This window comes from Pseudomonas sp. ES4 (genome assembly GCF_050586665.1).
In the GTDB taxonomy this organism is placed as follows: Bacteria; Pseudomonadota; Gammaproteobacteria; order Pseudomonadales; family Pseudomonadaceae; genus Aquipseudomonas; species Aquipseudomonas frederiksbergensis.
This window is the reverse complement of the sequence record NZ_JBOBDO010000032.1, coordinates 1-56,139: the sequence shown is the minus strand read 5'-3', so window position 1 is coordinate 56,139 and position 56,139 is coordinate 1. Positions and strand designations below refer to the sequence as shown.

At 59.6% G+C, this 56,139-nt stretch carries 50 protein-coding genes; 16 read left to right on the top strand and 34 right to left on the bottom strand.

Annotated elements, in window-relative coordinates; genetic code table 11:
- Positions 1-16: 16 nt before the first annotated feature.
- Together ptsP and ACQ4OB_RS25380 are read right to left on the bottom strand one after the other, a co-directional pair.
- Positions 17-2,296 carry a phosphoenolpyruvate--protein phosphotransferase gene (gene ptsP, locus ACQ4OB_RS25385; protein ID WP_430956687.1) on the bottom strand — a complete coding sequence of 760 codons (2,280 nt, stop codon included), beginning with the start codon at positions 2,294-2,296 and terminating at the stop codon, positions 17-19.
- A gap of 22 nt (positions 2,297-2,318) precedes the next feature.
- Positions 2,319-2,798: an RNA pyrophosphohydrolase gene (locus ACQ4OB_RS25380; protein ID WP_008150514.1), complete on the bottom strand. Its 480-nt coding sequence runs from the start codon at positions 2,796-2,798 to the stop codon at positions 2,319-2,321.
- A gap of 143 nt (positions 2,799-2,941) precedes the next feature.
- Here ACQ4OB_RS25380 and ACQ4OB_RS25375 point away from each other — a divergent pair, with 143 nt between their 5' ends.
- Positions 2,942-3,598 carry an HAD family hydrolase gene (locus ACQ4OB_RS25375; RefSeq protein WP_430956686.1) on the top strand — a complete coding sequence of 219 codons (657 nt, stop codon included), beginning with the start codon at positions 2,942-2,944 and terminating at the stop codon, positions 3,596-3,598.
- A 129-nt stretch (positions 3,599-3,727) separates the two neighbouring features.
- Here the strand turns inward: ACQ4OB_RS25375 and ACQ4OB_RS25370 are convergent, their stop codons facing one another.
- Together ACQ4OB_RS25370 and ilvA are read right to left on the bottom strand one after the other, a co-directional pair.
- A complete protein-coding gene (locus ACQ4OB_RS25370; protein ID WP_430956685.1) occupies positions 3,728-4,156 on the bottom strand; it encodes a DUF2269 domain-containing protein in 429 nt (142 codons plus the stop codon).
- Positions 4,157-4,195: 39 nt separating this feature from the next.
- Positions 4,196-5,710 carry a threonine ammonia-lyase, biosynthetic gene (ilvA, locus tag ACQ4OB_RS25365; protein WP_074871749.1) on the bottom strand — a complete coding sequence of 505 codons (1,515 nt, stop codon included), beginning with the start codon at positions 5,708-5,710 and terminating at the stop codon, positions 4,196-4,198.
- A 339-nt stretch (positions 5,711-6,049) separates the two neighbouring features.
- On the opposite strand from ilvA, the gene rpiA reads away from it, so the two are divergent.
- A complete protein-coding gene (gene rpiA / locus ACQ4OB_RS25360) occupies positions 6,050-6,724 on the top strand; it encodes a ribose-5-phosphate isomerase RpiA (RefSeq protein WP_074871751.1) in 675 nt (224 codons plus the stop codon).
- Between the two features lie 123 nt (positions 6,725-6,847).
- Here the strand turns inward: rpiA and ACQ4OB_RS25355 are convergent, their stop codons facing one another.
- The 4 genes from ACQ4OB_RS25355 to ACQ4OB_RS25340 form a co-directional block, all read right to left on the bottom strand.
- Entirely contained in the window at positions 6,848-7,765 is a 918-nt protein-coding gene (locus tag ACQ4OB_RS25355) for an SdiA-regulated domain-containing protein (RefSeq protein WP_074871753.1), read from the bottom strand.
- A gap of 130 nt (positions 7,766-7,895) precedes the next feature.
- Positions 7,896-8,825 (bottom strand): SdiA-regulated domain-containing protein, encoded by a 930-nt coding sequence (locus ACQ4OB_RS25350; protein WP_430956684.1) that lies wholly within the window; start codon positions 8,823-8,825, stop codon positions 7,896-7,898.
- A 281-nt stretch (positions 8,826-9,106) separates the two neighbouring features.
- Positions 9,107-9,772, bottom strand: a complete 666-nt coding sequence (locus tag ACQ4OB_RS25345) for a fumarylacetoacetate hydrolase family protein (protein ID WP_074871756.1) — start codon at positions 9,770-9,772, stop codon at positions 9,107-9,109.
- Positions 9,773-9,808: 36 nt separating this feature from the next.
- On the bottom strand, positions 9,809-11,203 hold the full coding sequence (locus ACQ4OB_RS25340; protein WP_076029383.1) for an FAD-binding oxidoreductase: 1,395 nt from the start codon (positions 11,201-11,203) through the stop codon (positions 9,809-9,811).
- A 204-nt stretch (positions 11,204-11,407) separates the two neighbouring features.
- Here ACQ4OB_RS25340 and serA point away from each other — a divergent pair, with 204 nt between their 5' ends.
- Positions 11,408-12,637 (top strand): phosphoglycerate dehydrogenase, encoded by a 1,230-nt coding sequence (gene serA / locus ACQ4OB_RS25335; RefSeq protein ID WP_305447314.1) that lies wholly within the window; start codon positions 11,408-11,410, stop codon positions 12,635-12,637.
- A 63-nt stretch (positions 12,638-12,700) separates the two neighbouring features.
- Here serA and ACQ4OB_RS25330 read toward each other — a convergent pair whose 3' ends face one another.
- Positions 12,701-13,126, bottom strand: a complete 426-nt coding sequence (locus tag ACQ4OB_RS25330; RefSeq protein WP_008150497.1) for a DUF4399 domain-containing protein — start codon at positions 13,124-13,126, stop codon at positions 12,701-12,703.
- Positions 13,127-13,261: 135 nt separating this feature from the next.
- Here ACQ4OB_RS25330 and ACQ4OB_RS25325 point away from each other — a divergent pair, with 135 nt between their 5' ends.
- Positions 13,262-13,846, top strand: coding sequence for a transporter substrate-binding domain-containing protein (locus ACQ4OB_RS25325; RefSeq protein ID WP_074871762.1), 585 nt, complete (start codon positions 13,262-13,264; stop codon positions 13,844-13,846).
- A 128-nt stretch (positions 13,847-13,974) separates the two neighbouring features.
- Here the strand turns inward: ACQ4OB_RS25325 and ACQ4OB_RS25320 are convergent, their stop codons facing one another.
- Together ACQ4OB_RS25320 and ACQ4OB_RS25315 are read right to left on the bottom strand one after the other, a co-directional pair.
- Positions 13,975-14,460, bottom strand: a complete 486-nt coding sequence (locus tag ACQ4OB_RS25320; RefSeq protein WP_430956683.1) for a DUF523 domain-containing protein — start codon at positions 14,458-14,460, stop codon at positions 13,975-13,977.
- A gap of 2 nt (positions 14,461-14,462) precedes the next feature.
- A complete protein-coding gene (locus ACQ4OB_RS25315) occupies positions 14,463-15,095 on the bottom strand; it encodes a 2OG-Fe(II) oxygenase (protein ID WP_430956682.1) in 633 nt (210 codons plus the stop codon).
- 108 nt (positions 15,096-15,203) lie between these two features.
- Between ACQ4OB_RS25315 and ACQ4OB_RS25310 the strand changes: the two genes are divergently transcribed.
- Positions 15,204-15,935: a DUF2059 domain-containing protein gene (locus ACQ4OB_RS25310; RefSeq protein ID WP_074871766.1), complete on the top strand. Its 732-nt coding sequence runs from the start codon at positions 15,204-15,206 to the stop codon at positions 15,933-15,935.
- 93 nt (positions 15,936-16,028) lie between these two features.
- Here the strand turns inward: ACQ4OB_RS25310 and ACQ4OB_RS25305 are convergent, their stop codons facing one another.
- A complete protein-coding gene (locus ACQ4OB_RS25305) occupies positions 16,029-16,976 on the bottom strand; it encodes an alpha/beta hydrolase (RefSeq protein ID WP_430956681.1) in 948 nt (315 codons plus the stop codon).
- Between the two features lie 97 nt (positions 16,977-17,073).
- On the opposite strand from ACQ4OB_RS25305, the gene ACQ4OB_RS25300 reads away from it, so the two are divergent.
- A complete protein-coding gene (locus tag ACQ4OB_RS25300; RefSeq protein ID WP_430956680.1) occupies positions 17,074-17,685 on the top strand; it encodes a DUF6436 domain-containing protein in 612 nt (203 codons plus the stop codon).
- Positions 17,686-17,763: 78 nt separating this feature from the next.
- Positions 17,764-20,175 carry a penicillin acylase family protein gene (locus ACQ4OB_RS25295; RefSeq protein WP_430956679.1) on the top strand — a complete coding sequence of 804 codons (2,412 nt, stop codon included), beginning with the start codon at positions 17,764-17,766 and terminating at the stop codon, positions 20,173-20,175.
- A gap of 122 nt (positions 20,176-20,297) precedes the next feature.
- On the opposite strand, the gene ACQ4OB_RS25290 is transcribed toward ACQ4OB_RS25295, so the two are convergent.
- Positions 20,298-21,263 carry a GlxA family transcriptional regulator gene (locus ACQ4OB_RS25290; protein ID WP_102616117.1) on the bottom strand — a complete coding sequence of 322 codons (966 nt, stop codon included), beginning with the start codon at positions 21,261-21,263 and terminating at the stop codon, positions 20,298-20,300.
- 373 nt (positions 21,264-21,636) lie between these two features.
- On the opposite strand from ACQ4OB_RS25290, the gene ACQ4OB_RS25285 reads away from it, so the two are divergent.
- On the top strand, positions 21,637-22,278 hold the full coding sequence (locus tag ACQ4OB_RS25285) for an HD domain-containing protein (protein ID WP_074871772.1): 642 nt from the start codon (positions 21,637-21,639) through the stop codon (positions 22,276-22,278).
- A gap of 124 nt (positions 22,279-22,402) precedes the next feature.
- On the opposite strand, the gene ACQ4OB_RS25280 is transcribed toward ACQ4OB_RS25285, so the two are convergent.
- From ACQ4OB_RS25280 to ACQ4OB_RS25245, 8 genes are all read right to left on the bottom strand, one after another.
- Entirely contained in the window at positions 22,403-23,296 is an 894-nt protein-coding gene (locus ACQ4OB_RS25280) for an ABC transporter permease subunit (RefSeq protein WP_074871774.1), read from the bottom strand.
- Positions 23,293-24,213, bottom strand: coding sequence for an ABC transporter permease subunit (locus ACQ4OB_RS25275; protein WP_074871776.1), 921 nt, complete (start codon positions 24,211-24,213; stop codon positions 23,293-23,295). The genes ACQ4OB_RS25280 and ACQ4OB_RS25275 overlap by 4 nt, the downstream gene beginning before the upstream one ends.
- Positions 24,210-25,352: an ABC transporter ATP-binding protein gene (locus tag ACQ4OB_RS25270; RefSeq protein ID WP_074871777.1), complete on the bottom strand. Its 1,143-nt coding sequence runs from the start codon at positions 25,350-25,352 to the stop codon at positions 24,210-24,212. The genes ACQ4OB_RS25275 and ACQ4OB_RS25270 overlap by 4 nt, the downstream gene beginning before the upstream one ends.
- 73 nt (positions 25,353-25,425) lie before the next feature.
- The gene (locus tag ACQ4OB_RS25265) at positions 25,426-26,523 is read right to left on the bottom strand and encodes a polyamine ABC transporter substrate-binding protein (RefSeq protein WP_074871779.1); all 1,098 of its coding nucleotides are present in this window, start codon (positions 26,521-26,523) and stop codon (positions 25,426-25,428) included.
- 244 nt (positions 26,524-26,767) lie between these two features.
- Positions 26,768-27,865, bottom strand: coding sequence for a polyamine ABC transporter substrate-binding protein (locus tag ACQ4OB_RS25260; protein ID WP_074871782.1), 1,098 nt, complete (start codon positions 27,863-27,865; stop codon positions 26,768-26,770).
- 197 nt (positions 27,866-28,062) lie between these two features.
- Positions 28,063-29,427 (bottom strand): aspartate aminotransferase family protein, encoded by a 1,365-nt coding sequence (locus ACQ4OB_RS25255; protein WP_074871784.1) that lies wholly within the window; start codon positions 29,425-29,427, stop codon positions 28,063-28,065.
- Between the two features lie 58 nt (positions 29,428-29,485).
- Complete coding sequence (locus ACQ4OB_RS25250; protein WP_074871785.1) at positions 29,486-30,844, bottom strand: glutamine synthetase family protein; 1,359 nt, start codon at positions 30,842-30,844, stop codon at positions 29,486-29,488.
- A gap of 37 nt (positions 30,845-30,881) precedes the next feature.
- Entirely contained in the window at positions 30,882-31,658 is a 777-nt protein-coding gene (locus ACQ4OB_RS25245; protein ID WP_430956678.1) for a gamma-glutamyl-gamma-aminobutyrate hydrolase family protein, read from the bottom strand.
- A 278-nt stretch (positions 31,659-31,936) separates the two neighbouring features.
- Here ACQ4OB_RS25245 and ACQ4OB_RS25240 point away from each other — a divergent pair, with 278 nt between their 5' ends.
- From ACQ4OB_RS25240 to ACQ4OB_RS25230, 3 genes are all read left to right on the top strand, one after another.
- Positions 31,937-33,313, top strand: a complete 1,377-nt coding sequence (locus tag ACQ4OB_RS25240) for a glutamine synthetase family protein (protein ID WP_008150449.1) — start codon at positions 31,937-31,939, stop codon at positions 33,311-33,313.
- A 214-nt stretch (positions 33,314-33,527) separates the two neighbouring features.
- Positions 33,528-34,160, top strand: coding sequence for a TetR/AcrR family transcriptional regulator (locus ACQ4OB_RS25235; RefSeq protein WP_430956677.1), 633 nt, complete (start codon positions 33,528-33,530; stop codon positions 34,158-34,160).
- A gap of 15 nt (positions 34,161-34,175) precedes the next feature.
- Positions 34,176-34,940 (top strand): hypothetical protein, encoded by a 765-nt coding sequence (locus ACQ4OB_RS25230; protein WP_102616107.1) that lies wholly within the window; start codon positions 34,176-34,178, stop codon positions 34,938-34,940.
- A gap of 94 nt (positions 34,941-35,034) precedes the next feature.
- On the opposite strand, the gene ACQ4OB_RS25225 is transcribed toward ACQ4OB_RS25230, so the two are convergent.
- The 9 genes from ACQ4OB_RS25225 to ACQ4OB_RS25185 all read right to left on the bottom strand — a co-directional run bounded on the left by ACQ4OB_RS25225 (position 35,035) and on the right by ACQ4OB_RS25185 (position 43,930).
- Positions 35,035-35,250 (bottom strand): TOBE domain-containing protein, encoded by a 216-nt coding sequence (locus ACQ4OB_RS25225; RefSeq protein WP_003229256.1) that lies wholly within the window; start codon positions 35,248-35,250, stop codon positions 35,035-35,037.
- Between the two features lie 33 nt (positions 35,251-35,283).
- On the bottom strand, positions 35,284-36,090 hold the full coding sequence (ssuB, locus tag ACQ4OB_RS25220) for an aliphatic sulfonates ABC transporter ATP-binding protein (protein ID WP_102616108.1): 807 nt from the start codon (positions 36,088-36,090) through the stop codon (positions 35,284-35,286).
- Positions 36,087-36,869, bottom strand: a complete 783-nt coding sequence (ssuC, locus tag ACQ4OB_RS25215; protein WP_430956676.1) for an aliphatic sulfonate ABC transporter permease SsuC — start codon at positions 36,867-36,869, stop codon at positions 36,087-36,089. Before ssuC ends, ssuB begins: the two co-directional genes overlap by 4 nt.
- An 8-nt stretch (positions 36,870-36,877) precedes the next feature.
- Positions 36,878-38,026, bottom strand: coding sequence for an FMNH2-dependent alkanesulfonate monooxygenase (gene ssuD, locus ACQ4OB_RS25210; protein ID WP_008026018.1), 1,149 nt, complete (start codon positions 38,024-38,026; stop codon positions 36,878-36,880).
- 26 nt (positions 38,027-38,052) lie between these two features.
- A complete protein-coding gene (locus ACQ4OB_RS25205) occupies positions 38,053-39,018 on the bottom strand; it encodes a sulfonate ABC transporter substrate-binding protein (protein ID WP_102616110.1) in 966 nt (321 codons plus the stop codon).
- Between the two features lie 101 nt (positions 39,019-39,119).
- Positions 39,120-39,713 carry an NADPH-dependent FMN reductase gene (ssuE, locus tag ACQ4OB_RS25200; RefSeq protein ID WP_430956675.1) on the bottom strand — a complete coding sequence of 198 codons (594 nt, stop codon included), beginning with the start codon at positions 39,711-39,713 and terminating at the stop codon, positions 39,120-39,122.
- Positions 39,714-39,950: 237 nt separating this feature from the next.
- Positions 39,951-40,589: a peroxiredoxin gene (locus ACQ4OB_RS25195; protein ID WP_046053759.1), complete on the bottom strand. Its 639-nt coding sequence runs from the start codon at positions 40,587-40,589 to the stop codon at positions 39,951-39,953.
- Between the two features lie 296 nt (positions 40,590-40,885).
- A complete protein-coding gene (locus ACQ4OB_RS25190; protein WP_430956674.1) occupies positions 40,886-42,250 on the bottom strand; it encodes an OprD family porin in 1,365 nt (454 codons plus the stop codon).
- 348 nt (positions 42,251-42,598) lie between these two features.
- On the bottom strand, positions 42,599-43,930 hold the full coding sequence (locus ACQ4OB_RS25185; protein ID WP_430956673.1) for an OprD family outer membrane porin: 1,332 nt from the start codon (positions 43,928-43,930) through the stop codon (positions 42,599-42,601).
- Positions 43,931-44,280: 350 nt separating this feature from the next.
- Here ACQ4OB_RS25185 and tauA point away from each other — a divergent pair, with 350 nt between their 5' ends.
- A complete protein-coding gene (tauA, locus tag ACQ4OB_RS25180; protein ID WP_430956672.1) occupies positions 44,281-45,270 on the top strand; it encodes a taurine ABC transporter substrate-binding protein in 990 nt (329 codons plus the stop codon).
- Between the two features lie 148 nt (positions 45,271-45,418).
- Here tauA and argA read toward each other — a convergent pair whose 3' ends face one another.
- Positions 45,419-46,717, bottom strand: coding sequence for an amino-acid N-acetyltransferase (gene argA / locus ACQ4OB_RS25175; protein ID WP_074871805.1), 1,299 nt, complete (start codon positions 46,715-46,717; stop codon positions 45,419-45,421).
- A gap of 265 nt (positions 46,718-46,982) precedes the next feature.
- The gene (argE, locus tag ACQ4OB_RS25170; protein WP_074871807.1) at positions 46,983-48,152 is read right to left on the bottom strand and encodes an acetylornithine deacetylase; all 1,170 of its coding nucleotides are present in this window, start codon (positions 48,150-48,152) and stop codon (positions 46,983-46,985) included.
- A gap of 157 nt (positions 48,153-48,309) precedes the next feature.
- Here argE and ACQ4OB_RS25165 point away from each other — a divergent pair, with 157 nt between their 5' ends.
- The gene (locus ACQ4OB_RS25165; RefSeq protein WP_074871808.1) at positions 48,310-49,677 is read left to right on the top strand and encodes an inorganic triphosphatase; all 1,368 of its coding nucleotides are present in this window, start codon (positions 48,310-48,312) and stop codon (positions 49,675-49,677) included.
- Between the two features lie 126 nt (positions 49,678-49,803).
- Here the strand turns inward: ACQ4OB_RS25165 and ACQ4OB_RS25160 are convergent, their stop codons facing one another.
- Positions 49,804-50,274, bottom strand: coding sequence for an Lrp/AsnC family transcriptional regulator (locus ACQ4OB_RS25160; RefSeq protein WP_018927598.1), 471 nt, complete (start codon positions 50,272-50,274; stop codon positions 49,804-49,806).
- Positions 50,275-50,399: 125 nt separating this feature from the next.
- Between ACQ4OB_RS25160 and ACQ4OB_RS25155 the strand changes: the two genes are divergently transcribed.
- The 3 genes from ACQ4OB_RS25155 to ACQ4OB_RS25145 all read left to right on the top strand — a co-directional run bounded on the left by ACQ4OB_RS25155 (position 50,400) and on the right by ACQ4OB_RS25145 (position 53,003).
- Entirely contained in the window at positions 50,400-50,738 is a 339-nt protein-coding gene (locus ACQ4OB_RS25155) for a hypothetical protein (protein ID WP_430956671.1), read from the top strand.
- Positions 50,739-50,828: 90 nt separating this feature from the next.
- Positions 50,829-52,613, top strand: coding sequence for a GspE/PulE family protein (locus ACQ4OB_RS25150; RefSeq protein WP_074871812.1), 1,785 nt, complete (start codon positions 50,829-50,831; stop codon positions 52,611-52,613).
- Between the two features lie 72 nt (positions 52,614-52,685).
- Complete coding sequence (locus ACQ4OB_RS25145) at positions 52,686-53,003, top strand: DUF2388 domain-containing protein (protein WP_074871813.1); 318 nt, start codon at positions 52,686-52,688, stop codon at positions 53,001-53,003.
- A gap of 177 nt (positions 53,004-53,180) precedes the next feature.
- Here the strand turns inward: ACQ4OB_RS25145 and gcvP are convergent, their stop codons facing one another.
- Positions 53,181-56,054, bottom strand: a complete 2,874-nt coding sequence (gene gcvP, locus ACQ4OB_RS25140; protein ID WP_430956670.1) for an aminomethyl-transferring glycine dehydrogenase — start codon at positions 56,052-56,054, stop codon at positions 53,181-53,183.
- Between the last annotated feature and the right edge of the window lie 85 nt (positions 56,055-56,139).

Here is a 56,139-nt window from a genome sequence, read left to right as displayed (position 1 = left end):
TGGGGCCATCAGCCTTTTAGAGGGTCTTGGCCGAAGCCGGATTAATCATCCGCGCCAACCCAAGGTTCTTCAGCGCCAATTGCAGCGAGCTGTGGATAACTTGCGGGTTGTCGATGGTCATCAGCTCCGCGAGCAATTCCTTGGCCTTGCTCAGGTTGATCTGACGCAACATCCACTTCACTTTCGGCAGGTTGGTGGCGTTCATCGACAGGCTGTCGAAGCCCATCGCCATCAACAGCACCGCCGCCGCTGGATCACCGGCCATCTCACCGCAGATACTCACTGGCTTGCCTTCGGCATGCGCGTCACGCACCACGCTCTGAAGGGCTTGCAGCACCGCCGGGTGCAGATAGTCGTAGAGGTCGGCTACCCGCGGGTTGTTTCGATCCACCGCCAACAGGTACTGGGTCAGGTCGTTGGAACCGACCGACAGGAAGTCTACTTGCCGCGCCAGTTCCTTGGTCTGATAAACCGCTGCCGGAATTTCGATCATCACGCCGATCGGCGGCATAGGCACGTCACAGCCTTCGTCGCGGACTTCGCCCCAGGCCCGGTGAATCAGGTGCAGGGCTTCTTCCAGTTCGTGAGTGCCGGAGATCATCGGCAGCAGAATCCGCAGATTGTTCAAGCCTTCGCTGGCCTTGAGCATGGCGCGGGTCTGCACCAGGAAGATTTCCGGGTGGTCGAGCGTGACGCGAATGCCGCGCCAGCCGAGGAACGGGTTGTCTTCCTTGATCGGGAAGTACGACAGCGATTTGTTGCCGCCGATGTCCAGGCTGCGCATCGTCACCGGTTGCGGGTGGAATGCGGCGAGCTGCTCGCGATAGATCGCCAGCTGCTCCTTTTCGCTTGGGAACCTCTGATTGATCATGAACGGCACTTCGGTGCGGTACAGACCGACGCCTTCGGCGCCGCGCTTCTGCGCCCGCGCCACATCCGCCAGCAGGCCGGTGTTGACCCACAGCGGCATGCGGTGACCATCGAGGGTCACGCACGGCAAGTCCCGCAGTGCATCCAGCCCGAGGGCCAGTTGCTTCTCTTCCTCGACCACTTCGGCGAACTGCTTGCGCAGCACTTCGCTGGGGTTGGTGTAGACCTCGCCGTGGTAACCGTCGACGATCATCTGGATGCCGTCGACCTTGGAATACGGCAAGTCGACCAGGCCCATCACCGTCGGGATACCCATGGCGCGTGCCAGGATCGCCACGTGAGAGTTGCCGGAACCGAGTACCGACACCAGGCCGACCAGTTTGCCTTCCGGCACCTCGCCGAGCATTGCCGGCGTCAGTTCTTCGCTGATCAGAATGGTGTTGTCGGGGTAGACCAGGGTCTGCTGACGCTCTTCCTGCAAGTAGGCGAGCAAGCGCCGACCGAGGTCCTTGACGTCCGAGGCGCGCTCACGCAGGTAGGCGTCGTCCATCAATTCGAAACGGTTGACGTGTTCGGCGACCACCTGACGCAATGCGCCTTGGGCCCACTGGCCAGTCTTGATCACGGTAGTGATTTCGCTACCCAGTGACGCGTCGTCGAGCATCATCAGGTAAACATCGAACAGCGCGCGCTCTTCCGGGCGCAACTGGTTCGCCAGTTTGGCGGACAAGGCGCGCATGTCGGCGCGCACGCCTTCGATGGCGGTCTTGAACAGCCCGAGCTCAGCCGCGATGTCGGTGATGGTCTTGTCCGGCACCACGTCCAGGTCGGCCGGCGGCAGCATGACCACCGCGGTACCGACCGCCGCACCCGGCGAACCCGGTACGCCGATGAACTTGGCTTCCTGGATGCCCTTGCCCTGACGGCCCAGCCCGCGGATCGAACCGGTGGCCTCGGCGTGGGCGATAACACCGGCGAGCTGCGCGCTCATGGTCACGAGGAAGGCTTCTTCACCTTCGTCGAACTGGCGGCGTTCTTTTTGCTGAATGACCAACACGCCGACAACGCGGCGGTGGTGAATGATCGGCGCCCCGAGGAACGAGGCATAACGCTCTTCACCGGTTTCGGCGAAGTAGCGATAGCGCGGGTGATCCGCGGCGTTTTCGAGGTTCAGCGGTTCTTCACGCGTGCCGACCAGGCCGACCAGACCTTCGTTGGGTGCCATGCTGACTTTGCCGATCGAGCGCTTGTTCAAGCCCTCGGTGGCCATCAGCACGAAGCGGTTGGTCTCAGGGTCAAGCAGGTAGACCGAGCAGACCTGGCTGCCCATGGCCTCTTTGACGCGCAATACAATAATGCCCAACGCCGCCTTGAGATCCTTGGCGGAGTTAACTTCCTGGACGATCTTGCGCAGCGTATTGAGCATGGCTCGGGGTCGAACTCCGTCGTCAGTCGCGCGATAAAAGGCGCGGGGCAAGCTCTTTGAGAGCGCGTCGATACACTTCGCGCTTGAATGTCACCACCTGGCCCAACGGATACCAATAGCTGACCCAGCGCCAGCCATCGAATTCCGGTTTACCGGTCAAATCCATCCGCACCCGCTGCTCGTTGGAGACCAGGCGCAGGAGAAACCATTTCTGTTTCTGGCCGATGCACAGCGGTTGGCTGTGCGTGCGGACCAGACGTTGCGGCAAACGATAGCGCAACCAGCCCCGGGTGCAGGCGAGAATTTCAACATCTTCGCGCTCTAGACCCACTTCTTCGTTCAACTCGCGGTACAAGGCGTCTTCCGGCGTCTCCTGGGGGTTGATCCCGCCCTGTGGAAACTGCCAGGCATCTTGATTGATACGGCGAGCCCATAGCACCTGTCCGGCATCATTCGTGAGAATGATCCCGACATTGGGGCGGAAACCATCGGGGTCGATCACGGCAACAACCTCGCAAACGCATGTCGCCGCATTGTTCCACAAAGGTTGTGATAGCAGCAACGAGCCGGTCTACCTTATGTGCACTCTTGTGAAAAGTCCGTATTCTGGACGCCTTTCTACAGACTTTTCAGCGAGTAACTGCAATGCGGCTGGCTTTATTCGACTTGGACAACACGCTCTTGGGCGGTGACAGTGACCACGCCTGGGGCGATTACCTGTGCGAGCGCGGCTTCCTCGACGCCGTCGCCTACAAGGCACGCAACGACGAGTTCTATCAGGATTACCTGGCCGGCAAGCTCGATAACGATGCCTACCTGAACTTCTGCCTCGAAGTCCTCGGCCGCACCGAGATGGCCACGCTGGATCAATGGCACCTGGATTACATGCGCGATTGCATTGAGCCGATTGTCTTGCCCAAGGCTATCGAACTGCTGGCCAAGCACCGCGAGGCCGGCGACAAACTGGTGATCATCACCGCGACCAACCGTTTTGTTACCGGGCCGATTGCCCAGCGTCTGGGCGTCGAAACCCTGATCGCCACGGAATGTGAAATGGTTGATGGCCGCTATACCGGGCGCAGCACCGATGTTCCGTGCTTCCGGGAAGGCAAGGTGACGCGGTTGAATCGTTGGCTGGAAGAAACCGGGTATTCGTTGGAGGACAGCTATTTCTACAGCGACTCGATGAATGATTTCGCGCTGCTGGAGCAAGTGGCCAATCCGGTTGCGGTCGATCCGGACCCGAATTTGCGCGCTGAAGCCGAGAAGCGTGGCTGGCCGGTGATTTCGTTGCGCGATTGAAATCGCCTGTAGCAGCTGCCGAGGTACGAGGCTGCGTTGGGCTGCGTTGGGCTGCGCAACGGCCCCGGGGGGCGGTCCTGCGGACACGCAACGCAGCCTCGTACCTCGGCAGCTGCTACAGATTTCGCGCTAAACCGGCTTGGCCCCCATCAACCCCGCAATGGCGATAAAGCAGACAAAGCTGAACAGCGCCAACGCCAACGTAAACCTCCCAGTGCCCGCTGCCGGCGCTTTACGCAGCCGATTCAGCCGCACCAGCAACCAGAACCAGCCCAACGCCGCGACGGTGTACAGCACACTGGAAGCCAACAACCAGACCTGCCCCAGCGGCCAGCCCACCAGATGCACCATCCACCAGCCGGTAAACGGCATGCTCAGCAGCGCCAGCCCCATCACCAGCCAGATAAACACCCACGGTCGCTGCAACGTGCGCGTGTGAGCCGTTGCGTCGCCGTTACGGCGCGTGCGCCAGACCCAGATCGCCAGACCCAGCGCGCTGACCAGCAGCAACACCGTCGCCACCATATGAGCGATTTTCAGGGCGGTTAATGTTTCCATTGTTCGATTTCCTTATGGCCTGGCCATCAGCGTAGCCGCTCAGCCGAGAAACAGCTGATAGGCCGGGTTGTCGCTTTCGTCCCAGTACGGGTAGCCGATTTCTTCCAGCGCTGCGGGCACCAGATGACGTTCTTCATGAGGCACTTGCAGGCCCGCGACCACACGACCATCCGCCGCGCCATGGTTGCGGTAGTGGAACATCGAGATGTTCCAGCGCCCGCCAAGCTTGTTGAGGAAGTTGAACAGCGCGCCCGGACGCTCCGGGAATTCGAAGCGCAGAATCACTTCATCCACCACATGCGCCGCACGTCCGCCGACCATGTGGCGGATGTGCAACTTGGCGAGTTCGTTATCGGTCAGGTCGAGCACCGGGAAACCCTGCTCGGTCAGGCTGGCAAGCAGCGCACTGCGCGGATCGTTTTCCGGGTGCGTCTGCACGCCAACAAAGATGTGCGCCTCGCTGCCAGTGTTGTAGCGATAGTTGAATTCGGTGATCTGGCGCTTGCCGATGGCCTCGCAGAACGCCTTGAAGCTGCCCGGTTTCTCGGGGATGGTCACGGCGATAATCGCTTCGCGGCCCTCGCCCAGTTCGGCGCGCTCGGCGACGTGGCGCAGGCGGTCGAAGTTGACGTTGGCACCGGAGTCGATGGCCACGAAGGTATGCCCGGTGACACCGCGCTGCTCGACGTACTTCTTGATCCCGGCCACGCCCAAGGCGCCGGCAGGTTCGGTGATCGAGCGGGTATCGTCGTAGATGTCCTTGATCGCCGCGCAGATTTCATCGGTGCTGACAGTGATCACTTCATCGACATAGTCTTTGCAGATGTCGAAGGTGTGCTGACCAATCTGCGCCACAGCGACGCCGTCGGCGAAGAGGCCCACGGTCGGCAGGATCACCCGTTCACCAGCGGCCATGGCGGCTTGCAGGCAGTTGGAATCGTCTGGTTCGACGCCGATGATTTTGATTTCAGGTCGCAGGTACTTCACGTATGCCGCGATCCCGGCGATCAGTCCGCCACCGCCTACCGGGACGAAGATTGCGTCCAGACGGCCAGGGTGCTGGCGCAGGATCTCCATGGCCACCGTGCCCTGCCCGGCAATGGTGTGGGGATCGTCGTAAGGGTGGATGTAGACGTAGCCTTTTTCGTCGACCAGTTTCAGCGAGTAGGCCAGGGCTTCCGGGAACGAATCCCCGTGCAGCACCACTTTGCCGCCACGTGAGCGCACGCCTTCGACTTTGATTTCCGGGGTGGTCTTGGGCATCACGATGGTCGCTTTCACGCCCAACACTTTCGCCGCCAGGGCCAGGCCTTGGGCGTGGTTGCCCGCGGAAGCCGTGACCACGCCGCGAGCGCGTTCTTCATCGGAAAGCTGCGTGAGCTTGTTATAGGCGCCACGAATCTTGAACGAGAACACCGGCTGCAAGTCTTCGCGCTTGAGCCAGATACTGTTGCCCAGCCGCTCGGAGAGCTGGCGGGCAGTCTGCAATGGGGTTTCTACGGCAACGTCATAAACGCGCGAGGTGAGGATCTTTTTGACGTACTGTTCGAGCATCGGAAAGCATCACTGAGCGGGTTGGGCAGGGCCAAGGAGTCTAACCCGGCTTTCGCCTGAGCGACCACACTAAACAGGTGGTTTTAGCCGCTCACTGGCGCTGGAGATCCATTGTGGCGAGGGAGCTTGCTCCCGTTGGAGCGCGAAGCGGTCCCCCTGCATTCTTTCAGACATACCGCGCGGGCAGGTTTTTACGGCTGCTGCGCAGCCGAGCGGGAGCAAGCTCCCTCGCCACAGGCAAGCCCCATCGCCACCATTCGACATACCGGCAATGACCTTCCCCATCGCGAAGCCTATAATGCCGGCCTTTCGTTCCCTCTTCGGCACTTCGGAGCCCGCATGACCCAGGATCAACTCAAACAGGCAGTGGCTCAGGCCGCCGTCGACTTCATCCTCCCGAAACTCGACGACAAGAGCATCGTCGGGGTCGGCACCGGCTCCACCGCCAACTGCTTCATCGACGCACTGGCCAAGCACAAAGGCGCGTTCGACGGCGCGGTCGCCAGTTCCGAAGCCACCGCCGCCCGCCTCAAGGGCCACGGCATTCCAGTGTATGAGCTGAACACGGTCAGCGACCTGGAGTTCTACGTCGACGGCGCCGACGAAAGCGACGAGCACCTGAACCTGATCAAGGGCGGCGGCGCAGCCCTGACCCGCGAGAAGATTGTGGCGGCTGTGGCCAAGACCTTCATCTGCATCGCCGACGCCAGCAAACTGGTGCCGGTGCTCGGTGCGTTCCCGCTGCCGGTAGAAGTCATCCCGATGGCCCGCAGCCACGTGGCCCGCGAGCTGGTGAAGCTGGGCGGCGACCCGGTTTACCGCGAAGGCGTGCTGACCGACAACGGCAACATCATCCTCGATGTGTTCAACATGCAGATCACCAACCCGGTGGAGCTGGAGAAGCAGATCAACGCCATCGTCGGCGTGGTCACCAACGGTTTGTTCGCCGCACGTCCGGCGGATTTGCTGCTGCTGGGCACCAGCGAAGGCGTGAAGACCCTGCGCGCAAAATAAAACATACGCAAAACCTGTGGGAGTGAGCCTGCTCGCGATAGCGGTCTTTCAGTCAACATCTCCATCGACTGACACGGCCTCATCGCGAGCAGGCTCGCTCCCACAGTAGATTTGGGGTGTTGGTCAGGGTTGTGCCGGTTTTTTGAAGACGTAGAACAGGTTCGGCTCGCTCACCAGGTACATCGTGCCGTCGTCATCCATGGCGATCCCTTCCGCTTGCGGCACTGTCTTCTGCAACCCCTGACGCCCCTTGCTCAGCGACATGGTGCTCAGCGGTCGCCCGTCTACATCAAGCTCCAGAATCAGCCGCGATTCATCCGACAACGCCAACAGATGGCCGCTGCGCTCGTCGTATTGCAGGCTCGACAGGTCCGTCACGAACATCCCGGCATCGCGCTTGGGGTTGTTCACTACGTGCACTGCGTAGGATTTTTCCGGGTTGTAATGGGGAAAGCCCTGCACTTCGTAGATCAACATCGGGTCGCGTTCCTTGGCGACAAACAACCGCTTGCCCACCGAGTCGTAAGCCAGGCCTTCGAAGCCCTTGTTGCCGCTCATGTGTACACCAAGGGTCATCTGCTCGGCATCCGCCGCGTCGAGGAACGTTGTGTCGTTTTCCAGATGAATCTTGATCAGCCGCTGCTCGCGCTCGTCAGTGATCACGTAGGTGTCGGCACTGATGAATTCCACGGCTTCCGGATCGCCAAACCCGACCAACGCAATGCGTCGAATAATCTGACCGTCCAGCGACAGCTCGATCAGCTCTGAGTTTTTGTTGGTGACGGTGAACAGGCTTTTGCGCACAGGATCGAAGGTCAACGCCGACACATCGTCATCCAGCCCGACAATGACTCGCGCCTCGACCGCTACCTGGTACTGATCCAGAGCGATGGACTGACCGTTCATGGGCTGCCAAAGGGTGTTCAGGTTGAACCAGGCGCGCTCGAACAGGCGCAGGTACTGGCCGGCCGCAACCAAAGCGATCAGCGCAATGACCGACACAATCAGAATCAGGGGTTTGGGGCGGGCAAGTCGGCGCATTCGGGCAAAGCTCGGAATCAAAACGGGTGGATGAAATACCACGCCAGTCTGAATTGAAGCTTAATGGCCAGTGGCCGCGGTCCCGCAGGTGTACCCCAACGGACGGCCGCGCGCCACCCTCACGGCGGGCTTATTTGTGCTTTTCGAAGCGGTAGAACAGGTTTGGTTCGCTCACCAGATACAACGTGCCCGCTTCATCCATGGTCACGCCTTCGGCGCGAGGGATGGTCTTGTTCAAACCATTGAAGCCGCTCAGCAAGGTCATGAAGCTGACCTGCTCGCCCTTCTCGTCCAGCTCCAGCAACAAGTGCGAGTCAGCAGACAGCACCAGAATATGGCCCGTGCGCGGGTCGATGGCCAGGGCCGAGAGGTTGCGGATGTCCAGTTCGTCACTGGCGAGTTTTTGCTTGTCACCGGTGAGTGTCTGGCCGTCGTTGCTTTTCCAGGTGAACAACGCCGGGGGACGTTCTACACCCAGCCACATTTGCTGATTGCGCGAATCCCAGGCAATGGCTTCGAACGCCTTGTTCTGGTCTTTCGAAGGACCGAGGTCGTATTTCGGGAAGTTGGCGATGTTCAGCTCGCGGGTATCGGCATCGACCTTGACGATGGAGAGCATGTGGTCGCGCTCATCGACGATGGCCAGCAGACCGTTGCCCATGGAGGTGACCCCCTCCGGATTGCTCCAACCCACCAGCGGCATCTTGCGCAGCACGTCGCCTTGCAACGTCAGCTCGACCAGGAACGGTTTATTGCCCATGACCGAAAACAGGGTTTTTGACTGAGGGTCGTAAGCCAGGTCCGACGCCTCGTCCTTCTCCATGCCCGGCAGCACCTTGGCATCGATCACTGCCCGATAATCCGGTAGCCAGATGCTTTCCTGGCGTTCGGCGGGGCTTTCGAAACGCTCCAGCAGCCAGAGCACGCCTCGGTCATCCCAATGCATCGCGAACGCGAGGCCATAGGCGGCAGCGGCCACCAGCAAAAGCCAGGAATACCAACGCATGACAAAGCGCGAACGGCGGACAGTTTTAAGCTTGGGCAGGGGTTGGGTGACCATCGAGGGATGCGTTCCAGAAATTCAGGCTAAGGGTAATAGCACAAGTGGGACCGGCTCAGACGCCGCAAGTCCTGGAATTATCCGGACGGGATGTGAAAAAAACGGGAAATGGCGGTAAAGCCCTTTGCGGGCACCCCAGCCTGATGATCGTTCCCACGCTCCGCGTGGGAATGCATCCCGTGACGCTCCGCGTCACATTCGAAGCGGGACGCGGAGCGTCCATGGCGGCATTCCCACGCAGAGCGTGGGAACGATCATCACAGGGGTCAGCGGTGATCTGACTAGCGGACGCTGCTGGTGAAGCGGCTGACGCCTGGCAATTCCAGCACCAGTTCGTCACCGACATTCAGCGGACCGACGCCAACCGGCGTACCCGTCAGGATCACGTCACCGGCCTGCAGCGAGAAGCAACCGGCCATGTGCTGGATCATCGGCACGATCGGGTTGAGCATCGCGCTGCTGTTGCCATCCTGGCGCACTTCGCCGTTGATGGTCAGGCGGATGCCGATGTCGGTCAGGTCAGCGAACGTGCTGCCCGAGACGAATGGCGCAATCACCGCCGCACCGTCGAAGGACTTGGCGATTTCCCACGGCAGGCCCTTGGCTTTCAGCTCGGCCTGCTTGTCGCGCAGGGTCAGGTCCAGGGCCGGGGCGAAGCCAGAAATAGCATCCAGCACTTCTTCACGGCTCGGTTTGGTCGACAAAGGCTTGCCGATCAACACCGCGATTTCCGCTTCGTAATGCACCGAACCACGTTCGGTCGGAATGCTGAAACCACCTTCCAGCGGCACGACGCAACTGCCCGGCTTGATGAACAACAGCGGTTCTGTAGGCACCGGGTTGTCCAGTTCCTTGGCGTGTTCGGCGTAGTTACGGCCGATGCACACCACTTTCCCCAACGGAAAGTGAATACGCGTGCCGTCGACATACTGGTGCTGATAGCTCATTACCGCCCCCTGTTTCGTAGCTTTTAAATTCAGAAGTCAAACAGCGAAAATCTTGCCCGGGTTCATGATGCCGTTCGGATCGAACACCGCTTTGACCGCTTTCATGTACTCGATCTCAACCGGCGAGCGGCTGTAGGTCAAGTAATCACGCTTGGTCATGCCCACGCCGTGCTCGGCGGAAATCGAGCCGTTGTACTTCTCGACGGTTTCGAACACCCACTTGTTGACGGTCGCGCACTTGGCGAAGAACTCGTCCTTGCTCAGGTTTTCCGGCTTGAGGATGTTCAGGTGCAGGTTGCCGTCACCGATGTGGCCGAACCAGACGATTTCGAAATCCGGGTAGTGTTCGCCGACGATCGCGTCGATTTCCTTCAGGAACGCCGGGACTTTCGACACAGTGACCGAAATGTCGTTCTTATACGGCGTCCAGTGGGAAATGGTTTCGGAGATGTATTCGCGCAGCTTCCAGAGGTTCTGCAGCTGGGTTTCGCTCTGGCTCATCACGCCGTCCAGCACCCAGCCCTGCTCAACGCAGTGCTCGAAGGTTTCCAGGGCGTGGTTGGCCACTTCTTCGGTGGTCGCTTCGAATTCCAGCAGCGCGTAGAACGGGCAATCTGTTTCGAAGGGCGCGGGTACGTCGCCCCGGCCCATGACCTTGGCCAAGGCTTTATCGGAGAAGAATTCGAAGGCGGTCAGGTCGAGCTTGCTCTGGAACGCGTGCAGCACCGGCATGATCGAGTCGAAATCGGTAGTACCGAGGACCATCGCGGTGAGGTTTTTCGGCGCGCGGTCCAGACGCATGGTGGCTTCGACCACAAAACCGAGGGTGCCTTCAGCGCCAATGAACAGCTGGCGCAGGTCGTAACCGGTGGCGTTCTTGATCAGGTCTTTGTTCAGTTCCAGCAGATCGCCCTTGCCGGTGACCACTTTCATGCCAGCGACCCAGTTGCGGGTCATGCCGTAGCGAATGACCTTGATCCCGCCGGCATTGGTGCCGATATTGCCGCCAATCTGGCTGGAACCTGCCGAAGCGAAATCCACCGGGTAGTACAGGCCTTTTTCTTCGGCGACGTTCTGCAGGTGTTCGGTGACCACGCCCGGCTGGCAGACCGCAGTGCGGTCAGTCAGGTTGACGTCGAGAATCTGGTTCATGTAGTCGAAGGACACGACGACTTCGCCGTTGGCAGCCACGGCAGCGGCGGACAGCCCGGTACGACCGCCGGACGGCACCAGCGCAACCTTGTGCTCATTGGCCCAACGGACGATGGCCTGGACCTGCTCGGTGGTCTTGGGAAACACGATGGCGGTCGGGGCCGGGGCGAAATGCTTGGTCCAATCCTTACCGTAAGCATTCAGGGAGTCGGCATCGGTCAGCACCTTGCCAGGCTCAACCAGGGTCTTCAGCTCTTCAATCAGGGCAGGATTGGTCATCGACAGAACTCTCGAACAATTCATGGTCATCCTGAGAACGCTTCACGTCGCAGGAATGAGTGTTTAGCGGGGTGCGTATGCTAGCATACCGACCCCGCAGGGTAGTGCCCAACGGCTATTCTGCGGTAACGGCATTCTTGCCGTTCGGGTCAGCGTCTGCTGGCTATTTCCTGCCATTTTTCTCCGGGATACAGGTTTACGCAGATGAGCAAGACTTCTCTCGATAAGAGCAAGATCAAGTTCCTTCTTCTCGAAGGCGTCCACCAATCGGCTGTCGACGTCCTCAAGTCGGCGGGCTACACCAGCATCGAGTACCTCACAGGTTCTCTGCCGGAAGCCCAGCTGAAGGAAAAGATCGCTGATGCGCACTTCATCGGCATTCGCTCGCGCACTCAACTGACCGAAGAGATCTTCGATCACGCGAAGAAACTGGTCGCTGTCGGCTGTTTCTGCATCGGCACCAACCAGGTCGACCTTAACGCTGCCCGCGAACGCGGCATCGCCGTGTTCAACGCTCCGTACTCCAACACTCGCTCCGTTGCCGAGCTGGTGCTGGCCGAAGCGATCCTGTTGCTGCGCGGCATCCCTGAGAAGAACGCTTCCTGCCACCGTGGCGGCTGGATCAAGAGCGCTGCCAACTCCTTCGAGATCCGTGGCAAGAAGCTCGGCATCGTCGGTTACGGCTCGATCGGCACCCAACTGTCGGTTCTGGCTGAAGGCCTGGGCATGCAGGTGTACTTCTACGACACCGTGACCAAGCTGCCACTGGGTAACGCCACCCAGGTCGGCAACCTGCACGAGCTGCTGGGCATGTCCGACATCGTCACCCTGCACGTTCCGGAAACCGCAGCTACACAGTGGATGATCGGCGAGAAGGAAATCCGCGCCATCAAGAAGGGCGGCATTCTGATCAACGCTGCTCGCGGCACTGTGGTCGAACTGGATGCCCTGGCGGACGCGATCAAGGACAAGCACCTGATCGGCGCGGCCATCGACGTCTTCCCGGTGGAGCCACGCTCCAACGAAGAAGAGTTCGAAAGCCCGCTGCGTGGCCTGGACAACGTGATCCTGACCCCGCACATCGGCGGTTCCACCGCTGAGGCGCAAGCCAACATCGGTCTGGAAGTGGCGGAAAAACTGGTCAAGTACAGCGACAACGGTACCTCGGTATCGTCGGTGAACTTCCCGGAAGTGGCCCTGCCGGCTCACCCTGGCAAGCACCGTCTGCTGCACATCCACGAAAACATTCCGGGTGTGATGAGCGAGATCAACAAGGTCTTCGCCGAAAACGGCATCAACATTTCCGGTCAGTTCCTGCAGACCAACGAGAAAGTCGGCTACGTCGTGATCGATGTCGACGCCGAATACTCGGAAATGGCGCAAGAGAAGCTGCAGCACATCAACGGCACCATTCGTTGCCGCGTGTTGTTCTGATAGTGACTTGAGCGACAAAAAAAGGAGACCTTCGGGTCTCCTTTTTCATGGGCGCGACTAACGTTACTTAACGTTGACGGTGATTTTTTCCGAGACGATCGGCGGATCGAACGGCATGTGGCCGCTATCGCCCAGTTCCAGCTGCAAGGTGTGCTTGCCCGGTGTCAGCTTGATTTCGGCCTGGGTCTGCGCCTTGCCGAAGTGCAAATGGTTGGCATCATTCGGAATCGGGGCGCCAGCAGCTGGCAGTTTGTCGACGTCGATCAGCAAATGGTGATGGCCGGTGTTCTTGGTGACATCGCCCGCTGGCGCCAGCGCAATGTTCTCGACAGCGAACTTGACGACGACGGTCTGCGGAACCGTGGCGCCATCCGCAGGAGAAACGATGGATACTTCTGCACCTTTTGGAGCCGGTGTAGCCGCCGTTGCCAGCATCGAAGCCCCCATCAACAGGCCAGCCAATGCTGCACGTGACATAAAGGTTTTCATTTTCTTCTCCAGTTTTTTCGTAAAATCCGTGTGGCCATGACAACTTCACGGCCAATCGTTGTCGAAGGCACTCGACAACCATAGCAAAGCGAGCCTGTATCAGAGCATCGCAATAATGAATTCAAAGGAGTGACCATGCGCTTTTTGCCTGGCCTGATCTGCCTGCTACCCCTTCTGAGCCCTTTGGTTCATGCCGAACTGATTGACGATGTAAACGACCGCGGCGAATTGCGTATTGCCATTGAGGCTAATACACCGCCCTTCAATTTCAAGGAAGACGGCCAACTCTCGGGTTTTGAAGTCGAGTTGGGGCAAATGCTGGCCAATGAGCTGGATGTGCGGGCCGACTTCGTCATTACCGATTCCAACGATCTGCTGGCCGGTGTCGAAAGCGGTAAATACGACATCGCCATCAACCACATAGCAGTGACCCCGGACCTCAAGGATCGTTTCGATTTCAGCGAGCCTTACGTTCAGACCAACCCGCAATTGATCGCGCAGAAGGAAGAGCCACGTTCGATTTTGCTGGTGCAGTCGCTGACGCAAGAGAAACCAAAAGACACATCGCCGGTTAACCTGGCGATTCCGTTTCAGAAGGGCAACCCGGCGTTTCATGCCAGCCTGGAGAACGCCCTGCAGCGGATCAAGGCGGATGGGCGACTGGAGGCACTGGAACAGAAGTGGTTGGGAGCGGATGCGAGCGTGGCGCCGAAACCCTGATTTCAGGCTGATGAGTAACCCTGTGGGAGCGAGCCTGCTCGCGAAAGCGGTGTATCAGTCGACATTAGGCTGCCAGACATATCGCCTTCGCGAGCAGGCTCACTCCCACAGTGGTTTTGTGTAGGTTCTCAGTCGAGTGTTGCCAGGGCCTGCGCCGCTTGTAGCAACTCGATTTCGCTGAAGACCTGAACCCCATTGCGCTTGAGCAATGCGGCAGTCACGCCCTCGCCACTCACCTTCACCCCACTGAACGTCCCGTCGTAGGTCAACAGATTCCCGCAAGACGGGCTGTTGGCCTTGAGCACGGCAATGCGGATGCCGTGCTTTTGCACCAGTTCCAACGCCTGAAAAGCCCCCGAGAGAAACTCGGCGCTGACGTCCTCGCCCTCGGTGGTGATCACTGAGGCGTGGCCATCCAGCACTTCACCACCCTGCCCGCCCGGAATTTCCGCGGCGGCCCTTGGCGTCGGCAAGCCACCGGCCACCTCCGGACACAATGGCACCACTCGACCTTCATCAAGCCACTGCTGAAGCTGATCGAACGGCCCACTCGCACCGCCGTCGTAACGTACGCGGTAGCCCAGCAGACAGCGGCTTACCAGAATTTTTTGCATGATCAGAACGGCTCGTTGCCACGGCGCCGGAACCAGCCGGTCAACGACAGGCGATCGCGGGTCGCGGGCAGGACTTCATGGGGCACTTCACCCGACAGGAACACCACCAGGCAACCACCGGCGGGCACCACATCATGTTCGAGGCTTTCATCGAGGTACATGCGCAACTGGCCGCCGTGCTCGGGCAGCCAGGCGTCGTTGAGATAGACCACCGCCGACACCATGCGCCGGTCGTCGTCGCGGAAACGGTCGACATGCTTGAGGTAGAACGCGCCGGGCGGGTACAGCGCGAAATGGCTTTCGAAATCTTCCAGGCCCAGAAACAAACCGCGATTCATCGCCTCGCGCAGGCTGTCCATCAAATCCAGATAACTGTCACACGCCAACGCCTGGCCGCGCTCGATCCACTGGATATGGTCGCCGCGAATCCCCTCGCGAACTTCGGATGTCGCCCCGCGCCCTACGGCGGCCGGGGCCAATTCGCCCTCGGCAGCACGTTTACGGCACTCAGCCGCCAGTTCCCGGGTCAGACCCAGAGGAAGGAAAATATTCTGCTGCGACCAGCCGTGCTCGGCCAGGTCGTCGACGATACGTAACAGCAGCGGGTGATCAGAGGGTATTCGCATGCCGCGCATAGTATTCCTGTGCCTGAAAATCCGACAGAGCCGCGCAGCGGGTTGATACGAATTCTCGACAAGGACGAATGCCACACGGAGAATAGTCGCCTGCTGACAGGAGTCCCTATGCGCCGTTTGCTTTTTTCACTGTTAATGTTCTGTGTATTGCCCGCTTGGGCAGACGGCCACGACCAGCTGTACAAGGTCGCCGGTTGGCCAGAACAACGCGCGCATTTCAACGACGCTCTCTCGGCCGCTCAGCAGCGGTACCAGAACAGCCTGCCGCCGGCAGTGTTCCAGGCGCTGGTGAATAACAGCAATCAGCGCTTTGCCCCCCAGGCCGTGGACCAGCGCGCCGAAGCGCAATTGCGCAAGGCCCTCGCCGATCCGAAACCTGCGCTGACATTCTTTCAGTCACCCTTGGGCAAGAAAATCGTGGCCGCCGAATTGCTTGCGACCCGTCGCGATCAGTTGGCAAAAAACGCCAAGGGCTTGCCCAAGATCCAGGCCAGCGACACCCGCATGCTGATCATCGGCCATCTGGCCCAGGCCTTGCCCGCTCGCGAAGCCGGCGCGGAAGTCAGCCTGGCGATCGCCGGCGTCGCGGCCGACAGCCTCAGTTCGATGATCCCCGGCCTGCTCGGCGGCGGTCAGGCTCAAGGCATGTTGAATGGTCAGCGTCAGCGCTTGATGGAGCAGATCGGCAACGACCTGAACAACACGCTGTTGTATGTCTATCGCGACCTGTCGGATGAAGAACTGGAAGAATTCGCGACCTTCGCCGAGTCCGCCGAGGGCAAGGCTTATTACCAGGCAGCCTTGGCGGCGATTCGCGCGGGGTTGGCGGTTGGGCAGTAATGTTTATCGTTATCGCGAGCAGGCTCGCTCCCACAGTGAGCGAGTTGTTCACATGTGGGAGCGGGCTTGCTCGCGATGAGGCCAGCACAGACGCTAAAGATTCCTGCCCTTGATCCGCTTGGTCAAAAACCCGAAATACTCGCGCCGCAACGCCAGCGTTTCATTCGCCAGGTGATGCCGTGCCTCAGGCAACATCAGCACTTGCGGCCGATCGAACTTGCCCCGCAACACTTCAAGGTTATGCTCCCAATCCACGGTCATGTCCGCCTGCCCCTGCACAATCAGCGGTCGCCGCATGCTGTACGGTGCGGCTTCGATGCGCTTGATCCAGCGCGCCAGCGCACCGACCCAGGCGGTCGGTAAACGAAGCGGCTGCAATGGGTCCGCTTGCAGGAAGGGCAAAAAATCCGGGTCGTTGGAGTTCTCGCTGAAGCGCCGGGCGATGGCTTTGACGAAAGGTTTGAGCAGGTAATAACTGAGCTGCGACCAGCCCCAGGCCCGCGGCCTTACCAACGGTGACAGCAAGATGACCTGGCCCTGGGCCGGACTGCTGGCCCCCTGATTGAGCACATGATCGATCACGATCGCGCCGCCCGTGCTTTGCCCGCACAGGTGCCACGGCTGCGGCAGATCGAGGGATTGCGCCTCGGTGAACAACCCTTGCAGCGTGTCCTGATACTCGGTGAAATCCTTGATGCTGGCCCGTTCGCCACTGGACAGCCCGTGTCCCGGCAGGTCGCAGGCAATCACCGCAAAATCCTGCTCCAGCGCCCACTCGATCACATGCCGGTAAAGCCCGGTGTGATCGTAATAACCGTGGAACAAAAACAGCGTCGCCTTCGCCCGCTCGGGCCACCAGACCTGGCTGACCACTTCATAACCATCGATCGCGAAACGCCCAAGGCCACTGCGCACGTTGCGCCCCGCAAAATCCAGCCCGTAGAAACGCTGGTAAGCCAGCGCTTCTACCGACAGCGGCTGCCAGTCGGCCAGCGGCCGCAGGCTGGCACGCAGGTGATCGGGGTCGAAAGTGGCAGACATGAGCAATTCCAGAACGCGAAACGGACTTTATGGGCCTGCGATATTCATCTGTTGGGGCAAGCATGGCAAGCTAGCGCACCTTCGAGGACTGAAATCCATGCGCTCGCCCTACCGCGCCACATTGCTTGCCAGCCTGCTCGCCCTCGTGTGTGCCGGCGTGCTGTGGGCTGCCTACGACTGGTTTGAGGGACGCTACCTGCGAGCGTTCAGCGAGCACACCGCGGTGTTCTCCGGCGACCCGCTGCGCCTGCCCGATAACCTCGCCGGCCCCGGCGCCATCCGCCTCGTGCATTTCTGGGACCCGGCCTGTCCGTGCAACGTCGGTAACCAACAACACCTCAGCGAACTGGTTGAGCATTATGTACCGCAAGGCGTGGAGTTTTATGCGGTACAAAAGCCTGGCAGCCACGGCCAGTTGCCGAACACCTTAAGCAGCCTGAAAAGCATCGCGGTCCTGCCGGGTTCCGAACAGATCCCCGCAAGCCCGGCCGTGGCGATCTGGGGTCGCAACGGCAAACTGGCGTATTTCGGCCCGTACAGCGAAGGCCTGACCTGCAATTCCAGCAACAGCTTTATCGAACCGATTCTGCAAGCGTTGAACGAAGGCCGCGCGGTGAATGCCACGCACACACTGGCCGTGGGTTGTTATTGCCCGTGGCCAGTCGACACACAGAAGCAAACGCTGACAGGAGACGCGAATCCCTCCTAAGTGCGATGGCCAGGTCGGCAAGCCGTGTTAAACAGTGGCGCCAGGAACTGCTGCCACACATAACAACAAGGAATCACCATGAAACGCAGCCTGACCGTCCTCGCCCTGCTGGTTGCCGCGCTCGCCGCAGGTGCAGGCTGGTACGTTTTCAGCAAGCAGCCGACACGCCAAGGCATGGTGGAGCTGCAACACCTGCAAGGTTCAGTCACCGTGCGCTACGACGAGCGCGGCATCCCGCACATCCGCGCCGATAACGAAACCGACCTGTACCGCGCCCTCGGCTACGTGCACGCCCAGGATCGGCTGTTCCAGATGGAAGTCCTGCGCCGCCTCGCCCGCGGCGAGCTGGCCGAGGTACTGGGCCCGAAACTGCTCGACACCGACAAGCTGATGCGCAGCCTGCGCATTCGCGAACGCGCCGACACCTACCTGGCGAACATGGACAAACAGTCGCCGGCCTTTATCGCCATGCAAGCCTATCTGGATGGCATCAACCAATATCAGGACGGCCATTCAAAACCTGCGGAATTTGATGTACTGGGCATTCCCAAACGTCCTTTCACCGCCCAGGACACCATCAGCATCGCCGGTTACATGGCCTACAGTTTTGCTGCGGCGTTTCGCACCGAACCGTTGCTGACCTACGTGCGCGATCAGTTGGGCGCCAACTACCTGAACGTCTTCGATCTCGACTGGCAGCCCAAGGGTGTACTGACGAAAAACCGCCGCGCTGCCCTGCCGCCCCTCGCCAGTACCGACTGGAAAGACCTCAACGCCCTCGCCCGTCTCAGCGAACAGGCGCTGGCCGACAACGGCTTGCCGCAGTTCGAGGGCAGCAACGCCTGGGCGGTCTCCGGCAGTCGGACCAAAAGCGGCAAGCCGCTGTTGGCCGGCGACCCGCATATCCGTTTTTCCGCGCCGTCGGTGTGGTATGAAGCGCAGCTCTCGGCACCGGGTTTCGAGCTCTACGGCCACTATCAGGCATTGATGCCATTCGCCTCTCTCGGGATGAACCGCGACTTCGGCTGGAGCATCACCATGTTCCAGAACGACGACCTCGATCTGATTGCCGAGAAGATCAACCCGGACAACTCCAATCAGGTCTGGTATCGCGGCAAGTGGGTGGACATGGTGACCAGCGAACAGCAGATCGCGGTCAAGGGCCAGGCACCAGTGACATTGGTGCTGCGCCAGTCGCCCCACGGCCCGATCGTCAACGATGCGCTGGGCAGCAGCGTCGGCAAAACGCCGATCGCCATGTGGTGGGGTTTTCTCGAAAGCCAGAATCCGATCCTTGAGGGCTTCTATCAGCTCAACCGCGCCGACACCCTGGCCAAGGCGCGCAGTGCCGCTGCAAAGATCCAGGCGCCGGGCCTGAACATCGTCTGGGCCAACGCCAAGGGCGACATCGGCTGGTGGGCAGCAGCGCAATTGCCGAAACGTCCGGCGGGTGTGCGTCCGGGATTCATACTCGATGGCAGCACCGCCGACGCGGACAAGGAAGGTTTCTACCCGTTCAGCGCCAACCCGCAGGAAGAGAACCCGGCACGCGGTTACATCGTCTCGGCCAACTTCCAGCCGGTGTCGCCGACCGGCATGGAGATTCCCGGTTACTACAACCTGGCCGATCGTGGCCAGCAGCTCAATCGCCAGCTCGGAGACAAAAACATCAAGTGGGATCTGGACGCCAGCCAGAAGCTGCAACTGGGCACCACCACCGCTTACGGTCCGCGCTTGCTGGCGCCGTTGTTGCCCGTACTGCGAGAAGTGGTGAGCGACCCCGCCGAACTCAAAATGGTTGAGCAACTGGCCCAATGGCAAGGTGACTACCCGCTCGATTCCACCAGCGCCACGCTGTTCAACCAGTTCCTGTTCAACCTGGCTGACGCGACGATGCATGATGAGCTGGGCAATGACTTCTTCGAGACTTTGCTGTCGACCCGGGTGATTGATTCCGCACTGCCTCGCCTGGCCGCGACTGCCGATTCGCCGTGGTGGGACAACCGCAACACCCCCGACAAGGAAACCCGCGCCGATACGGTCAAGGTTGCGTGGCAGGCGAGCATTGCTCATCTCAAGGCCTCCCTCGGCCGCGATTTCGCGCAATGGCAGTGGGGCAAGGCGCACACGCTGACCCATGGCCATCCGCTGGGACAGCAAAAGCCGCTGGAGCGGATTTTCAATGTCGGCCCCTTCGCGGCACCCGGCACCCATGAAGTACCGAACAACCTCTCGGCCAAAATCGGCCCCGCGCCATGGCCAGTGACTTACGGCCCCTCGACCCGGCGCCTGATCGACTTCGCCGACCCGACCCACAGCCTGACCGTCAACCCGGTCGGCCAGAGTGGCGTACCGTTCGACAGCCACTATGACGATCAGGCCGAGGCGTATATCGAAGGGACCTACTACCAGGCGTATCTCAACGACGAAGAAGTTACGGCCAATACCCGCAGTACGTTGAAGCTGTTGCCGGCGCGTTCAGCTCAGTAGTTGATCGTTCCCACGCTCTGCGTGGGAATGCAGCCCGGGACGCTCTGCGTCCCTTACAGAGCCGAACGCGGAGCGTCCGTGGAGGCATTCCCACGCAGAGCATGGGAACGATAGATCAGCGTTCAAACCATCGCCGCAAAATTCAGCCTGAACTGCTGTGGCGTCACGCCCAGCCTGCGATTGAACACACTGCGCATGTGCTGGGCATCGCGAAATCCGCACTGGTAAGCCACGGTCTTCAGCGGCGAGTGGGTGCTTTCAAGCAACACCCGCGCCGCATCCACCCTGGCCCGTTCGACGAATTCTGCCGGGGTGACTTTCGCCTCTTTGGCAAACACCCGGGAAAAGTTGCGGGCGCTCATGTTGGCGGCGTTGGCCAGGTCGGCAATCGCCAGGTCGCCCGTCAGGTTGGCCAATACATAGAGCTGCACCAACGCCACGGCCGAAGTGGGCTCGGCGTGTGGCGTGAGGAATGGGCTGAACTGTGACTGCCCACCCGAGCGCTGAGTGAACACCACCAGTCGCTTTGCCACATTCAGCGCGACTTCCGGCCCGTGATCCCTGGCCAGCAAGTACAGCGACAAATCAATCCCCGCCGTGACACCCGCCGAGGTGTAGAGCTCGCCGTCCTGCACGTAAAGGCGATCCGCCTCGACCTGAGTCGACGGGCACAACTGCGCGAGCGCCGCGGCGTCACCCCAGTGGGTGGTGACCGTTCGCCTTTCCAGCAACCCGGCCCGGGCGAGCATGAACGCGCCGTTGCAGATCGAGCCAAAGCGTTGCGCCTGAGCGCAGGCGTCGCGCAGCCAGGTATCGAACGCCGCACCAAAATCCATGAACGGCAACTGCGGCCCACCGGCCACCAGCAGCAAGTCATACGCCTCCAGCGCTTCGCTGAAATGCCGATGGGCATTGAGTGACAAACCGTTGGAACACGCCATCATCCCGCGCTCGACGCCGATCACCTCCAGTCGATAGTGATCGGGGGGTTCAAGGAAACGATTGGCTTCGCAAAACACATCCATGGGACCGGTGACGTCCAGGGACTGAACGCCGGCAAAGACCACGATGGCAACGGTTTTACTCATGGCAGGAATCGCCTTCCAGGTATTGAAATGAAAGTCAGCCATCACACGACCTGTAGCAGCTGCCGAGCCTGCGAGGCTGCGTCCGGCTGCGCAGCAGTCGTGAAATCAGGCACTGCGGTCTTTCAGGTGAATCGCGTGCGCAGGGTTTACGACTGCTGCGCAGCCGGACGCAGCCTCGCAAGCTCGGCAGCTGCTACAGGGGGTGCGTGTATCCTGATTCAAACTTAGCCAATCCTCGCCCAACACGCGAGGTTGGCGCGATATGCATGCTCATTGGCCGGGATCGCAGCCTTGGATCGATTGTCCGGTTTCGGGGGCGCGGACAGACTGAACCCATCAGCGCCGCCACGGCGCTCCCCATGAGGACAGCACGATGAGCAGCACCATCGCCGGTATCAAAATCCCCGACAGTGCGTTGGCCAAAGCCACCACGGAATACATTCGCGACGTCGAATCAGACTTGCTGTATCACCACTCGCGCCGGGTGTTTCTGTTCGGCGCCTTGAGCGGTGAACGCAAGCAACTGACCTACAACCCCGAACTGCTGTACGTCGGCGCGATGTTCCATGACTTGGGTCTGGTGGAGGGTCATCGCAGCGACAACGAACGCTTCGAAGTCGATAGCGCCAATGCCGCCAAAGCGTTCCTCAAGCCTTACGGTTTGTCCGATGACGATATCGAGCAGGTCTGGTTGTCGATTGCCCTGCACACCACACCGGGCGTGCCGCAACACCTGCGACCTAATGTGGCGCTGGTCACCGCGGGTGTTGAAATGGATGTGCTGGGCATCGATTACGCAGCATTCCCCAGCGCGCAACGCGAAGCAGTGGTGCATGCCCACCCGCGTGGCGAAGGGTTCAAGGAATGCATCCTGTGTGCGTTTGCCAATGGCTTCAAACACAAGCCGGATACCACGTTTGGCACCGTGAACGCGGATGTGCTGGTGGATAGCGAGCAGGGCTTCAAACCGATGAACTTCGTCGAGATCATCCGCAAGTCCCCTTGGGTTTCCTGATCTTGATCGTTCCCACGCTCCGCGTGGGAATGCAGACCGGGACGCTCCGCGTCCCCTCCAAAGCCGAACGCGGAGCGTCCGTTGAGGCATTCCCACGCAGAGCGTGGGAACGATCAGGTGAGGCTCAAGCCGCTTCCGGCGCCTGCGGGGCGCGACGCACGTCCGGTTGTTTCCAGGAATCGGCAGCGCTTTCTTCGATCGCCTGCTGGATCGCACGCTTGCGACTTTCTTCGGCACGGCGGCTGAAGAACCAGACCAGGAACGTCATCAGCGATACCGCCAGCAGAATCAGACTGGCCACCGCATTGATCTCGGGTTTCACGCCCAGACGCACCGCCGAGAACACTTCCATCGGCAGGGTCGTGGAACCCGGCCCGGACACGAAGCTCGCCAACACCAGGTCATCCAGGGACAAGGCGAACGACATCATGCCGCCAGCCCCCAACGATGGCGCGATCATCGGAATGGTGATCAGGAAGAACACCTTCCACGGCCGCGCCCCAAGGTCCATGGCCGCTTCTTCGATGGACAGGTCCAGCTCACGCAAGCGCGCCGAGACCACCACCGCCACATACGCCGCACAGAACGTGGTGTGGGCGATCCAGATGGTGAGGATGCCGCGTTCCTGTGGCCAACCGATCATCTGCGCCATTGCCACGAACAGCAGCAACAGCGACAGACCGGTGATCACTTCCGGCATCACCAGCGGCGCAGTAACCAGGCCACCGAACAGCGTGCGGCCTTTGAAGTGGGTGATACGGGTGAGTACGAATGCCGCCAGCGTCCCCAGTGCCACCGCTGCAATCGCCGTGTAGCAGGCGATTTCCAGCGAGCGCACCACCGAGCCCATCAGTTGGGTGTTGTCCATCAAGCCGACGTACCACTTGATCGACCAGCCGCCCCACACCGTCACCAGTTTCGAGGCGTTGAACGAGTAGATCACCAGGATCAGCATCGGCGCGTAGATGAACAGCAAACCCGCCACCAGCATGAAACTTGAGAAACGGAAGCGCTTCATTCTTTACCCTCCATTTCCTTGGCCTGACTGCGGTTGAACAGGATGATCGGCACAATCAGGATCGCCAGCATCACCACCGCCAGGGCAGACGCCACCGGCCAGTCACGGTTGTTGAAGAACTCTTGCCAGAGCACCTTGCCGATCATCAGGGTTTCCGGACCGCCGAGCAGTTCCGGGATCACGAACTCGCCCACCACCGGAATGAACACCAGCATGCAGCCGGCGACGATGCCGTTCTTGGACAGCGGAATGGTGATCTTCCAGAAGCTGTTGAACGTGCTTGAACCCAGGTCGGAGGCGGCTTCCAGCAGGCTGTTGTCGTGCTTCACCAGGTTGGCGTAGAGCGGGAGGATCATGAACGGCAGGTACGAATAAACCACGCCGATGTACACCGCGAGGTTGGTGTTGAGGATCTGCAGCGGTTCGTCGATCCAGCCCATGGTCATCAGGAAACCATTGAGCAGACCGTTGTTGCTGAGGATGCCCATCCACGCGTAAACGCGGATCAGGATCGCGGTCCAGGTCGGCATCATGATCAGCAGCACGAGTACCGTTTGCATCTCTTTGCGGGCACTGGCGATGGCGTAGGCCATCGGGTAGCCGATCAGCAAACAGAGGACAGTGCTGATCAGCGCCATCTTCAATGAGCCGAGGTAGGCGGCGATGTACAAATCATCGCCGGCCAGCATCGCGTAGTTGCTCAGGTTAAGCAGCAACTGCACCTTTTGGTCGAGGTAGCTGTAGATCTCGGTGTACGGCGGAATGGCCACGTCGGCTTCGGCGAAGCTGATCTTCAGGACGATGAAGAACGGCAACATGAAGAACAGGAACAGCCAGATGAACGGAACCCCGATGACCAACTGGCGGCCACCGGGAATTATTCGATTGAGGCGGCGTTTGAATTTGCGCATGTTCATGAGCGAAGTACCACGCCGCTGTCGTCTTCCCAGTACACATAAACCTGGTCACCCCAGGTTGGGCGCTGGCCGCGGCGCTCGGCGTTGGCGACGAAAGACTGGACGATCTTGCCGCTCGGCAGTTCGACGTAGAACACCGAGTGGCCGCCGAGGTAGGCGATGTCGTGCACCTTGCCGCTGGACCAGTTGTATTCGCAGGTCGGCATGGTCGGCGTCACCAGCAGTTTTTCCGGACGGATCGCGTAGGTCACGGATTTGTCCTGCACCGACGTGCTGATACCGTGGCCCACGTAAATCTGCCGGTCCAGGTCCTTGCAGGTGATGATCGCATGGCCTTCGGCGTCGTCGATCACTTCACCTTCGAAGATGTTGACGTTGCCGATGAATTCGCAGACCAGGCGGCTGGTCGGGGTTTCGTAGATGTCGATCGGGCTGCCGATCTGGGCGATCCAGCCCAGGTGCATGATCGCGATACGCTCGGCCATGGTCATGGCCTCTTCCTGGTCGTGGGTCACCATGACGCAGGTTACGCCGACCCGCTCGATGATCTCGACCAGCTCCAGCTGCATTTGCGAACGCAGCTTCTTGTCCAGAGCCCCCATCGGTTCGTCGAGCAGCAACAGCTTCGGCCGCTTGGCCAGGGAACGCGCCAGGGCCACACGCTGACGCTGGCCACCGGACAACTGATGCGGCTTGCGCTTGGCGTACTGCGTCATCTGAACCAGCTTGAGCATGTCCGCGACACGGGCATCGACTTCAGCGGCGGGGATTTTGTCCTGTTTGAGGCCAAATGCGATGTTCTGCGCCACGGTCATGTGCGGGAACAACGCGTAGGACTGGAACATCATGTTGATCGGTCGCTCGTAGGGCGGCATGTCCGTGATGTCTACGCCATCGAGGAAAATGCGCCCCTCCGTGGGCCGTTCGAAGCCTGCGAGCATGCGCAGCAACGTGGATTTGCCCGATCCCGAACCGCCGAGCAGGGCGAAAATCTCGCCTTTCTTGATTTCCAGGGACACGTCGTCCACGGCAATCGTCTCGTCGAACTTCTTCGTGACCCGGTCGATTTTGACCAACACCTGTTTAGGTGATTGGTCGCCCTCGAGGGCTTTCTTATAGGCGCCGGAGGCAACTGCCATTTACGAAACTCCCAGAAAAAAAGAGTGCAGTTCGCTCAAGGTGAGCCAACCTTGGATAGTTTGAGCCTTGTCGCTATTTACCCGACTTGACCTTGGTCCAGCTGCGGGTCATCAAACGTTGAATGTTTGGTGGCAACTCGATAGACACGTAAGTCTTGTCGAGGACGGCTTGCGGTGGATAAACCGATTCGTCGGTGCGAATGGATTCGTCCATCAGCTTGTCCGACCCTGGGTTAGGGTTGGCGTAACCCACGTAATCGCTGACTTGGGCGATCACCTCGGGTTTCAGCAAATAATTGATAAAGGCGTGGGCTTCCTTGACGTTGGCTGCATCCTTGGGGATCGCCAGCATGTCGAACCAGAGCGCGCCGCCCTCTTTCGGAATCGAGTAGGCGATGTTCATGCCTTTGCCGGCTTCAGCCGCGCGGGCCTTGGCCTGGAACATGTCGCCGGAAAAACCGATCGCCACGCAGATATCGCCGTTGGCCAGGTCCGCGATGTATTTGGACGAGTGGAAATAGGTCACGTAAGGCCGCACCGCCAGCAACTTGGCTTCGGCCTTTTTGTAGTCTTCGGGGTTGGTGCTGTTGGCGTTCAGGCCCATGTAGTTGAGGACCGTGGGCATCATTTCATCGGCGGAGTCGAGAAACGCCACGCCGCAGCTTTGCAGTTTCTTGATGTTTTCCGGCTCGAACACCACATCCCAGGAATCGATCTTGTCGAGGCCCAAAACAGCCTTCACTTTGTCGACGTTGTAACCGATGCCGTTGGTGCCCCACAGGTACGGCACGGCGTACACGTTACCCGGATCGTTTTGCTCCAGGCGCTTGAGCAGCACCGGGTCGAGGTTGGCATAGTTGGGCAGCTTGGACTTGTCGAGCTTCTGGAAAGCGCCCGCCTTGATCTGCTTGCCGAGGAAGTGGTTGGACGGTACGACCACGTCATAACCGGTACGCCCGGCCAGCAACTTGCCTTCCAGGGTTTCGTTGGAGTCGAAGACGTCATACACCGGCTTGATGCCGGTCTCTTTCTGGAAGTCGGCCAGGGTTGTCGAACCGATGTAGTCCGACCAGTTATAAATATGCACAGTGCCAGCGGCCTGGACACTCACGGCAAGTGTCAGTCCGGCGCCGACCAGCAGTGCATTGCGCAACAAAGAAAAAACAGGCACGTGGAGGTCCTCTAAAATTAGTTGGGCCCAAGTTGCCCCGCGTTACATGACAGCCATGGCTGCCTGGCAACAAAACCGGCGCGCAACTTACCCTCGAAAAACCGTTCCAGCAAAACTTTTATGCAGAACCCTGTAACAGCTGCCGAAGGCTGCGTTAAGGTCCGAAGGACCTTCCCGAGTTCTTGAGAGCGCAACCGCTGCGCGGTTGGACGCAGCCTGCGACAGCTGCTACAGGGTTTGTTACTTACTTACCGGATTTGATCTTGGTCCAGCTGCGAGTCAGGATCCGCTGCGTCGCGGCCGGCAAGTCGGCAATCGCGTACAGCTTGGCCAGCACGTCTTCTGGCGGGTAGATGCCCGGGTCGGCGGTGATTTCTTTATCGACCAATGCGGTGGCGGCTGCGTTACCGTTCGGGAAACGTACGGCGTTGGTGATTTCAGCCATGATTTCCGGCTTCTGCAGGAAGGTCATGAACTTGTAGGCGCCTTCGACGTTTTCGGCATCTTTAGGGATGGCGACCATGTCGTAGAAGCTGCCTGCACCTTCTTTCGGAATGTTGTAGCTGACTTTCACCTTGTCACCGGCTTCAGCCGCGCGAGCCTTGGCCTGGTAGATGTCGCCCGAGTAACCCACGGCCACGCAGATGTTGCCGTTGGCCAGGTCGGAGATGTACTTGGACGAGTGGAAGTAGCCCACCGACGGACGAATCTTCAGGAAAAGCGCTTCGGCTTCGGCCAGTTGTTTTTTGTCCTGGCTGTCGGTTGGGTAACCGAGGTAGTGCAACGCCACCGGAATCATCTCGGTTGGCGAATCGAGGAAGCTGATACCGCACGATTTCAACTTGGCAGCGTTTTCAGGTTTGAACAGCAGGTCCCAGGAGTTGGTTGGCGCATCGGCGCCCAGTGCAGCCTTGACCTTCTCGGCGTTGAAGCCGATACCGATCGAACCCCACATGTACGGGAACGCGTGTTCGTTGCCCGGGTCGCTTACCGATACTGCTTTAAGCAGGTCAGTGTTCAGGTTCTTCCAGTTAGGCAGCTTGGACTTGTCGAGCTTCTGGTAAACGCCGGCCTTGATCTGCTTGGCCAGGAAATTGTTCGACGGTACGACGATGTCGTAGCCGGACTTGCCTGCCAGTAACTTGGCTTCCAGGGTTTCATTACTGTCGAAGACGTCGTAAACAACCTTGATCCCCGACTCGGCTTCGAACTTCTTGACGGTGTCCGGCGCGATGTAATCGGACCAGTTGTACACGCGAAGAACCTTGTCGTCCGCCTGAACTGCGCCCGCCATCATGCCCATCAGGGACATGGCGAGGAGGGTCTTGCCAGCTATCTTCATACCTAATGCCTTCATGGGTAATGCTCCAATTATTCTTTTTAACCACGTTCTTGTTAACCAAGAGCCAGCGGCCTTTTCCTGGGCAACTAAAACAACCGGTAGTCTGGCAAGATCCAAGGCAGGCTTTCAAGGAAAGACCCATCCTTTGTTTGCGCTGAGCGAAGTGCACACTTCACACCTCGCTCAGAGCCTAGCACTTAGCCCTGCAACGCACTCAAGGTCAGGTCCAGGCACTTGCGTGCCTTGGTCACCAACTCGTCGATTTCAGCCGGTGTAATCACCAGTGGCGGAGCAATGATCATGGTGTCGCCCACGGCGCGCATGATCAGGCCGTTTTCGAAGCAGAACGTGCGGCAAATCATGCCGGCGCCCTTGCCTTCGAAACGTTTGCGAGTGGCTTTGTCCTGAACCAGTTCTATGGCCCCCAACAGACCCACGCCACGCACTTCGCCCACCAACGGGTGATCGCTCAGTTCCCGTAGACGCTTTTGCAAATAGGGTGCCGTTTCTGCATGAACGCGCTCGATAATTTTTTCTTCGCGCAGGATGCGGATGTTCTCCAGTGCCACCGCAGCGGCCACCGGGTGCCCGGAATAGGTGAAACCGTGGTTGAAATCGCCGCCTTCGTTGAGCACCTCAACCACTTCATCACGCACGATCAGGCCACCCATAGGGATGTAGCCGGAGGTCAGGCCTTTGGCGATGGTCATCATGTCGGGTTTGAGGTCGTAGAAATCGCTACCGAACCACTCGCCGGTACGGCCGAAACCACAGATCACTTCGTCAGCCACGAACAGGATGTCGTACTTGGCAAGGATTTCCTTGATGCGCGGCCAGTAGGTGGCTGGCGGAATGATCACGCCGCCGGCACCCTGGATCGGCTCGGCAATAAAGGCACCGACGTTGTCCACGCCGACTTCCAGAATCTTCTCTTCCAGCTGATTGGCCGCCCAGACACCGAACTCTTCCGGTGTCATCTCGCCGCCTTCAGCGAACCAGTACGGCTGCGCGATGTGGACGATGCCCGGAATCGGCAAGTCGCCTTGTTCGTGCATGTACGTCATGCCACCCAGGCTCGCGCCGGCCACGGTGGAACCGTGATAGCCGTTCTTGCGGCTGATGATGACTTTCTTCTTCGGCTGACCCTTGATCGCCCAGTAGTGACGAACCATACGCAGCATGGTGTCGTTGCCTTCAGAACCGGAACCGGTGAAGAACACATGGTTCATGCCTTGTGGCGCGATGTCGGAGATGGCCTTGGCCAGTTCCAGCACCGGTGGGTGAGCCGTCTGGAAGAACAGGTTGTAGTAAGGCAGTTCGCGCATCTGTTTACTGGCGGCATCGGCCAGTTCATCGCGACCGTAGCCGATGGCTACGCACCACAGGCCGGCCATGCCGTCGAGGATCTTGTTGCCTTCGCTGTCCCAGAGATAAACGCCTTTGGCGTTGGTGATAATCCGCGGGCCTTTCTCTTTCAGCTGCTTGAAATCGCTGAACGGGGCCAGGTGGTGATCGTTGCTCAGGGTTTGCCATTCACGGGTTTGCGGGTTGTTGCTGGTCATGCGAACTCTCCTAAGATTTTCAGTGAGAGCGCCGCCAACATCAGCGGCGCCCGGCGCATCAGACGGCGAACAGCAGGAATTCCCGCTCCCACGAACTGATCACGCGCTTGAAGTTTTCATGCTCGGCCCGCTTGACCGCGACGTAGCCAGTGATGAATTTCTTGCCCAGGTATTTCTCGATAGTCGCGCTGTGTTCCATGCGTTCCAGCGCGTCTTCGATGGTCAGTGGCAGGCGCAGGTTGCGGCGTTCATAGCCGCGCCCCACCACCGGCGCACTCGGGTTGAGGCCTTCGACCATGCCGATGTAACCGCAGAGCAGGCTCGCGGCAATCGCCAGGTACGGGTTGGCGTCGGCGCCCGGCAGGCGGTTTTCCACCCGACGGTTTTGCGGCCCGGCATCCGGAACCCGCAGGCCCACGGTGCGGTTCTCTTCGCCCCATTCCACGTTCACCGGCGCCGAGGTGTCCGGCAAGAAGCGGCGGAACGAGTTGACGTTCGGCGCGAACAGCGGCAACAGCTCGGGGATCAGTTTCTGCAAACCACCGATGTGGTTCAGGAACAGCTGGCTCATGCTCCCGTCTTCATTGGAGAAGACGTTCTTGCCGGTCTCGATGTCGATGATGCTCTGGTGCAAGTGCATCGCACTGCCCGGCTCGCCGGTCATGGGCTTGGCCATGAAGGTGGCAGCCACATCGTGCTTGAGCGCGGCTTCGCGCATGGTGCGCTTGAACACCAGGATCTGGTCGGCCAGGGACAGGGCATCGCCGTGACGGAAGTTGATTTCCATCTGCGCCGTGCCGTCCTCGTGGATCAACGTGTCCAGGTCCAGTTCCTGCAATTCGCACCAGTCGTAGACGTCTTCGAACAGCGGATCGAATTCGTTCGCCGCTTCAATCGAAAAGGACTGACGACCGGTTTCCGGACGACCGGAACGGCCAATCGGCGGTTGCAGCGGGAAGTCCGGGTCTTCGCAGCGCTTGGTCAGGTAGAACTCCATTTCTGGCGCCACGATCGGCTGCCAGCCCTTGTCGGAATAGAGTTTCAGCACCTTTTTGAGCACGTTGCGCGGCGACAGCTCGATCGGGTTGCCTTGCTTGTCGTAGGTGTCGTGGATCACCTGAGCGGTGGGCTCGATGGCCCAGGGCACAAGGTACACCGCGTTCTGGTCGGGGCGGCAGATCATGTCGATGTCGGCCGGGTCGAGCAGTTCGTAATAGATGTCGTCTTCGACATAGTCGCCGGTCACGGTCTGCAACAGAACGCTCTCGGGCAGGCGCATGCCTTTTTCGGCAATGAACTTGTTGGTCGGCGAAATCTTGCCCCGGGTGATCCCGGTCAAGTCGGCGATCATGCATTCGACTTCTGTGATCTTGTGGTCTTTCAACCAATCGGTGAGCTGGTCGAGGTTGTTACTCATAAATGCCTCTTAGGCTGAGTTTCCTGACTCTGATAAGTCAGGCGTTGTTTGACGCATCGGCGTCGCGTTGTAATGCGCGCTTACGGCAGGCATCGCCAAATGCCTGGAAGATCGCAAGGTAATCCGGGTTTGAGCTTACCTGCCATTCGGGATGCCATTGCACTCCCAAAGCAAAACTCTTGCCCTGCGGGACCGAGACGGCCTCGATCAACCCGTCAGGCGCCATGGCTTCAATGCAAAGGCCCGGCGCCAGACGTTCAACGCCTTGGCCATGAATCGAATTGACCCGTATCTCACTCGCCAGCCCCAGGCCCGCGAGCACGCCACCCGGTTGAATGTGCACCGGATGACTTGGCGCATACTGTCCTTCAAGCGGTAGGCTATCGTCTTCACGGTGATCCATGAATGGACCGGCTTCGTGAACTTTTTGATGCAGGGTGCCGCCAAACGCCACATTCATTTCCTGGAAGCCGCGGCAAATGCCGAGCACGGGAACACCGGCCTCGACAGCGGCGCGGATCAACGGGAGGGTGGTGGCATCACGTGCAGAATCATGAGCAGTGCCCGGCGCGCTGGCGGGGCCGCTATAGTGAAACGGTTCTATATTGGAAGGTGAACCTGTAAAGAGGATGCCATCCAGACCGTCCAGAATATCGGACGGTGCCAGCAAATCGGCCAGGGACGGAAGAATCACCGGCAGGCCCTTGGCCGCCGAGGCCACGGCGCGGACGTACTTGTCGCCACTGATGTGATAAGCATGCAGACCGATCTGCTTAGAGCAGGCGGTGACGCCGATTAACGGCAGGCGAGACATGAAGCACCCCGGTATTATTGCTGTTATGGGTTTGAATCGAGCTTAGCCTTGTTCATTTTTTTACACAACACCCCCGTAAAAAATACAACACGGCCCGCTCAAGCCCGCAGACGCTAAAGCGCTCAAAGGCATAAAAACGCCCCAAAGTGCCTCAAAAAAGCTCAATGGGTGCTTTTTTAGGGCAAAAAAGGCCTCGCTTGACTTCGGCATGCCGTTCGGGTTGACTGGAATCCGAAGAGATCAATGATTGATATTTTTAACAACAAAGGTGTTGCATCATGTCGGTACCCCCGCGTGCCGTTCAGCTTAACGAAGCGAACGCGTTCCTTAAGGAACATCCTGAGGTTCTGTACGTTGACCTTCTGATTGCGGATATGAATGGTGTGGTGCGCGGCAAGCGCATTGAACGCACCAGCCTCCACAAGGTTTACGAGAAAGGCATCAACCTGCCGGCCTCTCTATTTGCTCTGGATATCAATGGCTCGACGGTGGAAAGCACCGGCCTGGGCCTGGACATCGGCGATGCTGACCGAATCTGCTATCCAATCCCTGACACCCTGTGCAATGAACCTTGGCAGAAGCGCCCTACCGCGCAACTGTTGATGACCATGCACGAACTTGAAGGTGAACCTTTCTTCGCGGATCCCCGTGAAGTTCTGCGTCAAGTTGTTGCCAAGTTCGACGAGATGGGTCTGACGATCTGCGCCGCGTTCGAACTGGAGTTCTACCTGATCGACCAGGAGAACGTGAACGGTCGCCCACAACCGCCTCGCTCGCCAATCTCCGGCAAACGTCCGCATTCGACCCAGGTTTACCTGATCGACGACCTCGACGAATACGTCGACTGCCTCCAGGACATTCTGGAAGGTGCGAAAGAGCAAGGCATCCCTGCCGACGCGATCGTCAAGGAAAGTGCCCCGGCGCAGTTCGAAGTGAACCTGCACCACGTTGCCGACCCGATCAAGGCCTGCGACTACGCGGTCCTGCTGAAACGCCTGATCAAAAACATCGCCTACGACCATGAAATGGACACCACGTTCATGGCCAAGCCTTACCCGGGCCAGGCGGGCAACGGTCTGCACGTCCACATCTCGATTCTTGATAAAGATGGCAAAAACATTTTTGCCAGCGAGGATCCCGAGCAGAACGCCGCACTGCGTCACGCGATCGGCGGTGTGCTCGAGACCCTACCGGCGCAGATGGCTTTCCTCTGCCCGAACGTCAACTCCTACCGTCGTTTTGGCGCACAGTTCTACGTGCCGAACGCACCGTGCTGGGGTCTGGACAACCGTACCGTTGCGGTGCGTGTGCCGACCGGTTCCGCCGACGCGGTCCGTCTGGAGCACCGCGTTGCCGGCGCCGATGCCAACCCGTACCTGCTGATGGCTTCGGTCCTGGCAGGCGTGCACCACGGCCTGACCAACAAGATCGAGCCGGGCGCACCCGTGGAAGGCAACTCCTACGAGCAGAACGAGCAAAGCCTGCCAAACAACCTGCGCGATGCATTGCGCGAGCTGGACGACAGCGAAGTCATGGCCAAGTACATCGATCCGAAATACATCGATATCTTCGTCGCGTGCAAAGAGAGCGAGCTGGAGGAGTTCGAACACTCCATCTCCGACCTCGAGTACAACTGGTACCTGCATACCGTGTAAGCGGTTGCAGTAAAAACAACGCCGCCGGCCTCACAGCTTGCGGCGTTTTTTTATGGGGTTTATTCAGTTAAACCGAGTTGGACTCATCGCGAGCAGGCTCGCTCCCACAGGTACCCACAAATCAAATGTGGGAGCGAGCCTGCTCGCGATGGCGTCCTGGCAGACAACACAGATGCCTGCTCGTACAATGCCCGCTGCCCCGCAGGAGACTTCAATGACGCGCACCGCCACCCTTCGCAAACCCCGCGCCCGCAGCCAGGCCCGGATCGATTCGATACTCGATGCCGCCCGCACGCTGCTGGCTGCCGAGGGCGTGGCCAGCCTGTCGATCTACAGCGTCGCCGAGCGCGCAGAGATCCCGCCCTCCTCCGTCTACCACTTCTTCGCCAGCGTCCCGGCGCTGCTCGAAGCCCTGACGGCCGACGTCCATGCGGCATTCCGTGCCTGCCTGCAAGCGCCCATCGACCACGACGCCCTCCACGGCTGGCGCGATTTGTCGCGCCTGGTGGAACAACGCATGCTCGACATCTACGACGAAGACGCCGCCGCCCGCCAACTGATCCTTGCCCAGCACGGGCTGACCGAAGTCACCCAGGCCGACCGCCAGCACGACATCGAACTCGGCGACCTGATGCACAAGCTGTTCGATCATCACTTCGAACTGCCGAGGCTTCCCAATGATGTCGACGTGTTTGCGCTGGCCATGGAGCTGGGCGATCGCGTCTATGCGCGCTCGGTGCAACAACACGGGCAGATCACGCCGCGCATGGCAGAGGAAGGCATGCGAGTATTCGACGCCTACCTGAGCCTGTATTTGCCGCCCTATCTGCCCAAGCGCAGCCTGTAATACAACGAGGTCTTCATGCCGCACGTTCCAGACAACTACCTTGGCGTGTGGCAACGACGCCTGATCAAATTCCAGTCGGGGCGCGTCGACAGCGAAACGGCTGTGTACTGGCTGCAAACACCGCGCTTGTTTGCCGATCTGCGCATCCCGCCTGCCCCGCTTCCGGCCTTGCCGCTGGAGCAACAGAATCACGCTGACCTGCTGACCCTGAGCGAGCAAAAAGGCTTCGCCGGCGTGACCCAGGTCGACGGCGACATTTGCCAGTGGCATCGCAAACTCGACTACCAGCCGGTCAGCACCGAAGAAGACATCGGACGCATGCATTTCGAAACCAGCGAACGCCTGATCGAAACCGCTCTGGACGACAGTTACTACGAGATCTGGGAGCGGTTGCCGGACTCTCGCGGCACTTGTCGCGGCCAGTGGCTGCAGGCGGTTGATGATCCAACACGCGTTGCCTGCCTGGTGCTGGCCGGCGACTACTTTTTGTTCGCCGCCAGCCGCGCGGTCGCGCTCAATCCCGGCGGCCATTTGCGTGAACACATCAATACGGCAACCGCCCCGCAACAGCTTGCCTGCGAACTCTCTTTCGGTCGCCACCATGCCGGGCAAACCCCGTGGCACATCGACTATTCGACACTGCCCATGCTGACCGGGCAACCACTGTTACCGGCAGACATCGATCCAAACGCCGGCGAGATATTCCGCGACCCACGCCTGTTGTCTTCACTCGGCTCCTACGCGCCCGCCGCCGGTTGGCGCTGCGCGCCGGAGCCCTGAGAGCCGAACGCAGAGCGTCCGTAGAGGCATTCCCACGCAGAGCGTGGGAACGATCAGGGCTTAAACCATTCGGGGTTGTTGTTTGCGCACCCGCTTACAACTTGGCGATCGACACTTCGGTGGATTTCACAAACGCGATCACTTCGCTGCCGACCACCAGTTCCAGCTCTTTCACCGAGCGAGTGGTGATCACCGAGGTGACGATGCCGGAAGCGGTCTGTACGTCGATTTCCGACAGCACGTCGCCGAGTACGATTTCCTTGATGGAGCCTTTGAACTGGTTGCGAACGTTGATGGCTTTGATCGTCATGATGTTGATTCCTGTCGTTGGATAAGGCTTGAGTTATTGAGCCCAGCGCAATTGCGTGGGCAATGGTGAAACAGGTTCCGGTGCCGGCGGTTCGCCGGGCAACGCCAGCACGCGATTGAGGACTTCGGTTTCCAGCGCCGCCAGCCGATGGGAGCCACGAACCCGAGGGCGCGGCAACTCAACGTGGAGGTCGAGGCCGACTTCGCCCTCTTCGATCAGGATCACCCGGTCGGCAATCGCCACCGCTTCACTGACGTCGTGGGTGACCAGTAACACAGTGAAACCGTGCTTCTGCCAGAGCCGTTCGATCAGCTGCTGCATTTCAATTCGGGTCAGGGCATCCAGCGCGCCCAGCGGTTCGTCGAGCAACAGCAAACGCGGTTGGTGAATCAGCGCGCGGGCCAGGGCCACGCGTTGCTTCTGGCCGCCGGACAAGGCGGCCGGCCATTCATTGGCGCGATCAGCCAGGCCCACCGACTCCAACGCTTCCAGCGCTTGCGCACGCCAGTTGCCCTTGAGCCCGAGGCCGACGTTGTCGATAACCTTTTTCCATGGCAGCAAGCGCGCTTCCTGAAACATCAATCGAGTGTCTTCCCGCGCCGCACTCAGGGGCGCGGAGCCCGCGCGCAGTTCACCGCCCGTGGGTTTGTCGAGACCGGCGAGCAAGCGCAGCAAGGTGCTTTTGCCGCAACCGCTACGACCGACCACGGCGACAAACTGACCCGCCGGGATGTGCAGATCGATCTCGCGCAAAACCTGTCGTGCACCAAACGTCTTCTGCAGTTTGCGCACTGCCAGCGGAATCCCGCGCAGCAGGCGTGGAGGTTGTTGAGCCGTCATGCCGCACCTCCTTTGACAACCTGATAGGCCGGGTGCCAGCGCAACCACACGCGTTCAAGCCCACGGGCCGCGAGGTCGGCGAGTTTGCCGAGCACCGCGTACAACAGAATCGCCAGGACCACCACGTCGGTCTGCAAGAACTCCCGGGCATTCATCGCCAGGTAGCCGATGCCGGAGCTGGCGGAAATGGTTTCCGCGACGATCAACGTCAGCCACATGAAGCCCAGCGCGAACCGCACGCCGACCAGAATCGAAGGCAGCGCGCCCGGCAGGATCACCTGACGGAACAGGCTGAAACCGGACAAGCCATAACTGCGGGACATTTCCACCAGCGCCGGATCGACGTTGCGAATGCCGTGATAAGTGTTGAGGTAGATCGGGAACAACGTGCCCAACGCCACCAGGAAAATCTTCGCCGACTCATCGATGCCAAACCACAGGATCACCAGTGGAATCAGCGCCAGGTGCGGCACGTTGCGGATCATCTGCACCGAACTGTCGAGCAGCCGTTCGCCCCATTTCGACAGGCCAGTGATGAAGCCCAAAGCCAGGCCGATGCTGCCGCCGATGGCGAAGCCCAGCGCTGCGCGCCAGCCGCTGATCGCCAGGTGCGTCCAGATTTCACCGCTGCGCACCAGGCTGACGCCGGCTTCGATGACGGCGATGGGTGCCGGCAAAATCCGTGTCGACAACCAGCCCGCCGACACCGACAACTGCCACACCGCCAGCAGCAACACCGGCAACGCCCATGGCGCGAGGGTATGGATAAGTTTCTTCATGGCGCGCCTCAGCTCTGCGAGGCGGCTTTGGGGAGGATGTCGTTGGCGACCATCTCGCCAAACGGGCTGACGTAACCGGCGCTTTTCGGCAGTTCCGGACGCTCGATATCGAGGTGCGGGAACAGCAATTCGGCGACACGGTACGACTCTTCCAGGTGTGGGTAACCGGAGAAGATGAACGTGTCGATGCCCAGGTCCGCGTATTCCTTCACGCGGGCGGCCACGGTCGGGCCGTCGCCCACTAATGCCGTACCGGCACCGCCACGCACCAGGCCGACACCCGCCCACAGGTTGGGGCTGACTTCCAGGTTGTCACGGCTGCCGCCATGCAGGGCGGCCATGCGTTGCTGGCCGACCGAGTCGAAGCGCGCCAGAGAAGCCTGGGCGCGGGCGATGGTGTCGTCGTCCAGATGAGAGATCAGCCGATCCGCCGCTTGCCAGGCTTCGGCATTGGTTTCACGAACGATCACATGCAAGCGAATGCCGAAGCGCACGGTGCGCCCGAGCTTCGCGGCTTTGGCGCGCACTTGTTCGATCTTCTCGGCAACGGCGGCCGGCGGTTCGCCCCAGGTCAAAACCATTTCAACCTGCTCGGCTGCCAGATCCTGCGCCGCTTCCGAAGAACCGCCGAAATACAGCGGCGGACGCGGTTGCTGGATCGGCGGGTAGAGCAACTTCGCGCCTTTCACGCTGATGTGCTGACCGTCATAATCGACGGTTTCGCCTTCCAGCACGCGGCGCCAGATGCGGGTGAATTCCACCGAGGCTTGATAGCGTTCTTCGTGAGTCAGGAACAAACCGTCGCCGGCCAATTCTTCCGGATCACCGCCGGTTACCAGATTGAACAAGGCACGGCCGCCGGACAGGCGATCCAGCGTCGCAGCCTGACGCGCGGCCACCGTCGGGGAAATGATCCCGGGGCGCAGGGCGACGAGGAATTTCAAACGCTGGGTCACCGGGATCAGCGACGCGGCCACCAGCCACGAATCTTCGCAAGAACGCCCGGTAGGAATCAGCACCCCGCCGAAGCCCAGCCGATCCGCCGCTTGCGCGACTTGTTGCAGATAACCGTGGTCGACGGCGCGAGCGCCTTCGGCGGTACCAAGGTAATGGCCGTCGCCGTGGGTAGGCAGGAACCAGAAGATATTGAGGCTCATTGGAGTGGTCTCCTTGGGGATTCGAATTACTGAGCGTTGGCAACGGCCGCCGGAGGCGTCCAGATCACGTCTTTGATGCTCAGTGGCTTTGGAATCAGCTTGAGCTGATAGAAGGTATCGGCGATTTTCTGTTGCGCGGCGACCACGTCTGGCGTGATGAACAGTGCGCCGAAACCTTGGCGCTTCATCGAAGTGAGGGTGATGTCGGCGGGCAGGCCGAGCAGCGGCGAGACTTGTTGGGTCACCTCGACGGGATTGGCCTTGGACCATTCACCGACCGCGCGCACTTCTTCCACGAGGGTCTTGATTACCTGCGGATTTTTCTGCGCATAAGGTTTGGTCGCGAGGTAGAACTGATGGTTGTCGACGATGCCTTGGCCATCACGCAGGGTGCGCGCCTGCAACTGTTGTTCGGCGGCGGCCTGGTACGGATCCCAGATCACCCAGGCATCGACGCTGCCACGTTCGAACGCGGCGCGGGCATCGGCCGGCGGCAGGAAGACGGTCTGGATGTCGGTGTATTTGAGGCCGGCATCTTCCAATGCGCGGACCAGCAGGTAGTGAACGTTGGAGCCTTTGTTCAGGACGACTTTCTTGCCCTTGAGGTCCAGCACCGATTTGATCGGCGAGTCCTTCGGCACCAGGATCGCTTCGCTGTGAGGCGCGGGTGGTTCGTAGGCGACGTAGAGCAGATCGGCGCCGGCGGCTTGAGCGAATACCGGTGGCGTTTCACCCGTCACGCCGAAGTCGATGGAGCCGACGTTCAGCCCTTCGAGCAATTGCGGGCCGCCGGGGAATTCAGTCCATTGCACGTCCACGCCTTGGGCGGCGAGGCGTTTTTCCAATGTACCTTTGGCTTTGAGCAGCACCAGGGTGCCGTATTTTTGATAGCCGATTCGAAGCGTCTCGGCTTGAGCTTGAGTAATGGCGCCGAAGGTGACAGCCGCAGCAAACAGAGCGACCAGACCACGACGCAAAATGACAGTGCGCATGGCGCTCTCCTTTTTGCAGTTGGGTTTTGGCTGCACCTGCTTGGCCGTTGGCGGCTGAGTAAGGTGAGTACTTCAATTTCAGGTGTGGCTTGAGTGCTGGCTTAAATGCTCCAGCGAGCACTCAACAAACGTTCATTCAACAGGTTCGGATCGATCGGCTTGGGCCGTCGGGCCATGGCGCTGAAAAACAGTTCCAGCGATTCATTCAGTCGTTCTTCCAGTTCCGGTGCCAACTGCGCCTGGGCGCTGCCTTCGCCATAAGCGATCTGGCTGTCTACGGCGAAAATCCCGTGGAGCATCTCCTGGGCTTTCAACGCCGACAGCACCGGTTTGAGCGCGTAGTCCACCGCCAACATGTGCGCGATGCTGCCGCCGGTGGCCATTGGCAATACCACTTTGTGGGCCAGGGCACGCTCGGGCAGCAGGTCCAATACAGTTTTCAGTGCGCCGGAGAACGACGCTTTGTAGACCGGCGTGGCGATCAGCAGGCCATCGGCGTTTTCAATCTGTTGCAGCAGGTCGATCACCTTCGGGCTGTCGAAGCGCGCATGCAGCAAATCCTCGGCCGGGAAGTCCCGCACCTGATAACTCACCACTTCCACACCTTGCTCCTGCAACCAGCGTTGAGAGCGTGCCAGCAGCACCCCGGAACGGGAGCGTTGGCTAGGACTGCCACCGATTGAGACAACCAACATTCAGACGATTCCTTGAACGGTGTGGGCGATTCGCGGCTTGCGATCTCGCTTTGATGGAAGTGACCTTAACAGGTGATTGTTATATCCATAAATCATATTTATTCATTTGGTTATTCCTTGCAGATCTATAAGGAATGTCTTTTCCCAGGCAAAAAAACAGGCCGTATAAACGGCCTGAAATCCCCTGCTTTGTGGTAATCGTTCCCACGCTCTGCGTGGGAACGAGAGTCAGCTGAGTTATCTGTTCGGTTGTGGCGTCAGTCGCAGGTACGGCTTCACCGCGCGATAGCCCTTGGGAAAGCGTTTGTTGATTTCGTCTTCGTCCTTGAGCGACGGCACGATCACCACTTCATCACCGTCCTGCCAATTGGCCGGGGTGGCTACCTTGTAGTTGTCGGTGAGTTGCAGCGAGTCGATCACCCGCAGAATTTCATGGAAGTTACGGCCGGTGCTCGCCGGGTAGGTGATGGTCAGCCGAACCTTTTTGTTCGGGTCGATCACGAACAGCGAACGCACGGTCAGGGTGTCGTTGGCGTTCGGGTGGATCAGGTCGTAGAGGTCCGAGACCTTGCGGTCGGCGTCGGCAAGGATCGGGAAGTTGACGAGGGTGTTCTGGGTTTCGTTGATGTCTTCGATCCACTTGTGGTGCGAGTCCACCGGGTCCACGGACAGGGCAATGGCTTTCACGCCGCGTTGGGCAAACTCGTCCTTGAGCTTGGCAGTGAAGCCCAACTCGGTGGTGCACACCGGGGTGAAGTCCGCCGGGTGGGAAAACAGCACGCCCCAGCTATCGCCCAGCCATTCGTGGAAACGGAGGGTGCCGGCGCTGGAATCCTGTTCAAAGTCGGGGGCGATATCGCCCAGTCTGAGGCTCATGGTGCTGCTCCTGGTGAGTGCTTGTTGAGGGCAACTGTGCCTGTATTTCTTATTCATTAAAAAGAATAAATATCGATTTATTTAGATCATTAATGAATATTAAAAAACTGTTCACTGGACCTCGGCAGCGGTCAGGACGACTATCGCCCTCAAGGTTCGAGAAGGCCTTGAGTTGCTGCACAAAGAGGGAAATTTCGAGGAGGGTTTACGGGGGTGAGCCTGACTTGAAAACGCAAAAGCCCCGCCCGGCGAGATGCCGGGCGGGGCTTTTTTTTACTTCAGTTACGCGAGCGCTATTACAACAGCGGGATCGAGTAGCTGACGATCAGGCGGTTTTCGTCCTGGTCGCGTTGGCCCGGGATGTTGGTGCGCCATGTAGCGTTTTTCCACATCAGGCCAACGTTTTTCAACGGGCCTTCCGGTACGACGTAACCAACGGTCAGGTCACGTTCCCATTCGGAGCTGCCAGTGCTTGCTGGGGAACGGGTATCGATGTCGTCGCCATGCAAGTAAACCATGCCGGCGGTCAAGCCAGGCACGCCAACCTTGGCGAAGTCATACGAGTAGCGTGCCTGCCAGGTACGTTCGCCGGCACGGGCGAACTTGGCGATCTGGCTGTCGGTAGTCAGGTAAGCCGACGAGCCGTCACCCTGGTTCAACCAAGGGAAGTCGCTGCTGCCGTTGCTGACCTGATAACCGCCGCCGAAGGTGTGACCGGCAACGGTGTACAGGAACAGGCCGCTGTACAGGTTGTTGTCGACCTTGCCTTTACCGTTGACGGTGCTGTTGTAGTTACCGCTGCTGTAATAGGTCGGAGTGTTGCTATTGAGACCGTCATCGGAGCTGTTGAAATAACGCAGGTCAGATTTCAACACACCTGGACCGATCGCCCAGTTGTGTACCAGACCCAGGAAGTGTTGCTTGTAGAAGTCTTCCAGATTGCCGTAGTAGTACTGGGCAGTCAGGTCTTTGGTGATCTTGTAGTCGCCGCCACCGTAGATGAACTTGTTGCTGTCACGGCCGGAAGCAGTACGACCATTAGCACCAGCGATCGACAACTCTTCGTTGTTGCTGGAGTTACGGCCCTTGACGTGCTCGATCTGGCCACCGACCAGTGTCAGGTCCTTGATCTCGTTCGAAGTGATCTGGCCGCCCTGGAAGGTTTGCGGCAGCAGACGGCCGTCGTTGGTCACGATCACTGGCAGTTTTGGCTGCAGGGTGCCCAATTTCAGTTCGGTCTGGGAAATCTTGGCTTTGGCAGTCAGGCCCAGGCTGGAGAAGTTATCAACTGCTTCGCCGTTGGACTTGCTGGGAAAAACAGTACCACCATAAGAACCATAGTTCGTGGCAGTTGCAGGGCTCGCACCATTAGTGCCACCGCCCGAATCCAGACGCACGCCCAACAGACCGATAGCGTCAATACCGAAGCCTACGGTGCCTTGGGTGTAACCGGAGATGAAGCGCAGATCGAAGCCTTGGCCCCATTCTTCGTTCTTCTTCTGTGCACCGGCAGCTTTGGTACCCGAATCACGGTTATCGTTATTGATGTAGAAGTTACGCAGCCCCAAAGTAGCTTTGCTGTCTTCGATGAAACCGGCGGCGCCTGCCTGCTGCGCCACAACCCCTACGGCCACAGCCAGGGCCAAGGTGGACTTGTTCATTTGTTTCGCTCCTCTCGTTTCTAATTTTTAGGTCCTGGGTCGAATGCCCTGGATCCTGAAAGCTCGGTGAGTACCAGACCGTATAACTACGGCGATGGTCTGACCCTGTGATTTTGGCCCGCATAATAAACACAAAAAGAATTATTTCATCTTTTTTCATGCCATTCAGGAATATGGCTTCGCGCTATTACGCTGAGTCGGGACACAAGGTATCGGCTCCTGTGCCACTCACTTTAGGCGTTTATCATAAAAGCTAAAAAGAATAATAAATTACTGATTAATTGCTATTTGGAATATACAAACCCACAAAAAAGCCTCGCTTGCCAGCGAGGCTTTTCCGGATGGTTTTTAGAGGAAGCTGTAGGTGTAGTTGAAGATCAGACGGGTCTGGTCCTTGTCGGCAATGCCAGCAGCGTCGCCACGGTAGACGCCATGACGCACCGTTGCGCCCAAGCCTTTGAGCGCGCCTTGCTGAATGGTGTAGTCCACCCGCATGTCGCGCTCCCACTCGGACGCATCGCTGCCACCGGTTGCGGATTTGATGTTTTCGCCCTTCAGGTAAGCCACGGAGGCTTTCAGACCCGGCACACCCGCAGCGGCGAAATCGTAGCTGTATTGACCGAAGGTGGTGTTTTCACCGGCACGGACAAAACCGTTGATCATGGCATCGGTGAACAGGTAGAAGCTCGCGCCTCCGTTGGCTTCCGGACGGCCATTGCTGTCGACCACGTTGCCCTGGTTCAGGTAGACGAAACCGCCGTCATCATTGACGCGTTGGTGACCAAGCAGGAAAGCGTTGCCACCCAGGGTGTAGGTGAACATGGCGCTCCAGGTCTTGTTATCGACCTCGCCTGGCGTCTTGGCGAAACCACCGTTGTTGTTGAAGCGGTAACCGGGATCGCCGTTCTTGCCATCGGAGCCGCTGTCAAAATAGCGCAGGTCCGTCTTGAAGGACTGTTTGGCGTCGATCGGAAAAACGTGAATCAAGCCAAGGAAGTCCTGCTTGTAGTAATCCTTCAGATTCGAGTGGTAGTACTGCAGGGTGAGGTCCTTGGTGACCTTCCAGTCAGCACCGGCGTAGCGGAACTGGTTGCTGTCCTGAGTACCGCCAGCCACGGCCAGGCCGGTGGAGTTTGAAGAAGCGCGACCTGCCGAGTGCTCCAACTGACCCGCGTTGAGGGTCACGTTGTCGATTTCCTTCGAGGTGAGGGTGCCACCGTCAAAGGTCTGTGGCAGCAGACGGCTGTCGTTCGCAACCAGGATCGGCATGTTCGGTTGCAGCGCGCCACCCAGGTGGGCTTCGGTCTTCGAGAAGCGGGCCTTGACGTTGGCTGCCGCGCGGCTCCACTCGTGCACGGCCGAACCATCGGTGTCGCTTGGGAAGAACGTGTTGTTGTTGGCTGGGTGGTGACCTTTGCCGCCGTCCAGATGGATACCCACAAGGGCCTGGGCGTCGATACCGAAACCGACCGTCCCTTGGGTGAAACCGGACAGATAATCGAACTTGAGGCCTTCACCGCTCTCTCTCTGATCCGAGCCACCGGCATCACGGTTATCGTCGTTGAAATACATGGTGCGGGAACTGACGGAAGCCTTGCTGTCTTCCAGGAAACCGGCGGCGCCTGCCTGCTGCGCCAAAACCCCTACAGCCACGGCCAGAGCCAAGGTGGACTTGTTCATTGTTTCGCTCCTCTCGTTTCTAATTCTTGTGTTCCTGGTCCTGGGTCGTTCGCCCGGGCTCCTAAGATCCGCGATTAGCGCCAGACCGTGACTCACAAGTCAATCGTAACTTTGTGTGTCTACGACCATGGTCTAACCCCTCTATAAATTCCTTCCTTTCCGGGCCTTAAACCCAAAAAGAATCACCCCGTTCTTTTTCATACTGTTCAGGAATTTAGCTCCGAACTCTCCCTTGAGTCGGGACACGGTCACCGACTCATAAGCTAATTCCTAAATGGTATTTATTAGCCTTTTTTTAGATCGATTAGCTTGATGCCACACACGATCAATCCCTATCGAAAGGCAGCGCCATGACGACCAAACGCGCACTATCCGGTCCAGTTGTTACAGTTTGTGTATCGCTATTAATTTCCGTCAGCGCTCAGGCGGCGAACCTCACGATCGGTTATCAAACCGGCATCGACCCCAGCAAAGTCCCCCAGGCAGACGGACTGTACGAGAAAACCCTGGGTCAGAAAATTGACTGGCGTCGTTTCAATAGCGGCCCGGAAGTGGTTACAGCCATCGCTTCCGGCGACGTACAGATTGGCAACCTCGGCTCCAGTCCGTTGGCTGCCGCCGCTTCGCGCAATCTGCCAATCGTTGCGTTCATTGTTTCCGCCCAGATCAACGCCGCTGAAGCACTGGTGGTACGCAACGGCAGCGGTATTGATAAACCGGAAAATCTGATCGGAAAGACCATCGCCACACCCTTCGTTTCAACCTCCCATTACAGTTTGCTGGGTGCGTTGAAGCACTGGGTCCTGGATGCCTCAAAAGTCAAAGTGGTGAATTTACAGCCAGCGGAAATTGCGGCGGCGTGGAAGCGCGGTGATATCGATGGGGCGTTTGTCTGGTCGCCGGCGCTGGGGGAAATTCGCAAGACTGGCAAGACCTTGACCGACGCGGCACAGGTCGGCCAATGGGGAGCACCGACCTTCGAGGTCTGGGTCGCGCGCAAGGATTACGCCGAGAAGCACCCAGAGGTTGTGGCCAGATTCGCCAAGGTCACGCTGGACTCTTTCGCCGACTATGCCGCGCATAAGGACAGCTGGACTGCCGACTCGGTACCGGTGCAAAAAATCGCCAAACTGACCGGTGCCAATGCTGTGGATGTGCCGGAGTTGCTGGCCGGTTCCACGTTCCCGGACGCTAAGGCTCAACAGACCGCTGCGTTGCTGAACGGCGGCACGGCCAAGGCGATTGGCGAGACGGCGAAGTTCTTGAAGGAACAGGGGAAGGTCGAGACGGTGCTGCCGGATTATTCGCCGTATGTCAGTGCGAAGTTTGTCACTGAGTAACATGCAGAACCTGTGGCGAGGGAGCTTGCTCCCGCTGGAGGCCGAAGGACTCCCTGTATCAGCAATACGGTTCTGTCAGGCACACCGCATTGACCGGTTTTTGGGGCCGCTTCGCAACCCAGCGGGGGCAAGCCCCCTCGCCACAGAGTCACAGGGTTTTTTCGAAGATCTTCGAATTACGCTGGTAGTTGTACAGCGACGCACGCGCTGATGGCAGACGCTCAACACTGCTCGGCACAAACCCACGCTCGCGAAACCAGTGAGCGGTGCGGGTCGTCAGTACGAACAGGGTTTTCAGCCCCTGCGCCCGGGCGCGGGTTTCGATGCGCTCCAGCAGCTCATCTCCACGACCGCCATGGCGATACTCCGGGTTCACCGCCAGACACGCCAACTCCCCCGCATCCGAATCAGCAATCTGATACAGCGCCGCACACGCGATGATCATGCCTTCGCGCTCGACCACGCTGAACTGCTCGATCTCACGCTCCAGCACCTCGCGGGAACGCCGCACCAGAATGCCCTGCTCTTCCAACGGGCTGATCAAATCCAGCAAACCACCGACGTCTTCGATGGCCGCTTCGCGGACAATCTCGAATTGCTCCTGGGCCACCAGCGTACCGCCACCGTCGCGGGTGAACAGTTCGGTCAGCAGCGCGCCGTCTTCGGCGTAGCTGACGATATGACTGCGCGCCACACCACCGCGGCAGGCCTCGGCGGCCGCATCCAACAGCTCTGCTTGATAGTTGCTGCCCAGTCGCTGCAAATGCGCCGGCACCTGTTGCGGACGCAGCTCACGAACCAGGCGACCGTTTTCATCGATCAGGCCGAGGTCGGCGCCGAACAACAGCAGCTTGTCTGCCCCCAGATCAATGGCCGCGCGGGTGGCGACGTCTTCGCAGGCGAGGTTGAAAATTTCACCGGTCGGCGAGTAACCCAGCGGCGACAGCAGCACGATGGAACGCTCATCCAGCAGGCGATTGATGCCCTTGCGGTCGACCCGACGCACTTCGCCGGTGTGGTGATAGTCGACACCTTCCAGCACGCCAATCGGCCGCGCCGTCACCAGGTTGCCGCTGGCCACCCGCAAACGCGAGCCCTGCATTGGCGATGAAGCCATGTCCATCGAAAGCCGCGCTTCAATGGCAATACGCAGCTGGCCTACCGCATCGATCACACATTCCAGCGTTGCGGCATCGGTGATGCGCATGCCGTGGTGGTAATGCGGGGTCAGGCCGCGTGCAGCGAGGCGGGTTTCAATTTGCGGACGGGAGCCGTGAACCAGCACCAGCCGCACGCCCAGACTGTGCAACAGCACCAGGTCGTGGACGATATTGCCGAAGTTCGGGTGCTCCACGCCATCGCCGGGCAGCATGACGACGAACGTGCAATCACGGTGGGCGTTGATGTAAGGCGAAGCGTGACGAAGCCAATTAACGTATTCGGGCATGAACCTGGGCCTGTAATAAATAGCAGCCAAAAAATGGGCGAAACAGAAAACGCACAGCGGGCTGATGGTTATCGTCGGAACAGGCTTGGCGACACGCGCGCTCTCCTCATGAATACGGGTTGGGACACCGGCAATTTACGAGGCTTGCCAGCCGTGACACAGCCCCTGTGGGAGTGAGCCTGCTCGCGATAGCGGAATGTCAGTCGATACTGAAGTATCTGACACACCGCTATCGCGAGCAGGCTCATTCCCACAGGGATCTCGCTCAACCGACTGGCATTGGCGTTTTGGCCGGTGTCAGGCAGTAATGTTCAATCAGTTGACGTAATAGATGCACCGTAGGCTGCAAACGTGACATTTCGAGGTATTCCCCCGGTTGGTGCGCACAGGCGATGTCGCCAGGGCCGAGCACCAGGGTTTCGCAGCCAAGACGCTGAAGATAAGGCGCTTCGGTGCCGAACGCTACTGCTTCGGCACGATGGCCGGTGAGCTTTTCCGCGACACGGACCAATTCGGCGTCCTCGGCCTGCTCGAACGGCGGCACTTCGGGGAACAGTGGCGCGTAATCGATCTTCACCTGATGCCACTCGGCAATGGGCTTGAGCTTCTGCAGAATCTGCGCACGCAGGGCATTGGGGTCCATGCCCGGCAATGGACGCAGATCGAATTCCAGCGAGCACTGGCCGCAAATACGGTTGGGATTATCGCCGCCATGGATGCAGCCGAAATTCAGGGTCGGCGTCGGCACGCTGAACTGTGGATTACGGAACTCACGCTGCCACGCCAATCGCAAACCGCGCAGTTCACCGATGGCATCGTGCATGGCTTCGAGGGCGCTGTGACCCAGTCGCGGATCCGAGGAGTGGCCGCTCTGACCGAGGATGTCGATGCGCTCCATCATGATGCCTTTGTGCATGCGGATCGGCTTGAGCCCGGTCGGCTCGCCGATCACCGCCGCACGACCGAGCGGCCGCCCGGCTTCGGCCAGGGCGCGAGCGCCGGACATCGAGCTTTCTTCATCGCAGGTGGCGAGGATCAGCAGCGGTTGCTTGAACGGCTGATCGAGCAGCGGTATGACGGCCTCGATGGCCAGCGCGAAAAAGCCCTTCATGTCGCAACTGCCCAGCCCGACCCAGCGGCCGTCGACTTCGGTCAGTTTCAGCGGATCGGTCTGCCACAGCGCACCATCGAATGGCACGGTGTCGCTGTGACCGGCCAGCACCAGGCCACCGGGGCCGGAGCCGAAACTGGCCAGCAGATTGAATTTGCCGGGGCTGACCTGCTGGATGTCGCAGGCAAAACCCAGATCGCCGAGCCACGTCGCCAGCAAATCAATCACCGGTCGGTTGGATTGATCGAGGCGGGCCTGCGTACAGCTGACGGACGGCGCGGCGATCAGCGCAGCGAACTGATCTTTCATGGACGGCAAAGGCATCGCTGACTCCAACTCCCGATTTGAACTCCATCATAGAACCATCCGGCGACAGGAATAAACCGTCGCGGACCCTATCTCGGAGGAGTCCTGTACACTGCACGACCTTGGCAGCCACACATTTCCCCCGGCTGCGCTCCCGATCCTGGATTTTCCGGCCATGCAGAAAGAAACCGAAATCAAACTCCGCGTCAGCCGAGAAACGCTCGCTGCCCTGCGCGAGCACCCGCTCCTGAAAAAACGCAACAAAAGTGGCTGGGAACGCCGTGAGTTGATGAACCAGTACTTCGACACGCCTGAGCGCGACCTGGCCCGCGCCAAGGTTGCCCTGCGCCTGCGCCGCGATGGCGAAGAAGTGATTCAGACCCTCAAGACCCGCGGCCAGAGCGTCGCCGGTTTGTCCGAGCGTAACGAATACGACTGGAACCTGCCCAAAGCCAAGCTCGACGTGAAGAAACTCGACGGCGAATGCTGGCCTGAAGAATTGGCCGAGCTGGACAAGAAAACCCTCAAGCCGATCTTCACCACCGATTTCGTCCGCGAACGCGCGGAAATCGCCTGGGGCCGTGGCAAGACCAAAGTGGTGATTGAAGCCGCACTGGACCTGGGACATGTGATCGTGGGCAAGCAGAAAGAAGAAATCTGCGAGCTGGAACTGGAACTGCGCGAAGGCGAGCCGGCCGCACTGCTGGAACTGGCCGCCGAACTGGCCGCGACCCTGGCCCTGATGCCATGTGACATCAGCAAGGCCGAGCGCGGTTATCGCTTGTACGACGCCAACAGCTATTCGTTGAGCCTGCCGGCGCCGCAGATCACCGCCGAAATGCCGCTGGACGACGCTTTTGCCGCGCTGAGCTGGCACTTGCTGAGCAGCAGCCAGCGCCTGGCCGAGCAGTATCGCTTCAATGGCCACTGGCGCCTGTTGCAGGACTGGGTCGAAAACCTGGCTGAATTGCGCGCGCTGCTGAGCAGCCTGGGCCAAGCCGCGCCACGTCAGTCAACGCACGATCTGCGCGTCGCGCTGGACGCCTTGCTCGAAGACTGGCGTCCGCTGGTACAGGCCGGTATCGATGACGAAGACGTGCGCAAAGCCGCGCCGGAGCAGTTCCTCGAAGAACTGGAAGATCCGCGCTGGGGCTTGTTCTCGTTGAACACTTCGCGCTGGTTGCTGGCCCGCACCTGGGCTGCCGATCGCAACGTCCGCGGCAATCGCCAGGGCGCTGCGCAATTGGGTAGCTGGCTGCCGCGTCTGCTGGGCGAGGAAGCGACTTCCCTGCAACTGCAGCGTTATCAGCAACAACCGGAAGACCTGGCCGAGCAACTGCCGCGTATCGAGCGCATCCAGGCCTGGCTGCACCACGCCCGCAACGTGCTGGACATCCCGGAAATGGATCGCCTGTACGGTGAGCTGAAACAGCTTGCTCAATTGGCCAACGAGCCGATCACCGATGAATCGCTGGATGCGCGTAAGCAGCAGGCGATTGCGGTGTATCAGAATCGTGCCTGGAAAATGCTGCTGCGCATGTAAATCTCGCGATGATGATCGTTCCCACGCTCTGCGTGGGAATGCCTCAAGGGACGCTCCGCGTCCAGGTGACGCGGAGCGTCACAGGCTGCATTCCCACGCAGGAGCGTGGGAACGATCAGTGTAGGGTCAGCGCAACACCGGCAAACTCGTCGTTGATTTGATCTCCGACAACGCCACAATCGAGTTCACCTCCTGGATCCCCGGCACCATCGACAGCTTCTCGAAGAAGAAGCGCTCATACGCCTCGATGTCCGCCGTCACAATCCGCAGCAAGAAATCCACCGACCCCATCAGCACATAACACTCCAGCACTTCGGGAAAACCGCGAATCGCCTCGGTGAATTCGGTGAAGTTCGATCGCCCGTGAGCGTTGAGTTTGATTTCGGCGAAGATCTGCGTGTTAAGCCCGATTTTCTTCCGGTCAAGCAAGGTCACCTGCCCGCGAATGATCCCCTCCTCCTTCATCCGCTGAATCCGCCGCCAGCACGGCGACTGCGACAGCCCCACCTGTTCGGCAATCTGTGCACTGGAAAGCGAAGCGTCCTCTTGCAGCAACGCGAGAATCTTGCGGTCGTAGCCATCCAACTCGCTATGCATAAAAAAACCTTTAATTGATAACTTACCGAATCGAGCAATTCAAACAATCGCCAATATGCCCAATCATAGATAAGAAATGCCCGGCACCGAATGTAAAAATTCCTCCACCAGTTTGGAGAACGAGCATGCCGCATCTAGAAGCCGTCAACACCCCGCACACCCGCGCCGATGTCTGGAACGTCAGCAACGCCCACTGCCGCGTGCACTATCAACTGTTGGCCGAGGCCGAACCCGACCTGCTGTGCCGGGCGCTCAACCTGTTCGCATTGCAGTGTCTGACGCCGCAACAGGTCAGCGTGCAGCGGACGGACGATCTGTTGTCGATCGCCATCGTGATAGACGGCCTGAGCGGGCATCGCGCCCAGGTGATCGCGGAAAAATTACGTAACCTGATCAGCGTCTGTTCGGTTGATCTGCAAGCGGTTGATTGCATGTGGAATGAACCGGCTCAGGCGGCGGGCTGAAAAAACTCGACACGGCTTCGTCGCGTAGTGGCCCAACGGTCTGCGGGTCCGCGACTATCCTTTGCGAACTGTTGTTCATGAGGAGCCCGCATGTCCGTTCAACTTGCCATTCAGGACCGCTGGCTGGATCTCAATGATTTGCTGCGTGAACTGGTCGCCCAAGGTTTCATCAGCCAGGACTCGGCCGAACACGCGCTCAATGCTCGACGCCGTCACGCTGCCAATGGCCAGATGCACCCGCTGGAATTCATTGCCAGCCAACTGCTGGACGATCTCAGCCGTCCCGGTAAACACCTTGATCTGGAAAGCCTGACCCTGTGGCTGTCGCAACAGGCCGGTCAGCCTTATCTGCGTATCGATCCGCTGAAAATCAACGTTGCAGCGATTACGCCGCTGATGTCCTACGCCTTCGCCCAGCGCCACAAGATTCTGGCGGTGTCCATCGACCGCGACGCGGTGACCGTGGCCAGCGCCCAGCCCTACGTCACCGGTTGGGAAGCCGACCTGACCCATGTGCTGAAGCTGCCGATCAAGCGTGTGGTTGCCAACCCGGTGGATATCCAGCGCTTCAGCGTGGAGTTTTTCCGCCTGGCCAAATCGGTCAGCGGCGCGACCAATGCCGATCAGCAGATGAACACCCTGGGCAATTTCGAGCAGTTGCTCAACCTCGGCGCCAGCGACCAGGAGCCGGACGCCAACGACGCGCACATCGTCAACATCGTCGATTGGCTGTTCCAGTACGCGTTCCAACAACGCGCCAGTGACATCCACATCGAACCCCGGCGCGAACAAGGCACGGTGCGCTTTCGCATCGACGGCGTGCTGCACAACGTCTATCAATTCCCGCCGCAAGTGACCATGGCCATCGTCAGCCGCCTGAAAAGCCTGGGGCGGATGAACGTCGCAGAAAAACGCAAACCCCAGGACGGCCGGGTGAAAACCAAGACCCCGGGCGGTGGCGAAGTCGAGCTGCGGCTGTCGACATTACCCACTGCGTTCGGCGAAAAAATGGTCATGCGGATCTTCGACCCGGAAGTACTGCTCAAGAACTTCGATCAGTTGGGCTTCTCCGCCGATGACTTGCGCCGCTGGCAGGACATGACGAGCCAGCCCAACGGCATCATCCTGGTCACCGGGCCGACCGGTTCCGGCAAGACCACCACGCTGTACACCACCCTGAAGAAACTGGCGACGCCGGAGGTCAACCTCTGCACCATCGAAGACCCGATCGAAATGGTCGAGCCGGCGTTCAACCAGATGCAGGTCCAGCACAACATCGACCTGACCTTCGCCGCCGGTGTGCGCGCGCTGATGCGGCAGGATCCCGACATCATCATGATCGGTGAGATCCGTGATCTGGAAACCGCTGAAATGGCGATCCAGGCTGCGCTCACTGGCCACTTGGTGCTCTCGACGCTGCACACCAACGATGCGCCGAGCGCAATCAGCCGCTTGCTGGAACTGGGCGTGCCGCATTACCTGATCAAAGCCACGGTACTCGGCGTCATGGCCCAGCGCCTGGTCCGCACCTTGTGCCCGCATTGCAAGGCGCCGCTGACCCTGGGTGAAGAAGACTGGCAAACCCTGACGCGGCCCTGGCAGGCACCGTTGCCGCACAACGCACATCGTGCCATCGGTTGCCTTGAATGCCGCGATACCGGTTACCGCGGCCGCGCCGGGGTCTACGAAATCATGCAGCTGACGGACGGCGTCAAAGCGCTGATCAGCCCCGACACCGATTTGCTGGCGGTGCGGCGACAGGCGTTCAAGGAAGGCATGCGCAGCTTGCGATTGTCAGGCGCGCAGAAAGTGGCGGCGGGTTTGACGACGATTGAGGAGGTGTTGCGGGTAACGCCGCAGAGCGAGCAAAAGTAGGCGCGGCCGCTATGGAACTCGATTGGGGAATTGGCAATCAAAGGCCGTAGTTAACCAGTGGAGTCACCCAATATGCGTTTCAAACTTGCTGTCGCTACCATCGCCTTGTTGTCCCTTCCTGTCGGTTCGGCGATGGCTGATAGCTTTTGGCGTAACGTCATCTCATCCGGTGCGACCACCGGTTCGACCTACCTGACGTTCAAGGATCACAAACTGATCGTTGCTGCCCAGGACGATGCCGGCAGCTTTGTCGCCAGCGACGGCGGCATTCGCGGTCCATACCTGGAGGCCGCGATGCAGAAAGTCCGCGCCGACAACCCTGGCCTGCAAGCCACGGACATGGAACTGGCGAACGCGATCCTGGCGAAGAATGCCGTCGCGTCGAATTAAGATTTACCGCTGAACAAAAATGCCGCTCCCATGAGCGGCATTTTTTATGCCTGATACAAAACCCTGTGGGAGCGAGCCTGCTCGCGATAGCGGTAGATCAGTCGAAATCATCCACGACTGTCACACCGCTATCGCGAGCAGGCTCGCTCCCACATTGGGTTTGTGTTGCGCAGCAGATCACCGGTAATCATCCACCGGGACGCAAGCGCAAAACAGGTTCCGATCGCCGTAAACGTTATCGACACGGTTCACCACCGGCCAGTACTTGTGCGCCTTGGTGTGAGCATCCGGTGTCACCGCCTGCTCGATGCTGTAGGACCGTTCCCAAACCCCAGTGATATCCGCCAGGGTATGCGGCGAACGTTTCAGCGGGTTGTCATCGGCTGGCCAGTTGCCGTTCTGCACCTCGGTAATTTCCGCGCGGATACTCAGCATCGCCCCGATAAACCGGTCCAGTTCTGCCTTCGATTCACTTTCGGTCGGTTCCACCATCAACGTCCCCGGTACAGGAAACGACATGGTCGGCGCATGGAAGCCGTAGTCCATCAGCCGCTTGGCGACGTCCTCCTCGCTGATTCCGGTCAGCGTCTTGAGTGGCCGCAGGTCAAGAATGCATTCGTGAGCCACCCGCTCGTTGCGCCCGGTGTAGAGCACCGGAAACGCCCCGGACAAGTGCTGCGCCAGGTAATTCGCGGCGAGGATCGCCACCTCACTGGCATCCGCCAGTTGCGGCCCCATCATCGCGATGTACATCCAGCTGATCGGCAGGATGCTCGCACTGCCCCAAGGCGCCGCACTGACTGCGCCGTTTTGCGCCAGTGGCCCTTCGATCGGCACCACCGGGTGGTTGGCCACGAACGGCGCCAGATGCGCGCGCACACCAATCGGCCCCATGCCCGGCCCGCCGCCACCATGGGGAATGCAGAAAGTCTTGTGCAGGTTCATGTGGGACACGTCGGCACCAATGTCCGCCGGGCGCGCCAGTCCGACCTGCGCGTTAAGGTTGGCGCCATCCATGTACACCTGGCCGCCGTGGCTGTGGATAACTTCGCAGATTTCGCTGATGCCTTCCTCGTATACGCCGTGGGTCGAAGGATACGTCGCCATCAGGCAGGCGAGTTTGTCGCCCGCCTCGGCTGCTTTGCCTTTAAGGTCATCCAGATCAACGTTGCCCGCCTCGTCACACTCGACGATCACCACCCGCATCCCGGCCATCTGCGCCGACGCCGGGTTGGTGCCGTGGGCCGAGGACGGGATCAGGCAAATATCCCGCGCGCCCTCATGACGACTCTCGTGATATTTGCGGATCGCCAGCAACCCGGCGTACTCGCCTTGGGCGCCAGAGTTGGGTTGCATGCAGATCGCGTCGAAACCGGTAATCGCGCAGAGCCAGCGCTCCAGTTCATCGATCATCAGCGAATAACCGACCGCCTGCTCTTTCGGTACAAACGGGTGCAGGTTGGCGAACTGCGGCCACGTGATCGGGATCATCTCGCTGGTGGCATTGAGCTTCATGGTGCAAGAGCCCAGCGGGATCATCGATTGATTGAGCGCCAGGTCCTTGTTCTCCAGCTGCTTGAGGTAGCGCAGCATCTCGGTTTCGCTGTGATGGGCGCTGAACACCGGATGACGCAGATAAGGCGAGGTACGCAGCAGACCGGCAGGAATGCCGGAATCAAGGGTTTCAGCGTCCAGTTCGTCGACGTTGAGCCCATGATCGGAACCGAGGAATACATCAAACAACTTGGCGACGGTGGATTCGTCAGAGGTTTCATCGAGACTCAGCCCCAACTGCCCACGCCCGAGAATGCGCAGGTTGATCTGAGCAGCCTGGGCGCTTTCGATGATTGCGGTCTGAGTACCCCCGACTTCCAGCGTCAGCGTGTCGAAAAAGTGCGTGTTGAGGCGGGTGATGCCGTGGCGCTCCAGGCCAGCGGCGAGGATGCAGGTCAGCCGATGGACGCGTTGGGCAATGCGTTTGAGCCCTTCCGGACCGTGGTAGACCGCATAGAAACTGGCAATGTTGGCCAGCAGTACCTGAGCGGTGCAGATGTTCGAGTTGGCTTTCTCCCGGCGGATATGTTGTTCGCGGGTTTGCAGGGCCATGCGCAAAGCGACGTTGCCGCGAGCATCCTTCGACACGCCGATGATTCGCCCGGGAATCGCCCGTTTGTATTCATCGCGACTGGCAAAAAACGCCGCGTGAGGGCCGCCGTAACCCATGGGCACGCCAAAACGCTGGGAGGAACCGAACACCACGTCGGCGCCCAACTCCCCCGGCGGGGTCAGCAACAGCAGACTCAACAGATCGGTGGCGACACACGCCAGGGCTTGCTGCGCATGCAGATGATCGATCAAGGGACGAAGGTCGCGGATTTCACCGTGGGTATCGGGATATTGCAGGAGCGCGCCGAATACCTGGTGCTGTTTCAAGTTATCCACAGTGTCGATGATCAGCTCGAAGCCGAACCCTTCTGCTCGGGTCTGCACCACGGAAATAGTCTGCGGATGACAGTTTTCGTCGACGAAGAACAGATTGCTTCTGGACTTGGCGACCCGCTTGGCCAATGCCATGGCCTCCGCCGCCGCCGTGGCTTCGTCCAGCAGCGAGGCGTTGGCCAGTTCCAGGCCTGTGAGGTCGATGGTCAATTGCTGGAAGTTCAGCAGCGCTTCGAGCCGGCCCTGGGCGATCTCTGGTTGATAGGGCGTGTACGCGGTGTACCAACCGGGATTTTCCAGCACGTTGCGCACAATGACGGGTGGCGTGAGGGTGCCGTGGTAGCCCATGCCGATCAGGCTGGTCCACACCTGGTTTTGCTCGGCATAACCGCGCAGTTTGGCCAGCGCGGCTTCTTCGTCGAGAGCGGGTGGCAGGTCGAGCGGCCTGTTCAGACGGATTCCTGGCGGCACGGTCTGCTCGATCAACTCGACCCGGCTGCCAAGTCCGAGGCTGTCGAGCATCGCCTGTTGCTCGGCGGCATCGGGCCCGAGGTGACGGCGAAGAAAGGCATTGGGGTCGCGTAACTGGCTCAAGGACGGCAACTGGGACATGACGGGCTCTCTCTTGACTGGCGCTCAACGTCGATGCAACACGGTCAAACCAGCATAGCAGTCGATGTCCCTGTGTCCCTGAAGA

Bases quoted from the DNA above. Each gene is read 5' to 3' on its own strand.
- ACQ4OB_RS25205 (WP_102616110.1), bottom strand. From the start codon at position 39,018: ATGCGCACTGTCATTTTGCGTCGTGGTCTGGTCGCTCTGTTTGCTGCG.
- ilvA (WP_074871749.1), bottom strand. From the start codon at position 5,710: ATGCTCGAACAGTACGTCAAAAAGATCCTCACCTCGCGCGTTTATGAC.
- ACQ4OB_RS25250 (WP_074871785.1), bottom strand. From the start codon at position 30,844: ATGAGTAACAACCTCGACCAGCTCACCGATTGGTTGAAAGACCACAAG.
- ACQ4OB_RS25370 (WP_430956685.1), bottom strand. From the start codon at position 4,156: ATGGAAACATTAACCGCCCTGAAAATCGCTCATATGGTGGCGACGGTG.
- ACQ4OB_RS25375 (WP_430956686.1), top strand. From the start codon at position 2,942: ATGCGGCTGGCTTTATTCGACTTGGACAACACGCTCTTGGGCGGTGAC.
- ssuE (WP_430956675.1), bottom strand. From the start codon at position 39,713: ATGTTGGTTGTCTCAATCGGTGGCAGTCCTAGCCAACGCTCCCGTTCC.
- ACQ4OB_RS25330 (WP_008150497.1), bottom strand. From the start codon at position 13,126: ATGAAAACCTTTATGTCACGTGCAGCATTGGCTGGCCTGTTGATGGGG.
- ACQ4OB_RS25150 (WP_074871812.1), top strand. From the start codon at position 50,829: ATGTCCGTTCAACTTGCCATTCAGGACCGCTGGCTGGATCTCAATGAT.
- ssuD (WP_008026018.1), bottom strand. From the start codon at position 38,026: ATGAGCCTCAATATCTTCTGGTTCCTGCCTACCCACGGCGACGGCCAT.
- ssuC (WP_430956676.1), bottom strand. From the start codon at position 36,869: ATGAAGAAACTTATCCATACCCTCGCGCCATGGGCGTTGCCGGTGTTG.
- ACQ4OB_RS25280 (WP_074871774.1), bottom strand. From the start codon at position 23,296: ATGAAGCGCTTCCGTTTCTCAAGTTTCATGCTGGTGGCGGGTTTGCTG.
- argA (WP_074871805.1), bottom strand. From the start codon at position 46,717: ATGCCCGAATACGTTAATTGGCTTCGTCACGCTTCGCCTTACATCAAC.
- ACQ4OB_RS25165 (WP_074871808.1), top strand. From the start codon at position 48,310: ATGCAGAAAGAAACCGAAATCAAACTCCGCGTCAGCCGAGAAACGCTC.
- ACQ4OB_RS25145 (WP_074871813.1), top strand. From the start codon at position 52,686: ATGCGTTTCAAACTTGCTGTCGCTACCATCGCCTTGTTGTCCCTTCCT.
- ACQ4OB_RS25275 (WP_074871776.1), bottom strand. From the start codon at position 24,213: ATGAACATGCGCAAATTCAAACGCCGCCTCAATCGAATAATTCCCGGT.
- rpiA (WP_074871751.1), top strand. From the start codon at position 6,050: ATGACCCAGGATCAACTCAAACAGGCAGTGGCTCAGGCCGCCGTCGAC.
- tauA (WP_430956672.1), top strand. From the start codon at position 44,281: ATGACGACCAAACGCGCACTATCCGGTCCAGTTGTTACAGTTTGTGTA.
- ACQ4OB_RS25225 (WP_003229256.1), bottom strand. From the start codon at position 35,250: ATGACGATCAAAGCCATCAACGTTCGCAACCAGTTCAAAGGCTCCATC.
- ACQ4OB_RS25350 (WP_430956684.1), bottom strand. From the start codon at position 8,825: ATGGTCACCCAACCCCTGCCCAAGCTTAAAACTGTCCGCCGTTCGCGC.
- ACQ4OB_RS25325 (WP_074871762.1), top strand. From the start codon at position 13,262: ATGCGCTTTTTGCCTGGCCTGATCTGCCTGCTACCCCTTCTGAGCCCT.
- ACQ4OB_RS25320 (WP_430956683.1), bottom strand. From the start codon at position 14,460: ATGCAAAAAATTCTGGTAAGCCGCTGTCTGCTGGGCTACCGCGTACGT.
- ACQ4OB_RS25235 (WP_430956677.1), top strand. From the start codon at position 33,528: ATGACGCGCACCGCCACCCTTCGCAAACCCCGCGCCCGCAGCCAGGCC.
- ACQ4OB_RS25290 (WP_102616117.1), bottom strand. From the start codon at position 21,263: ATGAGTAAAACCGTTGCCATCGTGGTCTTTGCCGGCGTTCAGTCCCTG.
- ACQ4OB_RS25195 (WP_046053759.1), bottom strand. From the start codon at position 40,589: ATGAGCCTCAGACTGGGCGATATCGCCCCCGACTTTGAACAGGATTCC.
- ptsP (WP_430956687.1), bottom strand. From the start codon at position 2,296: ATGCTCAATACGCTGCGCAAGATCGTCCAGGAAGTTAACTCCGCCAAG.
- argE (WP_074871807.1), bottom strand. From the start codon at position 48,152: ATGCCTTTGCCGTCCATGAAAGATCAGTTCGCTGCGCTGATCGCCGCG.
- ACQ4OB_RS25310 (WP_074871766.1), top strand. From the start codon at position 15,204: ATGCGCCGTTTGCTTTTTTCACTGTTAATGTTCTGTGTATTGCCCGCT.
- ACQ4OB_RS25315 (WP_430956682.1), bottom strand. From the start codon at position 15,095: ATGCGCGGCATGCGAATACCCTCTGATCACCCGCTGCTGTTACGTATC.
- ACQ4OB_RS25240 (WP_008150449.1), top strand. From the start codon at position 31,937: ATGTCGGTACCCCCGCGTGCCGTTCAGCTTAACGAAGCGAACGCGTTC.
- ssuB (WP_102616108.1), bottom strand. From the start codon at position 36,090: ATGACGGCTCAACAACCTCCACGCCTGCTGCGCGGGATTCCGCTGGCA.
- ACQ4OB_RS25160 (WP_018927598.1), bottom strand. From the start codon at position 50,274: ATGCATAGCGAGTTGGATGGCTACGACCGCAAGATTCTCGCGTTGCTG.
- ACQ4OB_RS25300 (WP_430956680.1), top strand. From the start codon at position 17,074: ATGCGCTCGCCCTACCGCGCCACATTGCTTGCCAGCCTGCTCGCCCTC.
- ACQ4OB_RS25245 (WP_430956678.1), bottom strand. From the start codon at position 31,658: ATGTCTCGCCTGCCGTTAATCGGCGTCACCGCCTGCTCTAAGCAGATC.
- ACQ4OB_RS25230 (WP_102616107.1), top strand. From the start codon at position 34,176: ATGCCGCACGTTCCAGACAACTACCTTGGCGTGTGGCAACGACGCCTG.
- ACQ4OB_RS25255 (WP_074871784.1), bottom strand. From the start codon at position 29,427: ATGACCAGCAACAACCCGCAAACCCGTGAATGGCAAACCCTGAGCAAC.
- ACQ4OB_RS25345 (WP_074871756.1), bottom strand. From the start codon at position 9,772: ATGAGCTATCAGCACCAGTATGTCGACGGCACGCGTATTCACTTTCCG.
- serA (WP_305447314.1), top strand. From the start codon at position 11,408: ATGAGCAAGACTTCTCTCGATAAGAGCAAGATCAAGTTCCTTCTTCTC.
- ACQ4OB_RS25190 (WP_430956674.1), bottom strand. From the start codon at position 42,250: ATGAACAAGTCCACCTTGGCCCTGGCTGTGGCCGTAGGGGTTGTGGCG.
- ACQ4OB_RS25340 (WP_076029383.1), bottom strand. From the start codon at position 11,203: ATGACCAATCCTGCCCTGATTGAAGAGCTGAAGACCCTGGTTGAGCCT.
- gcvP (WP_430956670.1), bottom strand. From the start codon at position 56,054: ATGTCCCAGTTGCCGTCCTTGAGCCAGTTACGCGACCCCAATGCCTTT.
- ACQ4OB_RS25260 (WP_074871782.1), bottom strand. From the start codon at position 27,865: ATGAAGATAGCTGGCAAGACCCTCCTCGCCATGTCCCTGATGGGCATG.
- ACQ4OB_RS25155 (WP_430956671.1), top strand. From the start codon at position 50,400: ATGCCGCATCTAGAAGCCGTCAACACCCCGCACACCCGCGCCGATGTC.
- ACQ4OB_RS25185 (WP_430956673.1), bottom strand. From the start codon at position 43,930: ATGAACAAGTCCACCTTGGCTCTGGCCGTGGCTGTAGGGGTTTTGGCG.
- ACQ4OB_RS25295 (WP_430956679.1), top strand. From the start codon at position 17,764: ATGAAACGCAGCCTGACCGTCCTCGCCCTGCTGGTTGCCGCGCTCGCC.
- ACQ4OB_RS25285 (WP_074871772.1), top strand. From the start codon at position 21,637: ATGAGCAGCACCATCGCCGGTATCAAAATCCCCGACAGTGCGTTGGCC.
- ACQ4OB_RS25355 (WP_074871753.1), bottom strand. From the start codon at position 7,765: ATGCGCCGACTTGCCCGCCCCAAACCCCTGATTCTGATTGTGTCGGTC.
- ACQ4OB_RS25270 (WP_074871777.1), bottom strand. From the start codon at position 25,352: ATGGCAGTTGCCTCCGGCGCCTATAAGAAAGCCCTCGAGGGCGACCAA.
- ACQ4OB_RS25305 (WP_430956681.1), bottom strand. From the start codon at position 16,976: ATGTCTGCCACTTTCGACCCCGATCACCTGCGTGCCAGCCTGCGGCCG.